Source organism: Arenibacterium sp. CAU 1754 (assembly GCF_054482635.1).
Map to the genome: position 1 here is coordinate 1 of NZ_JBTLRG010000006.1, position 57,671 is coordinate 57,671.

Annotated in this window: 51 protein-coding genes (1 of these 51 running past the window's edge); 23 read left to right on the forward strand and 28 right to left on the reverse strand. The window is 61.5% G+C overall.

The genetic code is table 11. The features are described from left to right. Positions 1–185 precede the first annotated feature (185 nt). A complete protein-coding gene (hrpB, locus tag ACXYMO_RS18100; protein ID WP_458880154.1) occupies positions 186–2,639 on the reverse strand; it encodes an ATP-dependent helicase HrpB in 2,454 nt (817 codons plus the stop codon). Positions 2,640–2,751: 112 nt separating this feature from the next. On the opposite strand from hrpB, the gene meaB reads away from it, so the two are divergent. From meaB to ACXYMO_RS18125, 5 genes are all read left to right on the forward strand, one after another. Next, on the forward strand, positions 2,752–3,729 hold the full coding sequence (gene meaB / locus ACXYMO_RS18105; RefSeq protein ID WP_458880155.1) for a methylmalonyl Co-A mutase-associated GTPase MeaB: 978 nt from the start codon (positions 2,752–2,754) through the stop codon (positions 3,727–3,729). A 96-nt stretch (positions 3,730–3,825) separates the two neighbouring features. Next, positions 3,826–4,737, forward strand: a complete 912-nt coding sequence (locus ACXYMO_RS18110; RefSeq protein ID WP_458880156.1) for a phytanoyl-CoA dioxygenase family protein — start codon at positions 3,826–3,828, stop codon at positions 4,735–4,737. Between the two features lie 185 nt (positions 4,738–4,922). Beyond that, positions 4,923–5,210: a 50S ribosomal protein L28 gene (gene rpmB / locus ACXYMO_RS18115; RefSeq protein ID WP_458880157.1), complete on the forward strand. Its 288-nt coding sequence runs from the start codon at positions 4,923–4,925 to the stop codon at positions 5,208–5,210. Positions 5,211–5,306: 96 nt separating this feature from the next. Next, complete coding sequence (locus tag ACXYMO_RS18120; RefSeq protein ID WP_458880158.1) at positions 5,307–5,657, forward strand: hypothetical protein; 351 nt, start codon at positions 5,307–5,309, stop codon at positions 5,655–5,657. A gap of 51 nt (positions 5,658–5,708) precedes the next feature. Beyond that, complete coding sequence (locus ACXYMO_RS18125; RefSeq protein WP_458880159.1) at positions 5,709–6,200, forward strand: copper chaperone PCu(A)C; 492 nt, start codon at positions 5,709–5,711, stop codon at positions 6,198–6,200. Here ACXYMO_RS18125 and ACXYMO_RS18130 read toward each other — a convergent pair whose 3' ends face one another. Continuing rightward, positions 6,201–6,893: an NAD-dependent deacylase gene (locus ACXYMO_RS18130; protein WP_458880160.1), complete on the reverse strand. Its 693-nt coding sequence runs from the start codon at positions 6,891–6,893 to the stop codon at positions 6,201–6,203. Positions 6,894–6,985: 92 nt separating this feature from the next. On the opposite strand from ACXYMO_RS18130, the gene ACXYMO_RS18135 reads away from it, so the two are divergent. Beyond that, positions 6,986–7,426, forward strand: coding sequence for a low molecular weight protein-tyrosine-phosphatase (locus ACXYMO_RS18135; protein WP_458880161.1), 441 nt, complete (start codon positions 6,986–6,988; stop codon positions 7,424–7,426). A gap of 168 nt (positions 7,427–7,594) precedes the next feature. Here ACXYMO_RS18135 and ACXYMO_RS18140 read toward each other — a convergent pair whose 3' ends face one another. Further along, positions 7,595–8,572, reverse strand: coding sequence for a LysR family transcriptional regulator (locus ACXYMO_RS18140; RefSeq protein ID WP_458880162.1), 978 nt, complete (start codon positions 8,570–8,572; stop codon positions 7,595–7,597). A 224-nt stretch (positions 8,573–8,796) separates the two neighbouring features. On the opposite strand from ACXYMO_RS18140, the gene ACXYMO_RS18145 reads away from it, so the two are divergent. From ACXYMO_RS18145 to ACXYMO_RS18165, 5 genes are all read left to right on the forward strand, one after another. Then, entirely contained in the window at positions 8,797–9,162 is a 366-nt protein-coding gene (locus ACXYMO_RS18145; RefSeq protein WP_458880163.1) for a DUF2946 family protein, read from the forward strand. Between the two features lie 159 nt (positions 9,163–9,321). Next, complete coding sequence (locus tag ACXYMO_RS18150; protein WP_458880164.1) at positions 9,322–10,416, forward strand: ABC transporter substrate-binding protein; 1,095 nt, start codon at positions 9,322–9,324, stop codon at positions 10,414–10,416. Beyond that, the gene (locus ACXYMO_RS18155) at positions 10,413–11,471 is read left to right on the forward strand and encodes a FecCD family ABC transporter permease (protein ID WP_458880165.1); all 1,059 of its coding nucleotides are present in this window, start codon (positions 10,413–10,415) and stop codon (positions 11,469–11,471) included. Before ACXYMO_RS18150 ends, ACXYMO_RS18155 begins: the two co-directional genes overlap by 4 nt. Next, entirely contained in the window at positions 11,472–12,212 is a 741-nt protein-coding gene (locus ACXYMO_RS18160; protein WP_458880166.1) for an ABC transporter ATP-binding protein, read from the forward strand. A 275-nt stretch (positions 12,213–12,487) separates the two neighbouring features. Further along, positions 12,488–14,161 (forward strand): long-chain-fatty-acid--CoA ligase, encoded by a 1,674-nt coding sequence (locus ACXYMO_RS18165; RefSeq protein WP_458880167.1) that lies wholly within the window; start codon positions 12,488–12,490, stop codon positions 14,159–14,161. 42 nt (positions 14,162–14,203) lie between these two features. On the opposite strand, the gene ACXYMO_RS18170 is transcribed toward ACXYMO_RS18165, so the two are convergent. From ACXYMO_RS18170 to ACXYMO_RS18185, 4 genes are all read right to left on the reverse strand, one after another. Next, positions 14,204–15,184: an NAD(P)H-dependent flavin oxidoreductase gene (locus ACXYMO_RS18170; protein WP_458880168.1), complete on the reverse strand. Its 981-nt coding sequence runs from the start codon at positions 15,182–15,184 to the stop codon at positions 14,204–14,206. A 111-nt stretch (positions 15,185–15,295) separates the two neighbouring features. Beyond that, a complete protein-coding gene (locus tag ACXYMO_RS18175) occupies positions 15,296–16,132 on the reverse strand; it encodes an IclR family transcriptional regulator (protein WP_458880169.1) in 837 nt (278 codons plus the stop codon). A gap of 245 nt (positions 16,133–16,377) precedes the next feature. Beyond that, positions 16,378–17,715: a sensor histidine kinase gene (locus ACXYMO_RS18180; RefSeq protein WP_458880170.1), complete on the reverse strand. Its 1,338-nt coding sequence runs from the start codon at positions 17,713–17,715 to the stop codon at positions 16,378–16,380. Beyond that, on the reverse strand, positions 17,712–18,383 hold the full coding sequence (locus ACXYMO_RS18185) for a winged helix-turn-helix domain-containing protein (protein ID WP_458880171.1): 672 nt from the start codon (positions 18,381–18,383) through the stop codon (positions 17,712–17,714). Before ACXYMO_RS18185 ends, ACXYMO_RS18180 begins: the two co-directional genes overlap by 4 nt. A gap of 181 nt (positions 18,384–18,564) precedes the next feature. On the opposite strand from ACXYMO_RS18185, the gene ACXYMO_RS18190 reads away from it, so the two are divergent. The 3 genes from ACXYMO_RS18190 to ACXYMO_RS18200 all read left to right on the forward strand — a co-directional run bounded on the left by ACXYMO_RS18190 (position 18,565) and on the right by ACXYMO_RS18200 (position 21,604). Continuing rightward, entirely contained in the window at positions 18,565–19,668 is a 1,104-nt protein-coding gene (locus ACXYMO_RS18190; RefSeq protein WP_458880172.1) for a Do family serine endopeptidase, read from the forward strand. Between the two features lie 230 nt (positions 19,669–19,898). Then, entirely contained in the window at positions 19,899–20,465 is a 567-nt protein-coding gene (gene phnN / locus ACXYMO_RS18195; RefSeq protein WP_458880173.1) for a phosphonate metabolism protein/1,5-bisphosphokinase (PRPP-forming) PhnN, read from the forward strand. Then, positions 20,462–21,604 carry an alpha-D-ribose 1-methylphosphonate 5-triphosphate diphosphatase gene (locus ACXYMO_RS18200; protein ID WP_458880174.1) on the forward strand — a complete coding sequence of 381 codons (1,143 nt, stop codon included), beginning with the start codon at positions 20,462–20,464 and terminating at the stop codon, positions 21,602–21,604. Before phnN ends, ACXYMO_RS18200 begins: the two co-directional genes overlap by 4 nt. A gap of 3 nt (positions 21,605–21,607) precedes the next feature. On the opposite strand, the gene ACXYMO_RS18205 is transcribed toward ACXYMO_RS18200, so the two are convergent. The 5 genes from ACXYMO_RS18205 to ACXYMO_RS18225 all read right to left on the reverse strand — a co-directional run bounded on the left by ACXYMO_RS18205 (position 21,608) and on the right by ACXYMO_RS18225 (position 28,538). Continuing rightward, positions 21,608–22,543 carry a bifunctional helix-turn-helix transcriptional regulator/GNAT family N-acetyltransferase gene (locus tag ACXYMO_RS18205; protein ID WP_458880175.1) on the reverse strand — a complete coding sequence of 312 codons (936 nt, stop codon included), beginning with the start codon at positions 22,541–22,543 and terminating at the stop codon, positions 21,608–21,610. 83 nt (positions 22,544–22,626) lie between these two features. Further along, a complete protein-coding gene (locus ACXYMO_RS18210) occupies positions 22,627–23,406 on the reverse strand; it encodes an HpcH/HpaI aldolase family protein (RefSeq protein WP_458880176.1) in 780 nt (259 codons plus the stop codon). 196 nt (positions 23,407–23,602) lie between these two features. Then, positions 23,603–26,386 carry a P-loop domain-containing protein gene (locus tag ACXYMO_RS18215; protein WP_458880177.1) on the reverse strand — a complete coding sequence of 928 codons (2,784 nt, stop codon included), beginning with the start codon at positions 26,384–26,386 and terminating at the stop codon, positions 23,603–23,605. Beyond that, the gene (locus ACXYMO_RS18220) at positions 26,383–27,429 is read right to left on the reverse strand and encodes a hypothetical protein (protein WP_458880178.1); all 1,047 of its coding nucleotides are present in this window, start codon (positions 27,427–27,429) and stop codon (positions 26,383–26,385) included. Before ACXYMO_RS18220 ends, ACXYMO_RS18215 begins: the two co-directional genes overlap by 4 nt. Then, on the reverse strand, positions 27,426–28,538 hold the full coding sequence (locus tag ACXYMO_RS18225) for a trypsin-like peptidase domain-containing protein (RefSeq protein WP_458880179.1): 1,113 nt from the start codon (positions 28,536–28,538) through the stop codon (positions 27,426–27,428). The genes ACXYMO_RS18220 and ACXYMO_RS18225 overlap by 4 nt, the downstream gene beginning before the upstream one ends. Positions 28,539–28,720: 182 nt before the next feature. Between ACXYMO_RS18225 and ACXYMO_RS18230 the strand changes: the two genes are divergently transcribed. From ACXYMO_RS18230 to ACXYMO_RS18245, 4 genes are all read left to right on the forward strand, one after another. Then, positions 28,721–30,145 (forward strand): hypothetical protein, encoded by a 1,425-nt coding sequence (locus ACXYMO_RS18230; protein ID WP_458880180.1) that lies wholly within the window; start codon positions 28,721–28,723, stop codon positions 30,143–30,145. A gap of 76 nt (positions 30,146–30,221) precedes the next feature. Next, positions 30,222–32,111, forward strand: coding sequence for a DNA/RNA non-specific endonuclease (locus ACXYMO_RS18235; RefSeq protein ID WP_458880181.1), 1,890 nt, complete (start codon positions 30,222–30,224; stop codon positions 32,109–32,111). Between the two features lie 477 nt (positions 32,112–32,588). Beyond that, positions 32,589–33,785 (forward strand): MFS transporter, encoded by a 1,197-nt coding sequence (locus tag ACXYMO_RS18240; protein WP_458880182.1) that lies wholly within the window; start codon positions 32,589–32,591, stop codon positions 33,783–33,785. A gap of 282 nt (positions 33,786–34,067) precedes the next feature. Further along, positions 34,068–35,804: a sugar phosphorylase gene (locus tag ACXYMO_RS18245; RefSeq protein WP_458880183.1), complete on the forward strand. Its 1,737-nt coding sequence runs from the start codon at positions 34,068–34,070 to the stop codon at positions 35,802–35,804. Between the two features lie 18 nt (positions 35,805–35,822). On the opposite strand, the gene ACXYMO_RS18250 is transcribed toward ACXYMO_RS18245, so the two are convergent. The 3 genes from ACXYMO_RS18250 to ACXYMO_RS18260 form a co-directional block, all read right to left on the reverse strand. Further along, positions 35,823–37,043, reverse strand: a complete 1,221-nt coding sequence (locus tag ACXYMO_RS18250) for a glycosyltransferase family protein (RefSeq protein ID WP_458880184.1) — start codon at positions 37,041–37,043, stop codon at positions 35,823–35,825. Continuing rightward, on the reverse strand, positions 37,036–37,830 hold the full coding sequence (locus tag ACXYMO_RS18255; RefSeq protein WP_458880185.1) for an HAD-IIB family hydrolase: 795 nt from the start codon (positions 37,828–37,830) through the stop codon (positions 37,036–37,038). Before ACXYMO_RS18255 ends, ACXYMO_RS18250 begins: the two co-directional genes overlap by 8 nt. Positions 37,831–37,925: 95 nt before the next feature. Then, positions 37,926–38,846 (reverse strand): LysR substrate-binding domain-containing protein, encoded by a 921-nt coding sequence (locus tag ACXYMO_RS18260; protein ID WP_458880186.1) that lies wholly within the window; start codon positions 38,844–38,846, stop codon positions 37,926–37,928. A gap of 181 nt (positions 38,847–39,027) precedes the next feature. On the opposite strand from ACXYMO_RS18260, the gene ugpB reads away from it, so the two are divergent. The 5 genes from ugpB (at position 39,028) to ACXYMO_RS18285 (ending at position 44,106) form a co-directional block, all read left to right on the forward strand. After that, positions 39,028–40,338, forward strand: a complete 1,311-nt coding sequence (gene ugpB, locus ACXYMO_RS18265; protein WP_458880187.1) for a sn-glycerol-3-phosphate ABC transporter substrate-binding protein UgpB — start codon at positions 39,028–39,030, stop codon at positions 40,336–40,338. 62 nt (positions 40,339–40,400) lie between these two features. Next, a complete protein-coding gene (gene ugpA, locus ACXYMO_RS18270) occupies positions 40,401–41,282 on the forward strand; it encodes a sn-glycerol-3-phosphate ABC transporter permease UgpA (protein ID WP_458880188.1) in 882 nt (293 codons plus the stop codon). Between the two features lie 20 nt (positions 41,283–41,302). Beyond that, positions 41,303–42,139, forward strand: a complete 837-nt coding sequence (ugpE, locus tag ACXYMO_RS18275; RefSeq protein ID WP_458880255.1) for a sn-glycerol-3-phosphate ABC transporter permease UgpE — start codon at positions 41,303–41,305, stop codon at positions 42,137–42,139. 3 nt (positions 42,140–42,142) lie between these two features. After that, on the forward strand, positions 42,143–43,198 hold the full coding sequence (ugpC, locus tag ACXYMO_RS18280; protein ID WP_458880189.1) for a sn-glycerol-3-phosphate ABC transporter ATP-binding protein UgpC: 1,056 nt from the start codon (positions 42,143–42,145) through the stop codon (positions 43,196–43,198). 170 nt (positions 43,199–43,368) lie between these two features. Continuing rightward, entirely contained in the window at positions 43,369–44,106 is a 738-nt protein-coding gene (locus ACXYMO_RS18285) for a ZIP family metal transporter (protein WP_458880190.1), read from the forward strand. A 106-nt stretch (positions 44,107–44,212) separates the two neighbouring features. Here the strand turns inward: ACXYMO_RS18285 and ACXYMO_RS18290 are convergent, their stop codons facing one another. The 13 genes from ACXYMO_RS18290 to ACXYMO_RS18350 all read right to left on the reverse strand — a co-directional run. Further along, positions 44,213–45,679: a mannitol dehydrogenase family protein gene (locus tag ACXYMO_RS18290; protein WP_458880191.1), complete on the reverse strand. Its 1,467-nt coding sequence runs from the start codon at positions 45,677–45,679 to the stop codon at positions 44,213–44,215. 28 nt (positions 45,680–45,707) lie between these two features. After that, positions 45,708–46,481, reverse strand: coding sequence for an L-iditol 2-dehydrogenase (locus tag ACXYMO_RS18295; RefSeq protein WP_458880192.1), 774 nt, complete (start codon positions 46,479–46,481; stop codon positions 45,708–45,710). After that, entirely contained in the window at positions 46,478–47,482 is a 1,005-nt protein-coding gene (locus ACXYMO_RS18300; RefSeq protein ID WP_458880193.1) for an ABC transporter ATP-binding protein, read from the reverse strand. Before ACXYMO_RS18300 ends, ACXYMO_RS18295 begins: the two co-directional genes overlap by 4 nt. 11 nt (positions 47,483–47,493) lie before the next feature. Beyond that, positions 47,494–48,324, reverse strand: coding sequence for a carbohydrate ABC transporter permease (locus ACXYMO_RS18305; RefSeq protein ID WP_458880194.1), 831 nt, complete (start codon positions 48,322–48,324; stop codon positions 47,494–47,496). Positions 48,325–48,334: 10 nt separating this feature from the next. Next, positions 48,335–49,201: a carbohydrate ABC transporter permease gene (locus ACXYMO_RS18310; protein ID WP_458880195.1), complete on the reverse strand. Its 867-nt coding sequence runs from the start codon at positions 49,199–49,201 to the stop codon at positions 48,335–48,337. A gap of 107 nt (positions 49,202–49,308) precedes the next feature. Continuing rightward, complete coding sequence (locus ACXYMO_RS18315; protein WP_458880196.1) at positions 49,309–50,610, reverse strand: ABC transporter substrate-binding protein; 1,302 nt, start codon at positions 50,608–50,610, stop codon at positions 49,309–49,311. A gap of 98 nt (positions 50,611–50,708) precedes the next feature. Further along, a complete protein-coding gene (locus ACXYMO_RS18320; RefSeq protein ID WP_458880197.1) occupies positions 50,709–51,734 on the reverse strand; it encodes a LacI family DNA-binding transcriptional regulator in 1,026 nt (341 codons plus the stop codon). A 308-nt stretch (positions 51,735–52,042) separates the two neighbouring features. Further along, positions 52,043–53,398: an aminotransferase class III-fold pyridoxal phosphate-dependent enzyme gene (locus tag ACXYMO_RS18325; protein WP_458880198.1), complete on the reverse strand. Its 1,356-nt coding sequence runs from the start codon at positions 53,396–53,398 to the stop codon at positions 52,043–52,045. Between the two features lie 34 nt (positions 53,399–53,432). Next, on the reverse strand, positions 53,433–54,221 hold the full coding sequence (locus tag ACXYMO_RS18330; protein ID WP_458880199.1) for an IclR family transcriptional regulator: 789 nt from the start codon (positions 54,219–54,221) through the stop codon (positions 53,433–53,435). A gap of 9 nt (positions 54,222–54,230) precedes the next feature. Further along, entirely contained in the window at positions 54,231–54,959 is a 729-nt protein-coding gene (locus tag ACXYMO_RS18335; protein ID WP_458880200.1) for a type 1 glutamine amidotransferase, read from the reverse strand. 1 nt (position 54,960) lies between these two features. Beyond that, entirely contained in the window at positions 54,961–56,253 is a 1,293-nt protein-coding gene (locus ACXYMO_RS18340; RefSeq protein WP_458880201.1) for a type I glutamate--ammonia ligase, read from the reverse strand. A gap of 7 nt (positions 56,254–56,260) precedes the next feature. Beyond that, on the reverse strand, positions 56,261–57,517 hold the full coding sequence (locus ACXYMO_RS18345; RefSeq protein WP_458880202.1) for a cytochrome P450: 1,257 nt from the start codon (positions 57,515–57,517) through the stop codon (positions 56,261–56,263). Next, on the reverse strand, positions 57,498–57,671 hold the end of the coding sequence (locus ACXYMO_RS18350; RefSeq protein ID WP_458880203.1) for a tripartite tricarboxylate transporter permease. Its footprint extends 1,431 nt past the window's final position; only the last 174 of its 1,605 coding nucleotides appear in the window; its start codon lies beyond the right edge, outside the window — the gene reads right to left on this strand; the stop codon is at positions 57,498–57,500. The genes ACXYMO_RS18345 and ACXYMO_RS18350 overlap by 20 nt, the downstream gene beginning before the upstream one ends.

Genomic DNA, 57,671 nt, shown 5'->3' on the forward strand with positions numbered 1-57,671 from the left:
GCTGGTCAGCGCGATACGCACCGCATCTGCTCGGAATTCGTCCGTTCGTTTCAGTCCCATAGTCAGTCTCCTTTGTTGCAGTAAATGCTATCAAAGGAGCGGCATCAAACCGCGACAGGTCCACATCGACATTTCCAGAGTCATCATTCCGCGTCAAGGCTGCCCTTGGCGTGGTTATTTTGCCTCTACCGCCGCGGCTTGGCCCTCAGTGTCGGGTCGGCCTGGGTGGGGTCTTCGGGCCAGGGGTGCTTGGGATAGGCGGCGCGCATGTCCTTGCGCACGTCATCGTATGACCCGGCCCAGAACCCCGGCAGATCGCGGGTCACCTGCACCGGGCGCTGGGCGGGGGACAACAGCGTGATCTTCAGCGGCACACCGCCGCTGGTCGGATGGCGGGTGACGCCGAACATTTCCTGCAGCCGGACTGCGATTTCGGGCCCGTCTTCGGAATACTCAATCGGGATCTTGCGCCCCAGCGGGGTGACAAAACTGTCCGGCGCGTGGGTGTCCAACTGCTGTATCTGGTCCCAGCTCAGTGTGGCGCGCAACGCTTCCAGCGGGTTGAACCGTTTCCAGTCCTCGGCACTGCGCACAGCCCCCAGCATCGGCAATAACCATGTTTCGAGGCTGGCCATCAACCCGTCCGGCGACATATCCGGCAGGTCCACCCCTTCGGCGCGGGCCAGTTCCACCCGCGCGGCGAACCGGGCGGCGGCGGGCGTCAGGCGCAGGCCCAGATCGCGGACCCCGTCCAGCATGGCGCGTGCAACCGCGTCCTCGGGCGCGTTCTTCCACAGGCGATCCTCCAGAACCAGCGCACCGAACCGTTCCTGCCTGCGCGCCACCACGCGGCGGTCGCGCCGGGACCATTCGCAGATGTCCTGCCAGGTGATCTGATCGGCGAACAACGCGCGGATTTCGCCCTCGCCAATCTGTGCGGCCAACCGGATACGCGCTTCGCGCGGGTTGCCGTCCGTATCAATCGCCACGATATAGCGCGCACCGGCAAGCGGGTCGTCATCGCGCATCACCGCGCCCTTACCCCCCGAGAGCACGAACCGCGCCGCATCGCCCTTGCGCCGCTGCCCGACCCTGTCGGGATAGGCAAGCGCGGCCATGGCTGCCGGGCTGAATGGCGTGGCGGGGCGTTCCCCGGCCTGCCGCTCCAGCCGTTTGGCCTCGGCCTTGATCCGCTCGATCGCGCCGCGGTTGACGCTGTTGGGCCGTTCCCGTTCAGCCCTGCGTGGATCGCGCAGGGCGCGCAGGCGCAGCGTCACGTCGGCGGGCGCATTGCGCAGCGGATCGCGTTCGGCCATCAGCGCCGCCAGGGGTGCGGCATCCGGCCCGGCCAGAACCAGCATATGGGCTAGGCGCGGGTGCAGGGGCAGGTCGGCCAGCGCCTTGCCATGCGCCGTCAACCCGCCATGGGTATCCAGCGCGCCCAGCATGCGTAGCAACGCCTGTGCCTCGGCCATGGCGCCGTCGGGTGGCGGGGTCAGGAACGGCAGATCGCCCGCCGCCGCCCCCCACAGCGCCAGTTCCAGCGCCAGACCGGTCAGGTCCGCCGCCTCGATCTCGGCCGGGGGAAAGGCGGCCAAAGCCCCCTCTTCGCCCTTGGTCCACAGCCTGTAACACACGCCTTCGGCCACGCGCCCCCCACGGCCTTGGCGCTGCGTCGCCTCGGCGCGCGTGACACGTTCGGTGACAAGGCGCGACATGCCCGATCCCGGATCAAACCGCGCGCGCCGCGATTGCCCGCCATCGACCACGACGCGAATGTCCTGAATGGTGAGTGAGGTTTCCGCAATCGAAGTCGACAGTACCACCTTGCGCCCCGACGACACCGGCGCAATCGCGGCGCGCTGGGCCTCGAACGGCATCGCCCCGAACAGTGGGCGCACCACGCAGGTGTCGGGCAGGGAGCGTTCCAGAACCGCCTGAACCTGCCGGATTTCACCCTCACCCGGTAGAAACACCAGAATGCCGCCGCCTTCTTTGCGCGTTTCCTTTTCGGCGCGGATCACCAGATCGGCCAGCGCATCCTGCCGCCGTGCCTTGGGCGGAAGGGGGCGGTCCAGCCAGCGGGTTTCAACCGGGTAACTGCGCCCCTCGGAGGTGATGACAGGCGCCTGCATCAAATCGCCCACCGGACCGGCATCCAGCGTGGCCGACATCGCCAGAAGGAACAGATCGTCCCGCAAGGCGCCTGCGATCTCAAGACACAGGGCCAGCCCCAGATCGGCATTGAGCGAGCGTTCGTGGAATTCATCGAACAGAACCGCCCCGACCCCGGGCAGGTCAGCATCGGACTGGATCATCCGGGTCAGGATTCCCTCGGTCACAACCTCGATCCGGGTGGATTTGGATACCTTCGCCTCGCCCCGAATGCGATAGCCCACTGTCTGACCCACGGTTTCGCCCAGCGTTTGCGCCATGCGCTCGGCCGCTGCCCGCGCGGCGAGACGGCGCGGCTCGAGCATCACGATGCGGTCCTTGGTCAGACCCGCCTCGAGCATCGCCAGCGGGACGCGCGTGGTTTTCCCGGCACCGGGGGGCGCCTGCAGCACCGCGCGGCCCCGGGCGCGCAGGGCGGCGATCAGGTCGGGCAGGGCGTCATCAATGGGCAAACGGTCGTGCATCGCCGCCTTATCGCCAAACCACGCGCCGCCGTCCAGCGATCCGCACGCGCCAATGTCTGGACATTCGCGCGCCACTTGCGGCATGTATCGCGCGCAAACGTGGGGCAGGGCGATGGATATCAACGATCTGGGCGAACGTATTCTGGCAGGCGACCGTCGGGCACTGGCCCGCGCCATCACGCTGGTGGAAAGCCAGCGCGAAGATCACCGTGCACAGGCGGCCCAGCTTCTCGATCACCTCGCCCGTTCGGGACGCATCGCGTTGCGCATCGGGCTGTCGGGCACGCCGGGGGTGGGCAAATCCACCTTCATCGAAAGTTTCGGCATGATGCTGATTGCCAAGGGGCTGCGCGTTGCGGTTCTGGCGGTCGATCCGTCAAGCACCCGGTCGGGCGGGTCGATTCTGGGTGACAAGACCCGCATGGACCGTCTGTCGCGCGAACCCAACGCGTTTATCCGCCCCTCGCCCAGCCAGACCCACCTTGGCGGCGTAGCCCGCCGCACGCGTGAGGCCGTGGCCCTGTGCGAGGCAGCAGGATTCGACGTGGTGCTGATTGAAACCGTTGGTGTCGGCCAGTCCGAAACCGTGGTTGCGGAAATGTCCGACCTGTTCCTGCTGCTTCTCGCACCGGCGGGGGGCGATGAACTGCAGGGCGTCAAACGCGGTATCATGGAAATGGCCGACCTGATCCTTGTGAACAAGGCAGATGGCGATCTGAAACCCACCGCCATGCGCACCTGCGCCGATTACGCCGGTGCGCTGCGCCTGCTGCGCAAACGGCCCCAGGACCCGCCCGGATACCCCAAGGCGATGATGGTTTCGGCGGTGCAGGAAACCGGCCTTGCCGAGGCCTGGGAGGAAATGCAGTTCCTGAGCCAATGGCGCAAGGACAACGGACACTGGGCCACCCGACGAGCGGATCAGGCGCGGTATTGGTTCCATCAAGAGGTACAACAGGCCCTGCTGGCCCAGCTGGAAACGCAAGACGCCCGCGCGCACCTGCGCCGGATGAGCGATGCGGTGGCCCAGGGCGACATCAGCCCGGCCAGCGCCGCCAGCGCGTTTCTCGACCAGTTGGGACGCTCGTAACCGCTGCTTGGCAGTTGACAGGTTCCCGGCAAGGCTGTTCGATATGTCCCAGTTTCAGAATGAATTTTTTGTCCCGTTCGGGGCGAAGGGATTTGCATGGCATTGGCGCAGCATATTGAAGAACTGGCCGCTCAGGTCGGATCACACGATGTTTCGAGCATCGCCGTCACCGACGATGAACGCCGCGCCGGGGCGCTGACCCCGGACAAGGCCGAACTGGCGGCACGGCTGTTTGCGCAGAACGGATACCTGCGGGTCGACAACCTGTTCTCGCCCGAACAGATGCAAAATTTCGACACCGCGTTCCGCGAAACGTCCAGGCCGTTTCTGGCTCGCACGAACAAGCAGGACAAACGCCCGCTGTTTACCCTGCCCATCGCCGGACCGATCAACGATGCCGGATTGCTAGCCAACCCGCTGTTGAAACCGCTGTTGTCCGGGGCGCTGGGCGAGGATTTCATCGTCGCCACCGTCAGCGGCATCGCCTCGTTTCCCGGGGCGCCGGATCAGTTCCTGCATCGGGACGCCAAACAACTCTTCGGCAAGGACAATCAGGCCGACCATGATCTGCCGCCCTATTCCATCACCATGCTGGTGCCGCTGGTGGATGCCAATGCCGAAACCGGGTCCACCCGCGTCTGGCCGGGCACCCACCACGTGGCGGGGACCGAGGAAGGGCTGAAAACAGGCAGCATCGACCCCGAGGTGCGGGTCGGCTCGGTTCTGCTGACCGACGGGCGCGTGCTGCACCGCGGGATCGCCAACCGGTCCGACCGGATACGCCCCTTGCTCTACCTGACGTTTCACCGGTCCTGGTACCGCGATTTCGGCGGGTACGAACAACGCCCGCCGATCCAGATCAGCGCCCGCGAATTTGCCCGCATGACGCCTGATCTTCAGGCGCGGGTGGGCTGGTTCCACCGCACCTATGCAAAGGTCGCGCGCAAATATTGGCTGCGCCGGTTGTTGCCGCCGGCCTTGCGCACCCGGCTGGCGCGCGATATCTGAACCCTGCTGCCCCGGGACATGGGACAAAGGTGGCCCGATCACGGTGCCGAAAAGGGGGAAACCCCTTGACCCCTTGTGCGATTCCCCCTAAAGGCAGCAGACGAATTTCGGGGCGCGGCCAGTGGCGGTGCCCGTTTGTTTTGGACGGGCCAGCAGCGCCTGCCGATGAGACGAAGGATGATCCCATGTCGCGCATTTGCGAATTGACCGGAAAAGGCCCGATGTCTGGCAACAATGTCAGCCATGCCAAGAACAGAACCCGTCGCCGGTTTTTGCCGAACCTGAACGATGTGACCCTGCAGTCCGAAACTCTGGGCCGTGGCGTCAAAATGCGGATTTCCGCATCCGCCCTGCGCAGCGTTGATCACCGCGGTGGTCTGGACGCCTTTCTGGCCAAAGCCAAGGACGACGAACTGTCGGCCAATATGCTGAAGGTCAAGAAAGCAATCGCCAAGGCGGCCGCTTCGGCCTGATCAGGTCAAGGTGGTAAAGATTTACACAGCCCTGCCGGAAACGGCGGGGCTGTTTGCGCTTGCGTCAGATGTGGCAACACATATATGAAAAACGGAATGCGACAGGTAGCTCTGACATTACCCCGGTTGCTGCTGGTCCTGCTGCTGATCCTCACGGGGCAAAGCATGGCCAGTGCCCGTGGTGCATCCGGTCCGGCGGGCCAGATGATCCTGTGCACGGGCACCGGGCCTGTTCAGGTTTTCGTCGACGAAGATGGTCAGCCGACCGCGCCGCCGCGCTATTGCCCGGACTGCGCGCTGACCCTGCTTGACCACGTGGCCCCGGTACTTGCCATCGCGCGCAAGGCCGAACTGTCGGGGCGGATCGATCCTGTCACAGTCACAACACAGGCCAGCGAACCGAATGTCCCGCGCGCCATTGCCCGCGCGCCTCCTTGCGATCTCTGAATCCCAAAATCCACTGAAATTCAGATACAAATCGCAAGACAGGAGACAGTCATGTCTATCAAAACCAATATTCTCGGGGCGACCGCCTTTCTCATGCTGGCCGGTGCGGCCATGGCCGAAGATGCCATCAAGGTGATGGACCCTTACGCCCGCAGTTCGATGATGAGCGCCAAGACCGGCGCCGCCTTCATGATGCTGAAAAACGATTCGGATCAGGATGATCGCCTGATCGCGGCCCGGTCGGAAATTGCCGAGCGTGTTGAACTGCACACCCACATTCAGGATGCCAACGGCGTCATGCAGATGACCGAGATCGAGGGCGGCATCGCCATTCCGGCGGGCGGCACCCACATCATGCAGCGCGGCGGTGACCACGTCATGTTCCTTGGCCTGAAAGAAGGGTTGAAGCAGGGTGAGATGATTTCTGTGACCCTGACCTTTGAACAGGCAGGCGATGTGGAGATCGAGGTGCCCGTCGATCTGGAGCGCAAGCCCATGCATGGCGCCCCCATGACACACAAGATGCCCAAAACCGACAGCTGATCAGACGGCCAAAAGGTCCTCGACCCACCCGGGCACGACCCGGGTGGCGGGACCCGTCCGGGTTTCGTCAAATTCCGACACCATCGCGGACGGGTCAAGATTCAGCTCGACAGTATGCGCCCCTGCACTGGCGGCCTCCTGCACGAATGAGGCCGCCGGATACACCTGACCCGACGTGCCGATCGCGGCAAACACATCCGCACTGGCCAAGTGCTGATAGATGCGATCCATGTGATACGGCATCTCGCCGAACCAGACCACGTCCGGACGCGCCAGCGGTTGCCGACAGGCCGGGCAGGGTTCTTTCACCTGCATCTCCTCGGGCGCGGGCCAGCGGTGTCCACAACCGGCACACAGCGCCCCGGCAAGCGTGCCATGCATGTGGATCACGTCACGCGTGCCACCTGCCTCGTGCAGGCTGTCGACATTCTGTGTGACGATCACCACATCGCCCGGATATTCAGCCTGCAATCGCGCCAGTGCCACGTGGGCCGCGTTGGGTTCGGCCCGGGCGGCGGCCACGCGGCGCGTGTTGTAAAACGCCTGCACCAGGGCCGGGTTGCGCGCAAAACCTTCTGGGGTCGCCACGTCCTCAATCCGGTGCTGCGACCACAACCCGCCTTCATCGCGAAACGTGCCCATGCCGCTTTCGGCGGACACCCCGGCCCCGGTCAGGATCACGATCTTGCTCATCTGTTCCGGTCCCCGTCCGTGTTTTTCCGCTGGCACTGGCGCGCGTTTTTGCCCATGTCCCGGGGTAAAGCCCGAAAAGGAGCGCGCAGCCCATGGCCATTAGAATTCTGTTTGTCTGTCTTGGCAACATCTGCCGCTCTCCGGCGGCCGAGGGCGTCTTTCGCACCCTCGCACCCGAGATTGAAACCGACAGCGCCGGTACATCGGGCTGGCACTTGGGTGAGCCGCCTTATGGCCCCATGCAGCAGGCCGCCAAGGCGCGTGGCATTGACCTGTCGGACCTGCGTGCACGCACCTTCACGCCCGGCGACTTTGGCCGGTTTGACCTGATCATCGCCATGGATGACGACAACGTTTCCGCCATCGAAACCTTGCGCCCAACCGGCAACGACACCCCGGTCCATCTGTTCACCGATTATGCCTCTGACACCGGGGCCAGCCATGTGCCCGATCCCTATTACACCCGTGACTTCGATGGCGCGCTGGACCTGATCGAAACAGCCGCTGCGGGGCTGAAACGGGCCCTTGCCTAATGTGGGAACGGCCGCTGCGTGCGGCGCTAAATTAAGCAAAACCGAAACTGCGCTATTCGGCTGGGACGAGTCGAACGCGCGGTTTCCCCGTTGCATTCCCGAAAGTGTCTATGGCCAGAGGAGAGGTGCGTTGGCCACAGGGTCAAACGGAACCGAGTGTAGGCTTCGTCATTCGGCGCTTGCTTCGGTAATCACATGCCATTGTCCCGCCAACCATGGCAGCCGCGACAGGCCCGGATCAATCACCTGGCTCTGGACAAGGCGGCGCACGGTCTGGGCCACGTCGCGCGGCACCCGGTCGGCCCAGTCGGATGCGGCGAACAGGGAAATTGTGCGGGAAAACGCGCCAAAGGGCAGGGCAAAAGCATCGATCTCATCCTGAAACCGCACCGCCCGCATGTACCCGAGCGGTGTCGTGATCGACCAGCCGATGCGCCGCGCGACCATTGCCATCAGGGCCAGATGGCTGCCGATTTCGAACCGCTCTTCGAGGTGCAGTTTCTGGCGCGCCAGATGCGCTTCGACCTGTTGGCTGATCAACTGTTCGCGGGCATAACGCAGAAACGGCAGGCCGCTCAACGCGCCCATGATATCCTCGCCGGGCGTGGCCACGCCACGCGGCGCAACCAGAATGAATGGGTCGCGCACCAGCGGGTATTCAATGATCCCTTCGCGCAATTGCCCGGTGCTGGCGGCCACCGCGATATGCAATTCGCGCGCCTGCATCGCCTCGCTGATCTCATGGCTGGGTGCGGTGATCAGCTTGAACCGGCAGCGGGTCATGTTCTCGGCCAGCGTCGTCACCAGCCGCGGCGTCAGATCGTCGTCGAAATCGTCGATCAACCCGATGCTCAGCGTGCTTAGATGCGTCAGGTCCATGACCGTCAGTTCGCTCTGCGCCAGCCGCAATTCGCTCAGCACCGCCTCGGTCCGGGCCAGAAAACTGCGCCCCGCCGGGGTCAGCTGCATCGGGCGGCGCCCGTGATCGACCAGGTCGGCGCCCAGCGCCGTTTCCAGATTGCGCAGTTGCTGGGAAACGGCGGGCTGACTCAGCCCGGTCAGCGTTGCCGCCTGGGCGACCGCCCCGGTTTTCGCGAGTGCCTCGAACACTTCGAGCCCGCGCAGCGTGATCCCTTTTGCCAGCATGATCCGACCTCATACAGTTTAACCTTTTGTGAAACTAACCTGCATGCCGGTCAAGGCCGCCTGTCTCGATGTCAGCCCTGCGCAGGTCGATTTCTGCAATCGAATTGCGCCAGGTCAAATCATCCCCTAAATCTCTCGGGTAATGTAACTTGATGAGACGGCCAAACATGTCCCACATCCGGCTCTTGCCTCGCGGCTTCGCTGGCATGATCGCTTTCGGGCGCATGGGTTCGGCTGTCTTGTTGCTGGCGCTGTGCCTGTCGGGGATCGTTCCCGAGGGCATGATGCGGACCGTCGATGCGGACGGGACGCGGTTGGTTTTGTGTACCGGCGAAGGTCCGCGCGAAATCTGGATGGCGGCGGATGGGTCCATCAGTGATCAGGAACCATCGCATGAGGAACAAGCCGAGGTGGCGGAATGCCTCGCGGTTTCGCTGTCCCTTGCCGCCGTTCAGAACGTCGCAAGCGGCCTTTACAGTGCGGCGGAATTCAGTGCCTTTGTCCCCGAATTCCAGCCCGCGCCTTCCCACGTCCAAGGCGCGTGGCCGCCGTCGCACCCACGCGCGCCCCCACTTTTTTCCGGACAATGAAGAGCTGTGGGGCCTCGGCCACGCTTTCCGCTCGTTTCAGGTGCCCCTGCGGATGACCCGCCGATAGGGCAGTGCGCTCACACGCAGCCTCCTGAAATCATGCGCTCGATCACCACCCGCACTTTTGCGGGGGGACTACTCATATACAGGAAAACACGAATGAAATTCGCCAAATTCGCGGCGCTTGCCGCGCTGATGTTCACCACGTCTCCGGCCCTGGCCGAGATCACCGTGACCGACCTGGATGGTCGCACCGTCACCCTTGAGGACGTGCCGCAACGCGTCGCGCTGGGGTTCTATTTCGAGGACTATCTGGCTGTCGCCGGTGAAGAAGGAGCAGGCAAGATTGTCGCGCTGTCCCGCGCCCCGTGGGCCGATTGGCGCCCGGGCCAATGGGCGGTTTACACCGCCAGGTTCCCGGCGCTTGAGACCCTGCCGGATTTTGGCAACGCCGACGACAACACCATGTCGGCCGAAGCGTTGATCGCCGCCAACCCCGAGGTCGCCATTCTGTCAAGCTGGCAGACCGCGGCGCTGGGAGAGCCGGGCGTGAAGCAACTGGAAGCCGCCGGGATCAAGGTTGTTGCGCTCAACTACAATGCGCAGACCCTCGAAAAGCACCTGCTTTCGACGCGTGTTCTGGGGGCGGTCATGGGACAGCCTGAGCGCGCTGAACAGCTTGCCCAGATGTATCAGGCCAAAACCGAAGACACGCTGGCCCGCGTCCAAAAGGCTGGCCCCTCGAACAAGAAAATCTATGTCGAGCTGGCTCAGAAAGGCCCGAAAACCATTGGCAACTCGTACGGCAACGGCATGTGGGCCGGTGTCATCAACCTGGTCGGCGGGGACAATATCGCCCGGGGACAGGTCGAAAACTGGGGGCCGCTGTCGCCTGAATATGTGATCGCGCAACAGCCCGACGTGATCCTGCTCGCAGGGTCCGAGTGGTTGAACAAGCCCGAAGCCGTGCGCCTTGGATTTGGTCAGAATGGTGAGGACGCACAGCCGAAAATGGCGGCCTATATGACCCGTGCAGGTTGGGCCGATCTGCCCGCGGTCAAGGACAAGCAGGTTTATGGCATCTACCACGGTGGCAACCGCACATTGTCGGATTTTGTCTATGCCCGAACCATTGCCAAGGCGCTTTATCCTGATGCGTTTGCCGATGTCGATCCGGCGGCGGAACTTGCCGAATACTACGACACCTGGATGCCGGTCAGCGCAGACGGCGTGTTTGTCACGCGGCTGAAATGATCGTGTCCGGGCAGACACCCGCCGCGCTGGTCGCGTGGCGGGAACGCTCGGCAAGGCGGGGGGCGGCGCTTGCCGCTTCGTTCCTCCTGCTTACGCTGGTGGCGATGATTGACCTGATGTCGGGTCCGTCCGGCATGTCACCGGCGAAACTGTGGCAGACGTTCCTCGACGGGCCTCAGGGCGCCGATCGCGCGGCTGCTGCCATCCTGTTCCAGATCCGGCTGCCTCAGACACTCCTTGCGCTTATTGTCGGCGGGGCGCTTGGTCTGGCGGGGTTGATGATGCAGACGATCCTTGCCAACCCGCTTGCCTCGCCTTTTACGCTGGGGTTTTCGGCGGCTGCGGGGTTCGGGGCGGCCCTTGCGATCATGTTTGGCGCGTCCATGGCCTTGCCGGTGCCCGATTGGCTTCTCACGCCGCTGTCCGCCTTTGCCGCAACGCTTTGCGCAACCGCGATGGTCTGGGCCGTGGCCCGGCTCAAGGGCACCGCGCCCGAGTTGTTGGTTCTGGCAGGCATCGCGGTCTTGTTCTTTTTCCAGTCCCTGCAGTCCCTGGTGCAGTTTCTGGCCTCGCCGGAAGTGCTCCAGCAGATCGTGTTCTGGCTGTTTGGCTCTCTGCTCAAGGCCAATTGGACCGCGGTGCAAGTTGCGGCCGTCATCGTCGCGCTGTGTCTGCCGTTCATTGCGCGCGACACCTGGGCGCTGACCACCTTGCGGATGGGCGAGGCGAATGCCGAAAGTCTCGGGTTGGATACGGCGTCCCTGCGTCGCCGGGTTTTTCTTCTTACCGCCGCGCTGACCGCCGCCGCCGTGTCGTTCACGGGCACGATTGGCTTTGTCGGCCTGATCGCACCCCATGTCGCGCGGGCCGTGGTCGGAGAAGACCACCGCTATGCGCTGCCGCTGTCCGCCATCACGGGTGCATTGATCCTGAGTTCGGCTTCGGTCGCGGCCAAGATGCTTTCAACCGGCGCGGCGATTCCGGTGGGCATTGTGACCGCCATTGCGGGCATTCCGATGCTTGCTGTCGTCATCCTCAATCACAAGGAGGCCTGAATGTTTGACCTCGAAATCCCGCCGCTCCACAGGGGCCGCCACAAGGTTCTGGAGGGCATGCACATTGAACTGCCTCGCGGTTCGATCGCGGCCGTTGTCGGGCCGAACGGCGCAGGCAAATCCACATTGCTGCGCGCCATCGCAGGCCTCGGCCAGGAGAGGGTCGTCATCCGTGAGGGCCGGCGGACTCTCGGTCGTCGCGACATCGGTTTCCTGCCGCAAGCCTTCGAAGTTCGCTCCGATCTCAGCGTGCTGGACTGTGTTCTTTTGGGCCGGCGCGAGGAAATGGGGTGGCGCATCACGCAAAGGGCCATTGCCGCCGCTCAGGACCTGCTGGCGCGTTTTTTCCTTGGCGACCTGTCGGCACGATCAATGCGCGCGTTGTCGGGCGGTCAGCAGCAACGGGTGCTTCTGGTGCAGCGCATATTTCGTGGCAGCGCGTTATTGGCTTTGGATGAGCCGACATCGGCCCTTGACCTGCATCACCAGCTTGCCGCGCTCGCAGCGCTGCAGCGCCACGCCCGCGAGACAGGGGCGGCCGTGATTGCCGCATTGCACGACCTGACCCTTGCGGCACGGTTTTGCGATCGGGTCGTGCTGTTGGCCGATAACCGGATGATCTGCCAGGACACCCCCGAAGCGGTGATTTCAAAGCAGCTGGTCGGCCAGTATTGGCACATCTCGCCCGAGCTTTTGCTGGACCGTGACGACCATCTCGTGGTTGTGCCGCATTCGGCGTGAGGCGCCAGCCGATAGCATGAAACCGATACCCACTTTGACGGGCTGCCGGCAATCCCGCGCCCGTCCTGCCATCATTGGGGTTGCAGGTTTGCCCAACAGTTTCTAGCTTCTCGGCAGGCTGCGGAACTAAGTTCCGCATCGCGGTATTGGCCGCAGGGTCGTCCAAGGGGGGAGGGGCCGATGGAGGAGCAACGGGTCATCACCCTGCGGGCAAGGACGCAGGCAGTGCCGAAGGGCGACTGCGGCAAAAGGGATTTCAAGCGGGAGGATGCAGAATGACGCTGCCACTTAAGCCGGGGTCACGCCCCTGGCACAAACAGTACCTCAGTGGTGTCAGGGCGGATTTCGAACCGGCCGCAACAACGTGGACGGCCATGATGGCCGATGCGTTCAACACCTACACCGACAAGGTGCTGATCGAATATTACGGCAAGTCTTATACCTACGGCGAGATGCGCGCGCTGGCGGCGCGGGTGGCGTCGGCGCTCAGGGCGCGGGGTATTCAGAAAGGCGACAGGGTCGCCCTGCATCTGCCGAACTGTCCTTGGCATCCGATCTTTTTCTTCGGGATCATCGCGTCTGGGGCAGCGGTGACCCATCTCAGCCCGTTGGATGCAGACCGCGAAATCGCGCACAAGCTGCACGATAGCGGCGCCAAACTGGTGATCAGCCTGACAACCCCGGAATTTGCCCATCATTTCCAGTCGCTTCTGGCTAACGACGAAATCCCCCCGCTGGTTCAGTGCCCCGATCCAGTGTCGGCGCAGGGGCGGGATTGCCCGGTTTTGCCCGGGGCCATCGGTATTGATGATTTCTGGGCCGGGCATGAGGGCGCGCCCTATGATCCGGTGCCGGTCACGCCGCAGGATATGGCGCTGCTGCAATATACCGGGGGCACGACCGGCGTGCCCAAGGCGGCGGTGCTGACCCATCACAACCTATGTTCCGCGGTGCAGATGTATCACGAAGAGACAAAGGAAGATCCGGCTTCGGCCCCGGGCAGTTCCGGGTTGGTCTATTCACCGCTGTTTCACATCATGGGCCTGACCACCGGGCTGCTGAAACGCACACACGAGGGCGGCACGCTGCATATCCGCTTGCGCTATGACCCGGTGCAGGCCGTGAAAGAGATCGAAGAAAAGAAGATCAATGCCTTCGGCGGCGTGCCGACAACATGGATCGCCCTGCTGCAAGTGCCCGAAATCGAGAAACGTGATCTCAGCTCGCTGCTCTATATTGCCTCGGGCGGGGCGCCTTTGCCGGTCGAGGTCTATAACCGTGTGAAACAGCTGACTGGCCAGAAACTGCGCGGCGGATGGGGGATGACCGAAACATCGCCGGCAGGCACACATGTGCCGCGCGGCATGCCGGATGAAAAGCTGGGCACAATCGGTCTGCCGTTGCCGGGACTAGACATGAAGATCGTCGATGTGGACGCCCCGACCAGAACGCTTGCCCCCGGCGAGTCGGGCGAAATCGCCATCATGGGGCCGAACGTCACCCAAGAATACTGGAACAAACCCGAGGAGACCAAGGCCGCCTTTTGCGAGGGTTGGTTTCTGACGGGGGACATCGGATACATGGACGAAGACGGGTACTTTTACCTTGTGGACCGAAAGAAGGACATGATCCTGTCGAGCGGGTTCAACGTTTATCCGCTGGTCATTGAAAACGCCGTGCACCTGCACCCAAACGTGTCCGAGGCGATGGCCATCGGTGTGCCCGACAGCTATCGCGGCGAAAGCGCCAAGGTGTTCGTCGTCCTGAACAGCGGCGCGTCGGAATTCACGCTGGAGGAGCTGAAGGATTTTCTGGAGGATAAGCTGGGCCGCCATGAAATCCCGCGCTATCTGGAATTTCGCAGTGAATTGCCACACACGCCCGTCGGCAAACCGGACCGCAAGGCGCTCAGGGCCGAAGAGGCCGCGCGCGAAGCCGTGGACGGGTGAGAAAGCCCCGGGGGCGGCCGTTATCCGCCCCCGATGTCCGTTTCAGCGGGTCCAGCCCAGTGTCTTGGCCAGGCGCGTCTGGGCCGCGTCATATTCAGCGGCCAGCCGATCGACCAGTTCGGCTGCCGGAACAACCCTGTCCACCGCGCCGATGCCCTGGCCCGATCCCCAGATTTCCTTCCAGCTTTTTGGTTTCGAACGACCCGCGCTGAAGTCCATGTTCGACGGATCTGAGCGTTCCAGATTGTCAGGGTCCATCCCCGCCGCCGCGATGGACGGTTTCAGATAGTTGCCCCAGACACCGGTAAAGAGGTCGGAATAGACGATGTCGCTGGCGCCGCTTTCGACGATCATGTCCTTGTAACGCTCGGTCGCGTTGGCCTCTTGCGTTGCGATGAAGGCTGACCCGATATATCCGCCATCCGCGCCCATGGCCTGTGCCGCAAGAATGCTGTCGCCCTTGGCGATGGAGCCGGACAGGAACACCGGACCTTCGTACCATTCGCGGATTTCCTGGATCAGGGCCATCGGCGACAGGGCCCCGGCATGTCCACCGGCCCCGGCCGCAACCGCGATCAGACCGTCGGCGCCCTTTTCGATGGCTTTCTTGGCAAAGCGGTTGTTGATCACGTCATGAAAAGTAAGCCCGCCACAGGAATGGGCCGCATCATTCACCCAAGTTTGCGCGCCCAGCGATGTGATCCAGACAGGAACCTTGAACCTGGCGCAAATCTCGACGTCGCGTTCAAGGCGCTCGTTCGATCTGTGAACGATCTGGTTTACTGCATAGGGCGCGGCCGGGGTGTCGGGGTTGGCCTGATTGTAGCGGTCCAGCTCTTCGGTGATCCGGGTCAGCCAGCGTTCCAGTTCAATCGGTTCGCCGTCCGCCTCGCGTGCGTTCAGCGCCGGAAATGATCCGACGATACCGGCCTTGCACTGGGCGATGACCAGATCGGGATTTGAAATGATGAAAAGCGGGCTTCCGATCACCGGGATCCGCAGGTTCGCAAAAGCCTTGGGCATGGACAATGTGTGTTCCTCCTGTTCCGGCGGTTTTCAAATAGACCGCCGCCCTGTGTGCATATCACTTGGCCCCGGTCCGGGGCGCAACCCATGCCGTTGGGTCTTTTGGGGTCAGGTAAAGGAAATCGCCCGCTGACTCAGTGTTTCGGCCAGTTCGACCAGCCGGGGGCCAAAATCGCCTTCCATCTTTTCCTTGGGCAGGAAATTTGAAGGACCACCAAGGTTGAATGCCAGAAGCGGCGCGTTGCTTTGCTGCGACTGGAACGGCACGGCGATCGAATGCACGCCGGGGCGCCATTCTCCGTAATTGGCGTAAAACCCGCGCTCGGCGATCTGCGCCTTGGCATCTTCGATCCCGGCCAGAAGGCTGGTCCACAGATCCGCGTCATAATGCTGCCTGAGATCATCGAGCAATTCGCGGCGCTCGTCCTCGGGCACGGCGGCCAGATAGGCGCGCCCCATGGCCGAGCGCGCCAGCGAAATCCGCGACCCGACCCCCAGTTGCAGCGATATCACGCTGCTGCGCGACTTGGCGCAGGCCAAATAGATCATCGTGCGCGCATCGCGCCCGCCAAGGGCCACCATCGTTCCTTCGCCGCAGTAATCGGCCAGATCCTGCATATAACCCTGGGCCGCCTCGCGGATCGGCATGCCGCTCAGGCAGGCGTAGCCAAGGCTGAGCACGGGGACACCCATGCGATATCGTCCTGTATCGTTGTCGTAAGACAGGAACCCGGTCTGCAGCAATGTGAAGGTCAGCCGCGATACGGTGGAATTGGGCAGGCCCGTCCGTTCGGCCAGATCCCGATTGCTCAGCCCGCTGCGGTCATCCGGGCGGAAGGCGCGTAGCACCTCAAGCCCGCGATGCAGCGATGTGATGAATTGCCGGTCACTGCCCACCGCGGCATTTGTCTTGCCGTCTTCTGTGCTGGGTGTTCTTTTTCTCAACGGTTCAGTCCTTGCAACAGTTGCTTGGGGGTGTTGCGCAAGCCATGTTCCAAGGCGTCTCCCTTTGCAATTTGAAAGAGAATACAGTTTCGATCCCGCTGCTGCCAGAGTCGTTTTTCTCGCAGGTCCGGCACTGTGCTTTTGCTGCGCAGAGACCAGTTCCAAGGCACCTGCAACCTTAGGTTTGCCCGGCCAATTACGCGAAGCTTGGCGCGCGTAAAAGGGATCGGGTGCGAACCTGCACCTCAGCTGAAACGCAAGGCAACAACCAGCCCCGGAGCGTTGTCCGACAACTCGACTGACGCGCCGTGCAGCGCGGCGATGACGGACACAAGGCTCAGGCCCAGACCGCTGCCCGGTGTGGTACGGCTGCGCTCCAACCGATAGAGTCGCTGGAGCACGTTTTCGCGCTCGACCTCGGGGATGCCCGGCCCGGTGTCCGCGACGCTCAGGCAGGGGCGTCCATATTCGGTGCCCGCGCGCACCGTGATCGCCGTGCCTGGCTGCGTATGCCTAAGCGCGTTTTCGATCAGGTTGGCCAGAACCTGCCCCAGCAGGTCGCGGTCACCAGTAACCATCACGGGGGCGTCCGGCGTGTCCACACTCAGGCTGCGGCCAACTTCCTGCGCGGCCGGTTCGTAAATCTCGCCAAAGGTCTTGGCCAGATCGCACAGATCAACAGGTGCGAACCGCGTTTTCGGCGATCCGGATTCGATCTGCGCGATCTGCAAAAGGGATTGAAAGATGGACACGACGCCGTCGATTTCCTGACTGGCCTGCTGGGCCAGCTCGCGGTCCTCATCCGAAAGCGTTTCGCTTTGCCCCAGTTCATCCAGATGTACCGATACCCGCTGAATGGGCGTTTTCAGGTCATGGGCGATATCGGCCGATACCTGGCGCAGGGCGGCAACCGAATTTTCCTGCGCGCTGGCCATGCGGTCCACCTTGTCCGCGATGCTGCTCAGGTCGTCGGGCCAGCCGGGCAGGGGATGGGTGCGCGCCGACAAGTTGCCGGTTGTCAGATCTTCCAGCGTGTTCTCGATCACCGCAACCCGCCGCGCGCTGCGCCATGCCAGGTACAGCCCGCCGCTCAGCGCCAACAAGACGGTCGGCAACAGGCTCAGCCAGAGGATGTCGATGAACACCTTGCGCAGTTCCTCGATTTCGGACCGGCTGCGGGCGATGGTCAGTTCGCCCCCGTAAAGCCGCGTCGTCAGCGCCATGAACGGGCCCGTTATGGTTGGTGTCGATGGACCCCGCGATACCACGTGATAGCCGGTCCTGTTACGGCGGATGGGCACGTTGCCGTAATGGCGCCCGTTGGGCGCGAAATAGCTCAGGATCATGCGTTCAGGGTCGGTCACATCGGCCTGCGCGTCGATCAGCGTGGCCACGGCCCCGGCGCTGGGCGCAGCCCGGAACCCGGCGATGTCCTGCGCGAGATCTTCGCGCATGCTGCGCTCCAGTGATTCACGGGTCACAAGGTATGTCACCGCCAGACTGGCCAGGCTGACGGCCACGAACAGCGCAACCAGCCCCAGGGCCAGCCGCATCGGCATCGAGCGCAGCAGATGTGTCCTCACGCTTCGATCCTGTACCCGGCGCCCCGCACCGTCTGGATCAATTCGTGGTCAAAGGGTTTGTCCACTTTGGCGCGCAACCGGCTGATATGGGTTTCGACCACGTTTGTCTGCGGGTCGAAATTGATGTCCCAGACGGACTCCAGCAGCATGGTGCGCGTCTGGACCCGCCCCTTGCGCCGCAACAGGTGTTCGAGCAGGGCAAATTCGCGGGGGAGCAGGGTGATGTCCTGCCCCGAGCGGGTCACTTTGCGCCGGATCAGGTCCATTTTCAGATCTCCGGCGCTCAGCACTGTTTCGTCCGTCTGAATCTGCGGCCGGCGGGCCAGTGCCGCGATGCGCGCTGACAACTCTCCAAACGAAAACGGTTTGGCCAGATAATCGTCGGCCCCCGCATTCAGCCCGTCGATCCGTTCCTCGACTCCGCCCATCGACGTCAGGAACAGCACCGGAGTGTGATTTGCCGCGCCGCGCAGGGTCTTGACCAGCGACAGGCCATCCAGTTCGGGCAACATGCGATCAACCACGATCACGTTGTAATCCTGCGCCGTGGCCTGCACCAACCCTTCACGCCCATTGCCGACCACGTCAACGACATGGCCCTCGGCGCGCAACCCCTTGGCGACATAGTCGCTGGTGGTCTGGTCATCTTCCACGATCAGCAGTTTCATATGCACCCTTGAAAGGCCCGGTATTTCGGTCGCTTTTATTGCCAATCATGTATGCGTCGCGCCATCTATCGCAAGGCCGATCGACCCACCCGCGCCAACCTTACAGATTTGTATAGGGCCCGAGATTTGCCTGTCACGAGGGGGCGCCATGTTGATCCCAGTCAGAAAACTGGAGGGTTCCATGACACATTCCAACACACTTTCCTCGCCCATGCGATTGGGCGCATTGCTGCTGGCCGGGTCACTTGCCGCAACATCGGGCGCCGTCGTCGGGGCCACACCCGCCTTTGCCGTCGTCAAGGGCGGCTATGCCGATCTGGTCGAAACCGTATCGCCCAGCGTTGTCTTCATCGAAGTGACGGGCAAGGCGGCCCCGGTCGATTTCCGCGGCCAGATGCCCAAGGGCACGCCGTTCGATCAACTGTTCCGCGATATGCCCCAGCCGCAACCGCGCAATGGGTTGGGGTCCGGGTTCATCATCAGTGCCGATGGCCAGATCGTGACCAACAACCACGTAGTCGAGGGTGCTGAAACCGTCACCGTGAAACTGTCCGATGGGCGCAGTTTCGAGGCCGAGGTCGTCGGCAGCGATCCAATGACCGATATTGCCCTGCTCAAGATTTCCAGCGACGCGGACCTGCCCGCTGTCGCCTTCGGAAAGTCGGCGGAGATGCGCGTGGGCGATGAGGTTGTCGCCGTGGGCAACCCTTTCGGTCTGGGCGGCACGGTGACGTCCGGTATCATTTCAGCGACGGCGCGCAATATCAACGCCGGACCTTATGACAGCTTTATCCAGACCGATGCCGCGATCAATCGGGGTAATTCCGGCGGGCCGCTGTTCAATGGCGCGGGCGAGGTGATTGGTGTCAACACCGCGATCTTCTCGCCCGATGGTGGTTCGGTCGGGATCGGCTTTGCGGTGCCGTCCGACATGGTGCGCAAGGTCGTCGCCGATCTGGCCGATGACGGTCAGATTCAGCGCGGCTGGCTGGGCGTTCAGATCAAACCGATGAGCGACGAGGTCGCCGCCGTTCTGGGCTATGACACCCCGCGCGGCGCAGTTGTCGAGGCCGTCAGCCCCGACAGTCCCGCCGCCAAGGCCGGGTTCGAAAAAGGCGATATCATTCTTGAATTCGCCGGTGCCGAAATCTCGGATCTGGCCGATCTGCCTCGCGCCGTGGCCGATACCGCGCCGGATTCGGACGCCAAGGTCAAAATCCTGCGCAAGGGCAAGACCCGCACGCTGGACGTGACGGTGGGCATGCTGCCACAGAAAAACACCTGACTTCCACCACTCCGGAAACCATTGCGGCCTGCGGCACCTGCTGTGGGCCGCATTTTTTTGTGCCCTTGCGGGTCGGGATTTGAAATGTCGCATCGAACCGGGGGGCAATTTCGGCGAACGCCTGCTGGATGATGGGGAACATGCCAAAAACCAGCTTCTTGTGTCCTCGGGGCTTCAGGTATGACACGCTGCAACGATACTCTGGCCGCGAACATGCACGGGGGCGCGTTTTGACAGGGCGCATTTACACAATCGTCGGGCCCTCGGGTGCTGGCAAGGACACGCTGATCGGCGCCGCGCACCGGGCACGGCCGGATCTGCAAATCGTCCGGCGCGCCATTACCCGACCTGCCGAGGCGGGCGGAGAACCGTTTCAGGCGGTCACGATGGACGAGTTCAACGCGCGCTCCGACGCGGGCGATTTCGTGCTCAGCTGGCAGGCGCACGGGCTTTGTTATGGAATTCCCAAAACCGTTCTGGATGATCTGGAGCAGGGTCAGGATGTGTTGTTCAACGGTTCGCGCGCCATGCTGGGCGATGCGGTGCGCGTTTTTCCCGGATTGCTGGTCCTGCATGTCACCGCCCGGCCGGATATCCTTGCCGCGCGGTTGACGGCACGGGGGCGCGAAGGCCCACGGGACATTGACAGGCGCCTGAAACGCGCGGCGCTGCCGCTGCCCGAAGGGTTGCATGTCATCGAAATCGACAACTCGGGCGCGTTGGAGGATGCGACATCTGCGCTGTTGGCAGCACTTGCGCCGGCGGGCGTCTGCGGTTTGAAATGGGAAAAACCATGAGTGAAACAATTTTCTCCAACGCGCAGCTTGTTCTGCCGGACGAGGTGATCCACGGCTCTGTTCGCGTGCACGACGGGTGCATTGCTGACGTATCGTCTGGCGGCACTGCCGTTCCGGGGGCGATCGACTGCGAAGGGGACCTGGTGCTGCCGGGCCTGATCGAATTGCACACCGACAATCTGGAACGCCACATCCAGCCCCGCCCCAAGGTCGACTGGCCCCATGCCGCCGCCATCCTGGCCCATGATGGTGAATTGGCCAGCGTTGGCATCACAACGGTGTTTGACGCCATGCGTGTCGGCTCGGTCGTGTCGGGCCCCCGCGAAGATTACCGGGAATACGCGCGGGCCCTGTCGCGCGAACTGCTGGATATCCGGGCGCGCGGCGTGCTCAGGATCAGTCACTTTTTGCACCTGCGGGCCGAAGTCTGTTCCGAGACCCTGATCGACGAACTTGCCAAGTTCACCGAAGAGGACCGGGTCGGTATCCTGTCGATCATGGATCACACGCCGGGTCAGCGGCAATTCCGCGACATGGCAAAATTCAAAGACTACGTCCGTGGCAAACAGGGCATGTCGGAGGCCCAGTTTGACGATTACGTCGTGATCCAGACAAGAAACCGGGCCCGGCTGGGCGATATGCACGAGGCGGCCGCCGTGCAGACGGCCGGCCGGCTGGGCGCGGTGCTGGCCAGCCATGATGACACAACGCGGGACCACGTCGTGACAAGTGCGGGTCACGGCATCCGGCTGGCTGAATTCCCAACGACGATCGAGGCGGCGCAGGCCTGCCACGACCACGGCATCGCCGTAATGATGGGTGCCCCCAACCTGATCCGGGGGGGATCGCATTCGGGCAACGTCGCGGCCCATACCCTGGCCGAGGCGGGGTTGCTGGACATTCTGTCGTCCGACTACGTGCCGTCCGCCCTGATCAACGCGGCCTTCCGTCTGGCGGATCTGTGGGACGATCTGCCCCGCGGCATTGCCACGGTCACATCGGCCCCGGCCCAAGCCACGGGTTTGACGGATCGCGGCAAAATTGCCCCCGGTTTGCACGCCGACCTCGTGCGCGTCACGCGCATTCAGGGAACGCCGGTCGTGCGAGGCGTCTGGTCGCACGGGCGGCAGGTTGGCTAGGTCCTAAAGGTCCAGCGCCCAGTTCTGCCCGACCAGATCCTTGCCAAAACTGTGGTGAGGGTCTTCGCCGATCAATCGAAATCCGGTTGTTTCATAGATGTGGCGGGCCGAGGTCAGTATATCATTGGTCCAGAGCACCATGCGCGTATAGCCGCGCGTCCGTGCAAAGCGCAGGCATTCCTGGACCAGGCTCCGCCCCAACCCCATGCCGCGGGCATCGGGTTCGACATAGAGCATGCGCAGTTTGGCGGTGCTGTCATCCTCGCGCACCACAAAGACGGACCCGACGATGTCCCCCTCCTGTTCGGCGATCCAGGCGCGTTCCCTGTCCGGATCGAAACTGCGAATGAACTGCGCCATGATTTCACACAGCAGGGCCTCGAACTCCCAGTTCCATCCGTATTCCTGTGCATAAAGGTCGGATTGGCGTTGCACCACGTGACCCAGGTCGCCGACCTCGGGATCGCGCAGAATGAAGGTGGGCTTTGGCGGCGTGTCGCCCAGCAATCGCCGGACGCGGGCCATGGCACCGGTCAGTTGCCGACGCTCGGTCGCATCCAGCGGTTTCAGTCGCGCGGCGATCTCTTCGGCCGAACTCCGGTTCAGCCCGGCGAAAATTTCGCGGCCCGCTTCCGTCAATGACAGCGACAGGCGTTTGGCGTTTCCGGGCGAGGGGGTGCGCGCAATCAGCCCTGCGGATTCAAGCCCGGCCACGATCCGGCTGAGATATCCGGTGTCCATCTGCAGGGCGCGCGCCAATGCGCTGGCGGACGGCGGGCCATCTGCAGGCGGATTGGCTATTTCATACAGAACCCGGACCTGTGGCAGCCCATAATCCGAGGCCAGCATGTGATCGTTCAGCGCACCAACCCATTGCGTGTGAAACCGGTTGAAGGCGCGCACTTGTGAAATGATCGGGTCTTGTTCCGGATTATCCATGTTATGACTTTGCCAAAATATATGTTGCCAAAGTCAATAATGTTCCGCCACGTGTCCGTCAATCTTTTTGCAGGCCGCTGGGTTCAGGACATCGCGCCAGCCACGTCAGAGTGCAAAGCATCGACGCCATCGACGAGGATTTTCATGTCGATACTGCAGGCGACAAAAAGGAAACCCCAGTCGAGATAGCGTTTTGCGTCTATGGCCGATGTCGCCAGAATGCCCGGTGCCTTGCCCGCCGCGCGAATGGTATGTGCGGCCTTGCAAATGGCATCCTGCACCTCGGGCGCGGCCGGGTTGCCCAGGTATCCCATCGAGGCGGCAAGGTCGGATGGGCCGATGAACACGCCATCCACGCCGTCCACCGCGGCGATATCGCCTAACCGGCTCAGGGCTTCGGTGGTTTCAACCTGCACAAGGGTGCAGATGTTGTCCGAGGCGTCCGCCAGATAGGTTTTGTTGCGCCCGTACATCCCGGCGCGCGTGCCCCCTGAAACCCCGCGCATGCCACGCCCGGGATAGCGAACCGACGCGACCGCGCGCTCGGCCTCCTCCACGGTCTGCACGAAGGGCAGCAGGATAGTCTGTGCGCCCATGTCCAAAACCCGCTTGATCATCACCGGATCATTCCAGGGCGGGCGAACGGCGGGATGCGCCGGTCCATTTCCGGCGGCTTGCAGCAGCGGCATGAGGCCAGACAGTTCAACCGGGGTGTGTTCCGCGTCAAACAGGACCCAGTCAAATCTGGATTGGGCCAGGATTTCTGCGGCCAGCGGGCTGGCCAGAGTGCTCCAGATGCCCAACTGGGCCTGTCCGTTTGCAAGGGCGGTTTTGAATGGATTTGTCAGGTCTGGTTTTGTCATGAATCTCACGCAAATTGTCGGGGTGCCGGGCAAGGCGAACCTAAGGCCGCGTGCCCTAAATCACCCGTGTTGGGGGCGTTTTTGGTATTTGATGCCACCTGACAACATCGAATGTCCGCGTTCAAGCGCGATCATCAGAAGAATGGGTCATCAGGACAGTCGACCGGTTTCTGTCGACCATGATGCTCGTTCGCTCTCAGTCTTCCGTGATCTGGACGCCTGTGGTGCGCTTGATCATCGATTTGCTTGGAAAGGCGCCGACCAGTCGGTCAACCTCGGCCGACAACAGCCATGAGAGTTGTTGTTTCACCGTGTCTAGAACCCGCCGGTCGCGGGCCACGGCCAACAGTTCGGGAAGGTTCTGAATCGCCTTGCTGTCGGAGCCATCGGTAATCTTCTGAACGATCTGGCCGAAATCACCCTCCCGCGTGCCCGCCAGACTCTGCAACACCGCCTGGGTAAACTTGCGGCCAACCGTGTCGTTCTCGGGTTTCGCCACGCTGCCGGTTTGCCGGATGGACAGTTCCAGAAGATCGGGATGCGCGTCACCGACTTCGGCGGCCAGTTCACGGGTCAGGACCGGGTTGTTGTACAAAATCTTGGGCAGCGGCTGGGCTGACTTGGACCTTGCCGAGGTATCGAGGATTTCAGAAAGGCTGCGCCTGAGGAGGTCCGGCTCGGGGCCCACTGTCGACCGGGATTTCCGGCTGAGCCGCAGCAGTGAGGCGGTGGCGCGCAGGTGGAATTCCTGATTGTCCATCTCCTGAGCGATGTTCAATGCCCGCGCCGCGTCCTGAGATGCCGCAGCGAACTGCCGCCGCCCTTCCAGAAGCTGGCTTCGCAACAGCAAAAGCTCGGGCAGATTTTCGGTCTCTCCAGCGTCCATTGCGGCGGATATACCGCGGTCCAGAACCGCCAGACCGGCCACCTCGTCCCCGCTTGCGACTTGCGCCTCGGCCTCGATCGCCAAAAGCTCGCTGCCCGCCGTTCGGTCGGTGCGCTCGGACAGCTGGGTCAGAACGGTCCGGGCATCGCCCCGTTTGAGAAGTTGCCGGGCCTGCGCCGCGACCGAGCTTTCCCAGTCGCTCAGATCCAGCGTTTCGGCGACCTGCGGCGCAGGGGTGACGCCGAGTTTGTCGGCCAACCAGCCCTGCCGGTTCGGGGGGAGTTCATCCAGCGCAGACACCAGCAACGGGGCAACGCCGGGCATCCAGCGGTTTTCCAGCTGAAACCCGAAATCGCCGCGCCACAGCCGGTGATAGATTTCTTCGGCGCGGGCATAGTCACCGTCCTGTTCCGAAAAATACTGGATCGCGCGATCATCGATCTCGGCCGCCTGAGCGTGCTGTTCCTGTCGCAGATCCGATAGCATCAGGGCGCGCACATCGGGCCGGTGCACTAGGGCGGGGGCCTCGGGGTCGGAATAATCCAGCGACACAAGATCAACCTCGGCCGCCATCCGGTCGAACAAGTCGTCCTCCTGCCCCGGTTCAAGCGTCAGATTGCACGGTTCCGCCAGAACCTCGCGGATGACGCCGGGTGTTATACGCCGCATCACCAGGCCTGGTATCGCAATCTGCTGAACCTGCGGATCGTTGATTTGCTGAAGGATGCGGCCATAAAGCAGCGCGTCGCGCTTTTGTTCTTTCAATTCGGACAGCTGCTGCTGGGCCAGCTCCGGATCGTCAAAGGCACCGGGACCCGCGCGGTCGACGAAGGACGCCGCCAATTGCACCGTCAGCGGATGTCCATCGGTCAGCATAAAAATGTCATCGATCAGTTTGCTGGACAGGGGCGCCTTGGTTGCCTTGGTCAGGACTCGCTCCACATCGCTGCGTTCGAATGCCTCCAGCGCGACACGGTTTTGCGTGAACTGAACTTCCTCCAGCCGCCCGGCGGCAATGATGCGCATGCGGGGCACCTGACCCATCAGATGTTTGGTCATGCGCCACATTTCCGAAACCACCCGGCTGCCCAGCCGCTGCGCCTGTTCGAACGTATCGACCAGCACCAGGATCTGGCGTGTGCCCGGCAGCTTGGCGATGGCCCCGGCCACATCACTGACGATCCAGTCCCAATCATTCTGGGCGGACGAGGTGCTTTCCAGCAAGGATTGTTCTTTCTGCGAATAAGACAGGCGGCGTTCGAAATCGCGTACCATGCCGCTGACCTGGATCAACGGGTCGCTATGGTCCGGAAACTGGCGTGCAAGTTGCGAAAGCAGATCCAGCAGCAGCGACAAGGGTTCTTCCGGGCGCAGGATCGGGCGATCAAGGTTGAGGTAGACAATCGCATCGACATCATCGCGATCTGCCGCATCCAGGGCGAATTTGGCCAGAACCGTTGACTTGCCGATGCCACCAGGGCCGTGGAGAAACAGAACGTCGCTGACTTCGGGGGCTTCCAGATAGGTGCGCATCTTTTCAAGCACATCCTTGCGGCCCTGGAAATGATCGCCGACCAGCCGTCGCAAGGGGGCCATGCGCCGGGCGTCCGCCAAGGCCTGCGTCACAGTCTGACGATCGGGCAGACCCTCTTGCAGGCGCGGTGCGCGCGCGATCCACGCCATCGCGTCCAGAATGTCGGCGATGGCTTCGGCATCCTGGCTTTGCAGCACCTCTTCCACCTCGTTGTGTGACGACATGAGCCGCTCAAACGCCCTTTGCGTGCGGTTGTCTGGGCGGTCTTTTATCGTGGCGAGGCACCTGAGCACCGCGGCGCGGTCCTCAAAACGGTTCAGAATGCTCTGGCGTTTCTCAAGCGGCAGACCCCATGCATCAGCAGGCGAAGTCAGGGGGATGGCATCGTCCATCAGCAGCAGCATCGCCTCGTCGCTGTCGGCGTGCTGTTCCGACAGTTTGAACAGATCGAAATGCGTGACCAGCGCCGCCTGGCGCAGGATATCGTGAACGGGGACGCCTTCCTTGACCCGCGCCCTGATCTGCGCCAGATCCGAATGGATATTTGTCTGTGCCTTCATGACTGGCGCATCTCGGCAACGATATGGGTAAGTTGCTGTGTAATGCTGTTCATGACTTCACGTGTCGGTTCGCTCAGATCGAGGTCTGCCAGAACTTCGTCCACCGCCTCATCGACATCGGCAAAGCCGGGCAGATCCCCCAGTTTCGTTTTGGCCTCGGTCAGGTAATCGACAAGTTCGGGACGACCGATCGGGGACAGCGTGACGTCGAAGCCGAAAGGCGGGGCAATGCCGCCGATCTCGCTGTCAAAGCCGAGGATGAACACCCTGACCGTATCCACCGACCCACTGGAAAAATGACGCGCGAAGGCCACGATCATTTCCTTGGTTTCGGGGGGCACGGTCACCAGATGCGCATTGTCGAAAACGATCCACCAGGTTTTCGTCGAATTTCGCAGGTGCCCGGACAGCCAGCGGACCAGATAGGCCGCCAGTTGTTCCTGGCTGGGATTGTCGCTGCGTTCGGGCGAAGCGGCGATCTGCATTTCAGCGGCAAGGCTCAGGGCAACGCCCATGGGGGAATGATCGCCCGCCTGTTCGAAGTCGATCCGCACCCGTTCGATGGCCCCGTCGCGGGCCACATGGTTCAACAGCCGCCAGGCATAACTGGTGCCGCTGAGCGCATGACCGCGCAAAACCAGCGCCCGTGGACCGTCGGGCAGCGTCATGTCGCCGATTGTCTGGCGCAGGGACCTCCGATTGGCAAAGGCCACGCCATCGGTGGTCAGATGGTTAAAGGCGGGCACGCCGGGTTCCGGTTCCAGGATCGCCAGGATCGGGGTCAGCGCGTCGCTGAGCGCGACATTCGAGGCCTGATCGGAATCGTTCAGGACGGCGTTGATCAGACCGCTGATCCAACCCTGAGACCGGGCCTTGGTCACGACGTCCAGAATACGCCGCTTGCGGGTGCCGGTGGTCGGCGACACGTCATCGATCACGATGCCCAACTCGATCGACAGAAGAATGTCCAAATCGTTGATATCGCCATAGGCTGCAAGAAGCTGTTCATAGACGGTTCTGAACTGGGGGCCGGAAATGCTCATACGGTAAGCGCCCCCATCAGTCCTGCAGCGGTGATGTCATCCTGGATCAGTTTGATCGGAATGCCCTGATTATACTTGGCCATCTGGGCGAAATTCGGATCACCCGCATGGTGCAGGGCAATCAGTTGTCCCTTGCTGTTGGCCACCGGTGATCCGGATGAGCCACTCTTGGTGTTGGCCGAGTACCGCATCCGCAGCTTGGCGCCGCCATAGCTCAGGATATGGCCAAAGGACATCTGTCGCGGCGCGCCCGCCGGGTGCTGGATCAGCGTGACATGATTGCCCACGGGCCCCTCCGGCAGGGGGGCGTTCAGTGCACACCAGCCGCGCGGTTCGGTCTGGCCCGGGCGGGGGCGATCGGCCGCTTTTTCGGACAGGTGCACAAGCGCGAAATCAAGCTGGTCAGGGTCGGGAATGTCATCGGGATTGTTGGATTCATCCGCCGGGCCGTGCGGGCGGCTGTGCATGTGCCAATCGTCGTGCAAAGGCACCGTCCAACCGGTTTGAACCACGTCATGTTCATCGACATAGCGATCAAATCGCACGGTCACGTCATCGCCCCCGAGGGTCAGAAGCGGTTTGATCACGTGGTGATTGGTCAGGATGACATCGGGCCCGACAAGAAAGCAGGTGCCCTGATGCATGCCGCCGATTTCCACAGCGCCCGTGCGTGACCCCAGCACCGCCAGCCGATGCAACAATTGTTCGGCGTTGACCGATGGATCGCCCGCCGTCACCAACCGTTGCAGGGCGCGCTGGGCTTCGGCATCGGCGCTGTCGGCGTCGGCTTCTTCGGCCGGTGAAATCAGGGCAGGGGGTTCGGCCACGACCGGCGGTGCCGCGATCGACAACTCGTTGGCAAGCGCGCTCAGGTCCCCGTTGTCGGGAAATTCCTCATGCGCGGCGACGATCAGTTCCTCGGCCCAGCCCTGCGCCCGGGCCTTGGAGATTATATTGAAATACTCGGCCTTGCGTGTCGCCTGCGCCGTCAGGTCCGCATAGACGCGGCCAGCCGTCATGGCGAGGGTGATTTTCAGATCATCCCGGTCCGGATAGGCGGCAAGAAGGGCGTTCAATGCCTTCTTGAACTGTGCCTGAGTCAGAGCCATTTTGTATAAACGCCCCGTGTAATCAAATTCTCAAAATACCTGCTGTCACTCACCCATAGGCTGTGCAGCGGCGATTAATTCTGCTATTATTCTACCTAAAGTGCGCATTTGCGCAAGTTTTCATAACGCGTTGCCATTTGCGACAATTTTTTATGTGACGTCATATTTTGAGGAGAAAAGGGATGTCCGATACCCCCCCTGTCATTACAGAATCCCAATTGCGTGAATGGTTGATGGACCCGGATGTACCGGACGAACAGATCGCCCCATACCTGATGGAGGCGCCGCGCGAAGGGCGCAGTTTCGAACCGGTCATCATTCCCAACCCGGCCCTTGTCACCCCGTCCGCCGAAGAGGCGGCGGTGCTTATGTCCAGCGTCAACCGGATTGCCCGCTGGCGGCGGTCGATGGCCTATAAACGCAAGATCAAGAACTGGACAGGTCCCCGGCTGGTGTCCGAGGGGGACAGCTGGTTCCAGTATCCCATCCTTCTGCAAGACGTGATCGACCAGTTGGACCCGCATTACGCGATCCGCAGTCTGGGTGCGGCAGGTGATCTGATTTCGGATATGGTGGCGCAGGACGAATTGATCGCAACCATTGCCGCCGAACAGCCCAATGCGGTCGTCCTGTCCGGGGGCGGCAACGATCTGTTGGGGGACGGGCGGCTGGCCAAGGCGCTGCATCCGTTTGATCCCGCCCTGTCGGTCGAGGACTATCTGACGCAGAACTTCGAAGACACGCTGAGCGAGGTTATCGGGCTATATCGCGATATCCTGCATCGGGTTGTGCGGACCTTCCCGGGCCTGCCGGTTTTCATTCACGGCTACGATCACGCAATCCCCGCGCGGGGTAAGTGGTTGGGCCGTCCGATGGAACAGCTGGGCATTCTGGATGGTTCGCTGCAACGGGCGCTGGTGGCCAAGATCGTTGACAGGTTCTACGATGCCCTGACCGATACCTTGCGGGCCCCGTCGTTGGCCGGTCAGATCGAACTGGTCGATTGCCGCAGCATTGTGCAGGGCGAATGGCACGATGAATTGCACCCAAGGAACAGCGGCTATGCCCGTGTCGCCGCCAAATTTCACGAGCGGATATCGGCGCGAATGTCGAGCGAAGCGCTTGAAGCGGGCGGGCCTGCCGTGCCCGGATCGGGTCTGGCAAGGGCTGCCGAGGCCGCGACCATATTTGCCGCCACGGCCAGCGATGAGGAATTGATTGCCGAAATGGGACGCCGGGCCACGATGGCCAGCGCCGATCCGGAACATGTCGTGCCGCTTGGCGCCGATTTCCGCGGTGCTGCACTAGAAGGGATGGGCGATGTCTTTCACGGTATCGGCAAGCGCATCCTGAAGCGGGTCAACGCGCAATTGCACGGGTTGATTTGTGGCGATGACGAAGACAATGCCGCCGCCCGCGAAAAGCTGAAAGGCGCGCTGGGGCTGGACGAGGCCTCGGTCGCCAGGGTGCTGGTACAAATACTCGTCGGGACATTCGGCTTGTTGCCCGCGGTCGCCACGGTCGTTGCGGCCTTGTTCCTGAAACACGTGATGCGGCCGTCGCTTGAGCAAGTTTGCGAAGTGTGGGGCGATGGGTTGGGAGGGTAACCCAAACCGCTGAAACCCGAATTGACCAATTGAGATTTCCACCCCGCTGTTTAAGGCGGAAAGGGAGGGCCGGATTATGACGACCATTGATATACTCCGCGAAAAGTCAGAGAAGTTTGACGCGGCTCTGGCGCGGGCGCGGGCCAAACTGGCGCCCGGCGGGGCGCTTGAGGCTGGCGCAGCCATCGGAATAGATGACGTGACCGAGGCCGTACGCTCAGGCTCGGCAGAAGAACTGCCCGGTGGCGGTCTGGAAATGCGCAGCGCTCTTGAGGCGATCATCCTTGAAGACCTGCGGCCGGCCTACCTGTTCGAAAATGACCAGATCACCATTCACGGCGATTATGACCGGATCGACCTGATCGAATCCAACAAGGACATGCTGGAAAGTGTCAGCAAGAATATCGGGCGGGTTGATCTGCTGAACCACGCGACGATGGAATATGTCGGCACCGGATGGCTGGTCGATCATGATATCGTCGTGACCAACCGGCATGTGGCCAACGTGTTCTCGCAGCCGCGCTGGGAGGGAGGATGGGAGTTCAAGACCGGCTCCTTTGGGCGGACCCTGCGCGTTGAACTGGATTTCATGCGTCAGCACCAGCAGCCAGCCAGCGCACAGCGGTTTGCAAAGGTCAGCGAAATCCTGTTCGTGGCCCCACAGGGCGGGCCAGACATGGCATTTCTCAGGGTCGTTCCCGATGCCGGGCTTGAGCCGGTCGAATTGCTGACGGGCCCTGTCGGCAGCGACCGACCGGTGGCGACGGTGGGCTATCCCGCCTGGGACGGGCGGCGCAACGATTCTGATCTGATGGATGATATCTTTGGCGGGATTTACGACGTCAAACGCTTTAGCCCCGGCATGATCAATGGCACCGATGCGCAGGGTATCGTCATTCTGGGCGACTATACCTCGCTCGGGGGGAATTCCGGGTCGGCCGTACTGGACCTGGAAAGCGGCAAGGCGGTAGGTCTGCATTTTGCAGGGGTGTTCCGTGACACCAACTATGCGGTGGCGGCCGATATCGTTGCGGCCGCGCTGCGGGATGTGTCGTCCCCGCAGGTGATGGTCGAACTGGATATCGAAACCCCCGCGACCGAGGCGGTCGATCTAACCGGCCGCAAGGGGTACGATCCCGATTTCCTGGGGACAGGCACGCTCAGCGTGCCGTTTCCCGATCTGGGCGCGCGCAGTGATGATCTGGCACCGGTCCAGGGGGATGAGGACAAAATCCTCCGCTACACCCACTTTTCGGTGTTGCAGTCGAAATCGCGCCGTTTGCCCATGCTGACGGCGGTCAACATTGATGGCGCGCAGGCTTTTCGCCTGAAACGCAAGGGGCAATGGCGGCTGGACGGGCGTCTGCAACGGGCGCATCAAATGGGCAATGAACTCTATCGCTACAACCCGATGGATCGCGGACATATGGTGCGCCGGATGGATCCGGGCTGGGGCGCCAGCAGGGATGAGGCGCAACAGGCCGAGATCGACACGTTCCATTACACCAACAGCGCGCCGCAGCATAAGGACCTCAACCAGCGAGACTGGGTCGGGCTGGAGGATTACATCCTCGAGGCCGCCAGCACACGCGACTTCCGGGTGTCGGTCATGACCGGCCCGGTATTCCGCGACAACGACCGTCGGCTGGTTTCGCAACCCGGCGCCGAGGACGTGCAAATCCCGGAAAGTTTCTGGAAGATCGCGGTGATGATCAATGATGATACCGGCAAGATGAGCGCGACCGGATACGTACTGACGCAAGGTGAGATGATCCGCGATATCACCGAGGCGGCTTTCGTTCTGGGCCAGTACCAGACCTATCAGGTCAATATCAGCAGGATCGAGGCCGAAACCGGTTTTGACTGGGGCACGCTGCGGGACCATGATCCGCTGAAGGATTGCGCCGAGGGGGTGTTTGGCGAATCCGTCAGGCCAATCCACGGCCCGTCGAGCCTGGTGCTGTAATTCGCCATTCGTAATCCGCCGAGGTTGGACAGAGTGTCAGGGTCGATGAACTGAAAGAAATTCCTTCAGGAAGGCAGGCAATGCCTTTTCGGCCAGAGGCTCGTTCGTTTACCTGATGGACAGGCCTTGATTTTTTTGCGTCTGGACGGCGCGCCCAGGCGCGCGATCAGGTGACTTATTCGCTGGGGCGGCACACGAAGGATTGGATGACATCGTTTTATGCCCATACGCCGTCGGGCTTTTCGTTGAAAACGTCTGGGCCGGTGATCGACCCCACACGTGGGAGCCGCAGGAAACCTTTGACGGTCCCGGCTTTTGGGGTCATGAACGGCTGTATCTGCCGGGTGCGGAGTGCCGTTTGCGCCAGCGTATGCGGGAAACGGCCATTGAAGCGGCCCGGCGCGGATTGCGCGCGCCACCGGCCTCGGAATGCCCGTGGATGTTTGGTGAATTGGCCAAGGGGGGCCGCTGACCGCATTGACCCGCGACAGCGCATTTTCCAATCCGGGGTTTCGCCGGTATTACGTCGGCGCCGTTTCCGGAATGAACGCGACGTGGATATTTCGCGTGCTTTTGTCCTGGTCCGCCTGGGATCTGACCCACTCTGCCAGTTTCGTTGGCCTTGTCGCCGCTGCCGGCCTTTTGCCCGTCGCACTCGCAGGGCCATTTTTTGGCGTGCTGGCGGACCGCAGCGATATCAGGCGGGCCTATCGGCGTGTGTCTTTGGGTCTTCTGGCCTGTCCCGTGGCGCTATTGGGGCTGCTGGGCATGAACTGGCTCACGCCGGTGCTGCTTCTTTGCCTGTCGGCGCTTTACGGGATTGTCCTGTCCGCCCATCACCCGGTGCGCCAGTCGCTTGGTCCGCGCCTTGTTGAACCACCCCTGATCGGGTCGGTTGTGGCGCTGTCGGCGCTGAACTTCAACGTCGCCCGATTGCTGAGCCCGGCCATCGGCGGGGTTTTGATCGGGCAGGTGGGGCTGGCGGTCACAGCGCTTGTTTCGCTGGCCCTGTTCGTACCCAGCATCCTGATCGCGCCGACATTGTCCCCCCGGCCCAACGCGGCAGGCACGGCGCAAGCCGGTCTTTTGACCGAACTGGCCGAAGGGCTGCGCACCGTGTGGGAGCGTTGGCCAGTGCGGCGCAGCCTGTTGTTGTCGATCTTTGCGCTGGGCCCGTTTCGCGCCGTCGCGGAATTGCTGCCGGTGATTGCGGACGGGGTTTTTGGCAAAGGGGCCGAAGGCCTAGGGCTGTTGACCTCGGCCATCGGTTTTGGCGCTCTGATTGCCGCGCTGTTCCAGGTCGTTGCGGGGCATCGCCTTTTGCGGCGCGTCGCCCTTCGCTATGGCTTTGTCGCGCTGGGGTTCCTGGGCGGGGTCTTGATGGTGTCAGCCTCGGTGTTCGAAATGGCCTTGCTGGCCGCCCCGGTTGTCGGGTTCGCAGGCACCTATGTGGGCGTATCGCTGCAGATCGGGCTTCAGGCGCGGCTGGAGGACGGGCTTCGCGGGCGCGTGATGTCGCTCTGGATGTTGTCCACAACGCTGTCGACGTCGCTTCTGGCCGTGGCGATCAGCGTGGTGTCGGAATTCCTCGGCATCAGCCTTGCGACCATCGCGATCTTTTCGATCTGTGCCGGTGCGGTCCTGCTTGTCGCCGCGTGGCACGGCACGGAATAGTCCGCGCCGCGCCGGTTTCTTGCCGATCGAGCCTCGTCAATGCCGGCCTGTCTTGCGGCGCATCCAAGGCCTATGGCGTGTCGCGGACGATCAATGAAACCGGGCCGCCTTTCTCAGGCGGATAATCGGTGGTGTTGAAAAAGGCTCTGATTTGCTTGTTTTTTTCGCACTGCATAGTTTTCGTCGTGCAATTTGACACCAATTTGAAAAGGCGGAATGATTTCTGATCATGGCCGCCTTATTCGGGATATCTGTGTCATGACCCACTTTGGATAGCCCGAGATGTCAAATTTGTTCAGTGCGCGCCTTACCGAACTGGTCGGCCAGATATATCCCGATCTCGACGTCGATATCCTGGCCTCCCAGATCATTACCGAATTCTGGCCCGAAGGCGCCCACCGCCGCAAACGTGCGCGCGGATCCAGCAACGGGCTGTGGTCGGAAAAGGATGCCGTCCTGATCACCTATGGCGACACGATCCTGGATGGCCAGCACAAGCCGCTCGACCTTCTTGAGGATTTCCTGACCCGGCATATGCGCGGCGTGGTCAACGGCGTGCATGTCCTGCCGTTCTTTCCGTTCAGTTCGGATGACGGGTTTGCCGTGACCGACTATCGATCCGTCAACCCGCAGCTGGGCGACTGGCCCGACATTGCGCGGATCGCTTCGAAATTTCACCTGATGTCCGACTTGGTTCTCAATCACGTCTCAAGCCAGGGCAATTGGTTCAACGCGTACCGCCAGGGCCAGGCGCCCTATGACCGGTTCTTTTATGAGGCGGACCCCGACGACGACCTTTCCAAGGTGGTGCGGCCGCGAACGACGCCCTTGTTGCAAAAGATCGAAACACGCAACGGTCCGCGTCATGTCTGGTGCACATTCAGCCATGATCAGATCGATCTGGATTTCACCAATCCCGAGGTTCTGCTGGAAATGCTGCGGATCATTCGGATGCATATCGACAAGGGGGTGCGGATCCTGCGGCTGGATGCCGTGGCCTTCCTCTGGAAAGAGCCGGGCACGACCTGCATTCACCTCCCGCAGACCCATGCTATCGTCCAACTGCTGCGGCTGCTGTGCGATTACGCCGTGGAAACCGTGGTGTTGCTGACGGAAACGAATGTGCCGCGCTCAGAAAACCTGAGCTATTTTGGAAATCGCAACGAGGCGCACGCGATCTATAACTTCCCGTTGCCGCCGCTGATCCTGCACGCGATGCAATCGGGCACCGCGCGGTATCTGCATCGGTGGCAATCGGCCATGCCACCGGCCCAGTTCGGGTGTGCCTATCTGAACTTCACGGCGAGCCATGATGGCATCGGCATGCGCCCGGCCGAAGGGGTGCTCCCCCCCGAGGAAAAGGCGCGGATGATCGAAACCGTTCAGGCCGCCGGCGGGCTGGTTTCGATGCGCGCACTCGAGGATGGGCAGGAGGAACCATACGAACTGAATTGTTCGCTCTTTGATGCCATGCGCCAAGCCTTCCATGGGGAGGACGGGCACCATCTCGACCGCTTCATCTGTTCGCAGACCATCGTGATGTCGTTGGAAGGCATTCCTGCGTTTTACATCCATTCGCTCCTTGCCACGCCCAATGATCATGCGGCCGTCGAACGACGCGGCATGAACCGCGCCATCAACCGGCATCGCTGGCACTATCCTGAATTGCTGGACCTGCTGGCCGATCCCGCGTCGGATCAGGCGCGCGTCCTGCATGGCCTTTCGGAACGTCTGCGGATTCGGGCGCGACAACCGGCCTTTCACCCCAATGCCACGCAATTCACGCTTGGGATGGACGACAGGCTTTTCGGGGTCTGGCGCCAGAGCCTTGACCGTCATCAGTCGGTTTTTGCGATCCACAACGTCAGCGATGAAACGGTCCTTGTCAGCCCGTCGACGATCAACCTGATCGAGGATGACACTTGGGTCGACCTGCTCAGCGGCGAGGATATCTCGGCCGCCGGACCGGAAATTCCGTTTGCGCCGTATCAGTGCCGTTGGATTTCCAACCGCGCCTGATCCCGGACGGAGGGCGGCTCAGCCGAACTCTTCGGCGTCCTCGGCCGCAGCGCGACGCAGATCATAGAGGAATTCGGGGTCCGCCGAATGCACGCGGTTCCAGGTCGGGATAAACGGGCTTTCGTTGGGGTTTTCGAGAAACAGTTGCCCCGCCCGGATGATGTTCTCGGCAAAAAGTTCGACCGACTTCTCTTCTTTGTGGCGGTCGATGGTCAGGCCGTTCATTTTTGCGTCGTTATAATAGCTTTCCAGCAGATCCAGCGCGGACCGGTAGTAGGTCGCCTTGAGCGTGCGGAACAGGTTCGGTGTGAAAACCGTGCCGTCCGAGGCCAGCTTGCGAAAGATGGCTTTGCATATGTCCGTCGACATCCGGCTAAGCCCGCGTGTGGCATCTTCGGGGGACAGATCCTGATGCTTGTGGTCATAGGCATCCGCGATTTCCACCTGACAGACGGCCTGCGGCGCCATGTTTCGCCATGCCTCGGACAGAACACCGATTTCCAACCCCCAGTCGGACGGGATACGCAAATCGGGCAAGACAGGTGTCCGCAGGGCGAATTCGCCGGACAAGGGGTAGCGGAAACTGCGCAGATAATCGAGGTAATCACGATCACCCACCACGCGTTTCAGGGCAATCAAAAGCGGACTGACCAAAAGCCGTGTGACCCGCCCGTTCAGATGTTTGTCGTCGACCCTAGGATAATACCCCTTGGCCATCTGGTAGGAAAATGTCGGATTGGCCACCGGATAGACAAGCCGCGCCAGCATTTCGCGCGAATAGGTCAGGATATCGCAATCATGGATGGCCATGACCGAACTGTCCGCACAAGCGATCAGATAGCCGATGCAGCTCCAGACGTTCTTGCCTTTTCCCGGCTCCTTGGGTGCCAGTCCCAGTTCCTCAAGCCGCGCGCCAAGTTCTTTCATCCGCGGGCTGTCGTTCCAGATTACGATATGGTTTTGCGGCAGCCTTGAGAAAAACGCCTGTGCATGCCGGTATTGCGCTTCGTCTGCCTGATCCAGCCCGATTATGATCCTGTGCAGATACGGCACCTGCGACAGCTCATCCAGAATGTTGGCCAGCGCCGGCCCTTCCAGTTCCGAGTAGAGACTGGGCAGGATCAGGGTGATCTTGCGGGTCTCGGCGAAAGCGGAAAGTTCGTAGGTCAGGTCATCCAGAGGCCGCGTGCGAAGGTTGTGCAGCGTCGTGATGTGCCCGTTCTGATGAAAGTCAGCCATGTTTTGAAGCGTCCTCGGCAGGGGTATTTCTGTTCAGGAAAGTGGTCATCGCGTCCGCCCAGCCCCGTGGCCCTTCCAGACGGGTGCGCAGGATACGTCCGGCGACTTCGCCAGGCAGGTGGGGCAGGGCGCGGGCTGAAGAGTTGGCCACGATGACGGCGAAATCGGCCTTTTCCAGCATTTCGACATCGTTGGGCGCGTCCCCAAGCGCAATCGTCATTCCGGGCCGAAAGCGCTTGATCAGCGCATCCATCTGATCCGCCTTTGTGCCGCCGAAGGACAGGGTCAGGAACCGCCCGCCGCGTCGTGCGTGCAGGCCGGCGCGCCGTGCCGCGTCGAGAAACCCGTTCAACTCTGGCTCGGGCCCTGTCCACAGACCTGGCTCGGTAAACTGCCTTGCCTTGGCGTTTCTTGCCGCGTCCAGGGACAATCCGGTGACGTCTGCAACCTCTTGCGCGGTCATGTCTCCGAACCCACGAAAGCCAACTGGCAAGCTGCGCAGAAGGTCCCTGATTTCGTTATATTGTGCCGGGCCCAGATCACTGGTTTGACCCGCCTCCAGAAGGCCCGCGCCATTTTCAACAATCGCGGGCCAGTCGGCAAATCCGATCGCTTGCCGGATCGGGGCGACCTCGGCGGCGGTCTTGCTTGTCGCGAGGATCACGCCCGCCCCGATATCGCGCAGCCGCGCAAGTGCCGCGGCCGCCGGGCGCCATGAATAATCATCGTGCCCCAGAAGAGTCCCATCAAGATCGGAAAATACAAGGATGCCAGGGATCTTGGTCATATCAGTACAATAGGGGACAAATGCTGCAGATGCGAGGGTGACCTTGCCAGCTCGTCCCGGCGGCCCGTTTTATCCCCGGTTGCCCACCCGGCCCGTCAAAAGGACCCCGTCGCAGGGGACGCCTGAAACGGCTCCAGGCTGGCCGCGAAGGCGTCGATGAATTCCAGTGTAACCATCGAGGGGCGTTTCAGGGTCGGGCGCACCAGGGACAACCGGTGCGGGATTGCGGGCAAGAAGGGGCGCATGGTGACCTTGTCCCGCGCAAACCTGACGGCATCAAGTTCGCTGACAACCGCCACGCCGATGCCGTGTGATACCAGCTCGCACGCCGATGTGAATTGCCGCGTTTCAACCAGGGTCGACAAATCCGTCTCGCTATCCTGAAAGGCGTTTGCGAGGCTCTTGAAAAAATCGCTGTCACGGCGCGTATGGATGATCTTTTCTCCGGCCAGTTCGGCCGGCGTGATCACCTCGTAGTGCTCAAGCCGGTGCCCGACGGGAAAGATGCACACCGTTCGCACGTCAATATCCCGGCTTTCGACCGCAGTATGCCCGCGAAACCCATCCGTGATCCCAAAATCGAACTGTTCGTTTATCATCCACTCGAGGATGCGTTCAGGGCGATCCGGTTCGATCGTGATGCTGACGCCGGGCCGGGCCTTAAGGAACTGCGCCACGACGGCGGGCAAATGACTGGTGGCAAATCCGGGCAAGCAAGCGATCCTGATATGACCGGCCTTGCGTTCGGTGATGTTCTGACTGACTTCACCGATCTGATCCATCAGTTCCAGAACGCGCTGTATGTCGGACTGCATGAACCGCACCTCTTGCGTCGGCAAAAGTTGGCCGTCGCGGCGGTCGAACAAGGAAAACCCGAGGGTTTGACCCAAGTCTGACAGCAACCGGCTGACGGCGGGTTGGCTGATGCCCAGTTTTTCTGCGGCCCGTGTCACAGAACCTTGTTGAATCACAGCCATAAGGGCCTCGAGCTGACGCAAGCGCGGAATTTGTTTCATTGCTACCCTTCGCCGACATTCTCAACGCTGCAGGTATAACGTAATGTTATATTTTCTCAATGTTTTGAAGTCTTGAATTATGTCGAAGGGGGTGTATCGTTTCGACGTCGAACAACCGATGCGGGTCAGCGAACAACAGCATCACATGGACAACGCACCAATTCGGTGCATGGGAGGAATAATGAAAAAGTCATTCATCGGCGCGCTCGCCGTATCCACGATCCTGTCGCCAATCGCGGCAATGGCACAAACCGAAGTGCAATTCTGGCACGCATTCACGGGCCGCCTCGGCGAGTTGGTGAAAGCACAGGTCGCAGACTTCAACGCCAGCCAGAGCGACTATGTTGTCGTGGAAAGCCACAAGGGCAACTATTCCGAAACGCTCAACGCCGGCATCGCGGCATTTCGCGCCGGGGAACAGCCGCACATCCTGATGGTGTTTGAGGTTGGCACAGCCACCATGATGGCGGCGGGTGGCGCGATCAAACCCGTTTACGAGGTCATGGCCGAAAGCGGCGCGACCTTCGACCCGGACGCCTATATCGGCGCGGTCAAAGGATATTACACCTCCACCGATGGCGAGATGCTGTCGCTGCCGTTCAACTCTTCGACGCCGGTTCTGTGGGTCAACCGCGATGCAATGACCGCCGCGGGTGTCGATCCCGACACGGACCTGTCCACATGGCAGAACGTCAGCACCGTTCTCGATCAGTTGAAGGCCGGCGGTGAAGACTGCCCGTTGGTCACAGCCTGGCAAAGCTGGATTCACCTTGAGAATTTCTCGGCCTATCATGACGTTCCCTTTGCCTCCAAGGACAACGGATTTGCGGGCCTGGACACCGAGTTGATGCTGAACGGTGAGGCGCAGGTCGCACATCTCACGGCCATGGGCGAATGGGCGCGGGACGGCAAATTCATCTACACCGGGCGCCGCAACGAAGGCGGCGCGAATTTCCGGGCGGGTGAATGTGCGCTCTTTACCGAAAGTTCCGCCGGGTATGCAGGCATCAGTTCCGAGGCCGAGTTCGATTTTGACGTGCGCCCCCTGCCGTATTGGGAGGGCGTCGGTAACGCACCGCAGAACACCATCATCGGCGGCGCATCTCTTTGGGTCATGTCCGGTCACGATGACGCGGAATACAAGGGCGCAGGCGAATTCCTGAGCTATCTGTCGTCCTCTGACGTTCAGGCGGCATGGCACCAGAACACCGGCTATCTGCCAATCACATCCGAAGCGGGCGAAGCCACCCGGGCGGCCGGGTTCTATGACGAGAACCCCGGCACCGATGTGGCGGTGATCCAGATGACGGCCAAGGAACCGACAGCCAATTCCAAGGGCCTGCGTCTTGGATCGTTCGATCAGATCCGCGGTATCATCGACGAAGAGCTTGAGGCGATCTGGTCCGGCGACAAGTCCGCACAGGAGGCGATGGACAGCGCCAAGGAACGCGGTGATGCCCTGTTGCGCCGTTTCGAAGCGGCCAACCGCTGAGCGCATGACCTGAAGGTGGGCCCCAACGCGGGCCTGCCTTCCAAGGGCTTGGGGGCACCAACATGGAAAAACGCGTCACATTTCGCGGCTGGCTGCTGCCGCTTTTGTTGATCGCGCCACAGGTCGTCATCTCGGCAGTGTTCTTTTTCTACCCGGCCGGGCAGGCGATCTGGCAGTCGCTGTTCATCCCGGACCCCTTTGGCCTGTCGTCTCGGTTTGTGGGCCTGGGCAATTTCGAATTCCTGCTGAGTGACAAGTTCTACCGCGCCTCTTTCGTGACGACGGCGGTTTTCTCGATCCTCGTCACGCTCTGTTCGATGATACCCGCACTGTTCCTGGCGGTGTTGGCGGACCGCCTCATCAAGGGATCGGGAGTCTACCGCACGCTTCTGATCTGGCCCTATGCGGTCGCCCCGGCGGTGGCTGGCGTGTTGTGGCTGTTCATGTTCAACACCCGCGTCGGGGTGGTCTCATGGTATCTGGGTCAGTTGGGCTATGACTGGAACCACGTCCTGAACGGAGGCGAGGCGATGGGCCTTGTCGTCGTGGCCTCGGCCTGGGGGCGCATCAGCTACAACTTCCTGTTTTTCTTCGCAGCACTTCAGGCCGTGCCAAAGTCGGTGATCGAGGCTGCGGCGATTGATGGTGCCCGGTTCTGGCGGCGGTTCTTCACCATCGTGCTGCCGCTTTTGTCGCCCACCACGTTCTTTCTGCTGGTCGTCAACGTGGTCTATGCCTTCTTTGAAACCTTCGGCGTGATCCACACGATCACGGCGGGCGGACCGCAGCAATCGACAACCATTCTGGTTTACAAGGTGTTTTCGGACGGCTTTGTCGGGCAGGATCTGGGGTCGTCCTCGGCCCAGTCGGTCATCCTTCTTGTCGTGGTCGGATTGCTGACGGTCATCCAGTTCAAATTCGTCGAGAAAAGGGTGCATTACTGATGCCGGGCGATGTGCAGGGCATGGTTGAAAAGCGCGGTATAAGCCTGTGGCTGACCCATGTCGTCATGATCCTGGGCGTGTTGGTGATCTTCTTTCCGATCTGGCTCGCCTTTGTGGCGTCCACCGTCACGCAACCCGAAATCGTGCGCCCCCCGATGCCGATCTGGCCGGGTGATCAATTCTGGGAAAACTACTCTCAGGCGCTGTTTTCCGGCGTGAACATGCCGGTGACGACGATGCTGTTGAACAGCTTCGTGATGGCGATCGGCATCGCGGTGGGTAAAATCGTCATCTCGCTGATATCGGCCTTTGCCATCGTCTATTTCCGCTTTCCCGGTCGGACGCTCTTTTTCTGGATGATCTTCCTGACGCTGATGTTGCCGGTCGAGGTGCGGATCGTGCCGACCTATGAGGTCGTCGCAGGGTTCGGGATGCTGAACAGCTATGGTGGGCTGATCTTTCCGCTGATCGCCTCGGCGACGGCAACCTTCCTGTTCCGCCAGTTCTTTCTGACCATCCCCGATGAACTGGCCGAGGCCGCGCGCGTCGACGGGGCAAAACCGATGCGGTTCTTCTGGGACATCGTCGTTCCGATGAGCCGGACAAACGTGGCGGCCCTGTTCGTGATCCTGTTCATCTATGGCTGGAACCAGTATCTCTGGCCGCTTCTGATCACCACCGATCCCGAAATGAACACCATCGTCATGGGCATCAAACAGATGTTCCCCTCGGGCGATGACGTGGCCGAATGGCCGGTCATCATGGCGACCTCGATCCTTGCGATGATACCGCCGGTGATTGTCGTGGTCAGCATGCAACGGCTGTTTATCCGCGGCCTGGTAGACAGCGAGAAATAAGATATGGCGACAGTGACCCTCAACGACGTCAGGAAAAACTTCGGCTCGACCGAGGTGATCCACGGTATCACGGCCAATATCGCCGATGGCGAATTCATCGTGATCGTGGGCCCGTCCGGCTGCGGGAAATCCACCTTGCTGCGCATGGTCGCCGGGTTGGAAACCGTGTCCTCGGGCGAGGTGCAAATCGGCGGAGAACGGGCGAACGAAAAGGAACCCATGGACCGCGATATCGCGATGGTGTTCCAGAACTACGCCCTTTATCCGCATATGTCGGTGCGCCAGAACATGGGCTATGGGCTGAAGATCGCGGGGCTGCCCAGGGATCAGATCGATGCAAAGGTGGTTCAGGCCGCCAAGCTGTTGCAGCTGGAACCGCTGTTGGATCGCAAGCCCCGGCAATTGTCCGGCGGACAGCGCCAGCGTGTCGCGATGGGGCGTGCGATTGTACGCGAACCGGCCGTGTTCCTGTTTGACGAGCCGCTTTCGAACCTCGACGCAAAGCTGAGGGTGCAGATGCGCCTTGAAATCAAGGAGCTTCAATCGACACTCGGGATCACATCGCTCTACGTGACCCACGATCAGGTCGAGGCGATGACGATGGCCGACCGGATGATCGTCATGAACGGGGGCGTAGCCGAACAAATTGGAACCCCGCTTGAGGTTTACGAGACACCGCGCACCCTGTTTGCAGCACAGTTCATCGGCAGTCCCGCGATGAACATCTTTGACGCCGAGGTGAAGGGCGGCAAGGTCTTACTGGGGGGACAGCCTGTCGCGGACGCCGTTGGGGCCGATGGCCCCGTGAAACTGGGGGTTCGGCCGGAACACTTGGACTTGGATCAAACAGGCCCGATTGCAATCGAGGTTCAGTTGACCGAACCGCTTGGCGCCAATACGCTTTTGCACGGACGACTGGCCGGTGCGCGCGAAAATTGCACGGTCAGCATGCAGGGCGTGCATTTGGTGACCGACTACGACCGGGACTTACGCTTTGGCATTCAACCCGGAAAGGCCCATCTCTTTGATGCCGCGACCGGGCTGCGCCGCACGGCGTGAATTCTTGCTTGCCCATGTCGCACATTGGTCTGAACAGCCGGGATTAATCCCTTTGCTGCGAGCAAGCTGCCGGCGAAAATCTTGGCAAAAACACGGGGCGACACCCCTTGCGCAGAAAGGTTATCATTGCTGTCATGCAATGAAGCACCAAAAGCAGAGCCGCTGAAACATTGGACACGCCGCCCCTCATCCCCTTTGCGATCCTGGCAAGCTTGTTGGCTGGTCTTGTCACCACCATCGGGGTCCTGGCCGTGCGCCAATTTGGAGAATGGAGTCGCCGGAACGCGGTCTATTTTGCATGTTTTGCCGCTGGGATCCTGATCGCGGTCTCCTTCCTGCATCTGATGCCGAAAAGCCTGGAACTGAGCAGTCAGGGCCCGATCTTCATGTTGACCGGTTACCTCTTGATGCACATATTCAATCGGTTTCTCACCACCCAGGTCTGTGACAAGTCTGACACGGCGGACTATGCAATCGGTCTCGTGGCAATGCTGGGGATCGGGTTTCATTCGTTCGTGGACGGGGTGATGTATTCCATCACGTTCACCGTCAGCTTTTTCACTGGCGTCGTGTCCGCGCTGGGCATGGTCTTGCACGAATTTCCCGAAGGAGTGGTCACCTATGTGCTTTTGTTGCGCAGCGGCATGGGTGACAAAAAGGCGCTCTGGCTTGCGCTCCTGTCAGCGGCAGCCACGACTCCGCTGGGAACGTTGCTGTCCTACCGTTGGGTCACCCGCATTAATGAAACGCTCCTAGGCGATCTCATGGCTGGATCGGCCGGTGCCCTGTTTTATGTCGGTGCGACACATCTGCTCCCAATGGCGGAACGCGAACCACGCAGGTTTTCCCTGGTTGTTCTGGGGGCAGGGGTGACCACGGCAATGGGGATCGCTTTGAGTGCACGTTAGACACTCCGGACAATCCGGTGCAGAGTCCGAGTTGCCCGATCACGGTCACATAGCAATGCGGCGCGTGATCTTACCGGTTTTCCGGCTGCGATAACCCGGATAAGACCTAAGTGCCCAAATAGCGGTTCAACCCGGCCCGGCAGCCATCGCTCCACAGGAGCGCCAGCCAATCGTTGAACGCGATGGCGAATTCAGGCTGGGCGGCAAGGTCCCCATAGTATTCGCGCTGCTCAAGCCATGCCGCAGGTGCGGACCGGGCCCGCAGCGCAGTTTGCTGCATTGCGTCCCAATGCGGATCGTTCGGTTCTATGGTTGTGCCATCTTCGCGTTTACCTGCGCACATGCGTGCCCACAGCGCTTCGACAAGGGCCAGACCCTGCACGCTGCCGCCGCGGGCAAGGGCGTCTCGTAATGTTGGCAGCACGAACCCGGTGTGGCGGGACGATCCGTCAAAGGCCACGCGGCGGGTGGTGTCGCGGATTGCGGGGTTGGCGAAACGGCGCTCGATAAGTTCCAGATAGGCGGTAGGGGTCATGCCGGGCACCGCTTGCACATAGGGCAGGATTTCCTCGGTCTGAACCTTCCGGAAGAACGCCGCGATTTGCGCGTCCCGCATGCAGTCGGCGATGGTGGGAACGGAAAGCAGCTCGCCCACATTGGCCAGAACCTGATGCCCGCCATTCAGAATGCGGATTTTCATCGACTCGTAACTGTGCACGTCATCGGTCAGCGTCGCACCGATTTTTTCCCATTCCGGGCGGCCTGCGCAAAAGCGGTCTTCGATCACCCACTGGCGAAAGTTTTCATGGGTGACGGGGGCGGCATCCTCAATGCCCAGTGCTCGGGCCTGTTCGATCACGTCCGGGCCGGTGGCCGGGACGATGCAATCGACCATGGAGTTCGGAAAGGCGCCGTTGCTGTCGATCCAGTCGGCAAGCCCGGCATCCGAAAGCCGCGCCAGCCCGACCACGCATTGCCGCAGGAACTCTCCGTTGCCTTGCAGGTTGTCACAGCTCAGCGCTGTGAAGGGTCTCACCCCGGCATCCCGGCGCAGTTTCAGCGCGGCTACGATGGCGCCAAAGGCCGTCCGGGGCGCGTCGGGGGTGCGGACGTCGTGTTGAATATCCTGGTGGCCGGTGTCGAATTCGCCCGACGTCGCGTCGAGGTAATAGCCGCCCTCGGTCACGGTCAGCGAAACGATCCGGATCGCCGGGTCCGCCATTTGGCGGATCAGAGGGCCGTTACCGTCTTTGATGGGCAGATAGTCGATCATTGACCCGATCACCTCGGCCGACGTGCCCGAGGGGTCAAGTTCGATCAGGGTGGTCAGGCAGTCCTGGGCAAGCAGCTTGTCACGCATGGCCGCGTCATAGGGGCGGACACCGGCCCCGATGATCGCCCAATCCAGCGCTGTGCCCTGTTGCATCAGTCGGTGCAGATACCACGCCTGGTGGGCGCGGTGAAAGTTGCCCAGCCCGATATGCACGATGCCGGGGGTCAGGGCGGAACGATCATAGAGAGGGCGCAAAATGCTTTCGGGCAATTGGGAAAGACTTGCGTTTGACAGTTTCATTGGGTCCGCTCCTTGCGCAAGTCGGTCATCAGCTCATCCATTGCCCGCCGTCGACGTTGTAGCATTGGGCAACGATGTAATTGGCCTCGTCGCTGGCCAGGAAAATTGCCATTCCGGTCAGGTCCTCGGCCCGGCCCATGCGCCCGTAAGGCACGGCCTCGCCAACCTCTTTCTTCTTCTGGCCCGGCGCCTTGCCTTCGTATTTGGCAAAAAAGGTATCGACACCGTCCCAGTGTTCGCCGTCCACCACGCCGGGGGCAATGGCGTTCACGTTGATCCCGTGTTCGATCAGGTTCAGCCCGGCAGATTGCGTCAGGCTGATGACGGCGGCCTTGGTGGCACAATAGACGGCCACCAGGGGTTCGCCGCGCCGGCCTGCCTGGCTGGCCATGTTGATGATGCGCCCCTTGATGCCACGCTCGATCATGTGGCGGGCGACGGCCTGCAGGGTGAAAAGCGTACCGGCGACATTGATGTCGAAAACGCGGGTGTACTCCGCGCGCGTGATCTCGACGATCGGGGCGGCGGTGAACAGCGCGGCGTTGTTGATCAGGATGTCGATCTGGCCAAGCGCCGCTGCGGTTTCGGCCACAGCGGCGTCAATGCTCTCCTGTCGGGTGACGTCCATTTCGACCGCGATGGCAGCATGGCCAAACCCGGCGGCGGCGTCACGGGCGCGGCCGATGTCGATATCGGCGATGGCGACGCGCGCACCCTCGCGCACATAGGCCTTGGCAAAGGCCAGCCCTATACCCCGCGCAGCCCCGGTGATCAGGGCGGTCTTTCCAACCAGCCGGGTCATGCGATCCTCAGGCCATTTGCGTCAAAGCGATGAATGACGTCTTCACGCAGAGATAGGTGGACCCGGTCGCCGTGCCGGAACCCGACCTCGCCATCGGCGCGCACGGTGATAGTTTCCGCCAGGCCCGTTTCGTGGATGTGGAGGAAAGTGTCCGACCCCAGGTGTTCGGATACGCCGACCACCCCGGACCAGGGCCCGTCATCCGCCGACACCACGATATGTTCGGGGCGAATGCCGATTGTGTGGGCGCCGCACTGCGTTGCCACGTCGCCTTCGATGAAATTCATCTTGGGCGACCCGATGAACCCCGCAACGAACAGGTTGCGCGGCGCGTGATACAGATCGAGCGGGCTGCCCACCTGCTCGATATTACCGGCGCGCAGCACCACGATCTTGTCGGCCATGGTCATCGCCTCGACCTGATCGTGGGTCACATAGATCATCGTGGTGGCAAGCTTCTTGTGCAGCTCGCTGATCTCCATCCGCATGCCGACCCGCAGCGCGGCATCAAGGTTCGACAGCGGTTCGTCAAAGAGAAAGGCCGCCGGTTCGCGCACGATGGCCCGACCGATGGCGACGCGCTGGCGCTGACCGCCGGACAGTTGTCCGGGGCGGCGATCCAGATAGTCGGTTAGGTTCAGAACCGAAGCGGCGCTTTCCACCCGCCGGTCGATTTCGGCCTGATCGATTTTCGCCATGCGCAGCGGAAAGGCGATATTCTTGCGCACCGACATATGCGGATAAAGCGCGTAGGACTGGAACACCATGGCCAGCCCGCGCTTGGCCGGGGGTGTTTCGGTGGCGTCGGTGCCGTCAATTCGGATCGCACCGCTGGTGACATCCTCAAGCCCCGCGATCAGGCGCAAAAGGGTGGATTTTCCACATCCCGAGGGGCCGACGAAAACCGCGAATTCGCCATCTTCGATGGTCAGATCCAACGGCGGGATAACCTCCACATCGCCGAAGCTCTTGGTGACTTTGTCGAGTACGATGCGTCCCATTTGTCTTGTCCTTATTTCACGGCGCCAAAGGTCAGGCCGCGCACCAGTTGTTTTTGGCTGAACCAACCCAGAATGAGGATCGGTGCGATGGCCATGGTCGATGCGGCGGAGAGCTTGGCGTAGAAGAGACCCTCGGGGCTGGAATAGCTGGCAATGAAGGCCGTGAGTGGTGCCGCGTTAACCGCGGTGAGGTTGAGCGTCCAAAACGCTTCGTTCCAGGCGAGGATGATGTTGAGCAGGATGGTCGAGGCGATTCCGGGCACCGCCATGGGCGTCAGCACATAGAGGATTTCCTCTTTCAACGTTGCCCCGTCCATCCGCGCGGCCTCGAGAATTTCACCGGGGATTTCCCGGAAATAGGTGTAAAGCATCCAGACAATGATCGGCAGGTTGATCAGCATCAGCACGATCACAAGGCCGAACCGGTTGTCCAAAAGGCCCATCCGGATGAACAGCAGGTAGATCGGGTAAAGAACGCCGACCGCGGGCAGCATCTTGGTCGACAGCATCCAGAGCAGGATGTCCTTGGTGCGTTTGGACGGCACAAAGGCCATGGACCATGCCGCCGGAACCGCAATGACAATGCCCAAAAGCGTCGACCCACCCGCGATGATCACCGAGTTCCACAGAAACCGCATGTAGTTCGAACGCTCTTGAACGATGGCGTAGTTTTCCAGCGTCCAGTCAAAGCCGAGAAAGATCGGCGGCGAGGCGATGGCCTGTGCTTCGGTCTTGAAGCTGGTCAGGATCGTCCAGAGGATCGGAAAGAAGATCAGCAACCCCACGGTCCAGGCCAGCACGGTATTGATCGTCTTGCGTTGTGGTGTGACAGCGCGTGCCATGATGACCTCCTCAGGCGTCCAGGTTCTTGCCGACGATGCGCATCAGGAAGATGGCGACGATATTGGCGAGGATGATGGCATAGACCCCGCCGGCCGACCCCAGCCCGACGTTCTGGCTTTCCAACACGCGCTGGAAGATCAGATAGGTCAGGGTGCGGGTGCCAAAGCTGCCCTGGGTGGTGACGAATATCTCGGCGAAGATCGACAAAAGAAAAATGGTCTGGATCAGGATCACCACGGTGATGGCGCGGCTCAGGTGCGGCAGAATGATGAACCAGAAACGTTTGAGCGGCGGGGCCCCGTCCATTTCGGCGGCCTCCAGCTGTTCGCTGTCCAGCGACTGGACTGCTGTCAGCAGGATCAGCGTTGCAAAGGGCAGCCACTGCCAGCTGACGATCATGACGATGGATTGCAGTGAGGCCTCGGACAACCACGAGACCGGTTCGGCGCCAAACATCTTCCACAGATGCGCAAACAGGCCGTTCACCGGGTCCATGAACATGTTTTTCCAGACCAGCGCGGAAACGGTGGGCATGACGAAAAAGGGCGCGATTACGAGGATGCGGACAATGCCCTGGCCCCACATCGGCTGATCCAGAAGCATGGCAAGAAGAACGCCCAGAACGACCGTGATGACCAGGACGCCGCCAACGATGATCAGGGTGGTCCAGACGGCGGGCCAGAATGCGCTGGACGTCACGAACCGGACATAGTTGTCAAAGCCGACCCATCCCAGGTCTCCGCCGCGCAATGGCAGGTATTTTTTGAACGAGAACCACAGCGTCATTGTCAGCGGAACCAGCATCCAGCCCAAAAGCAGGATCACCGCGGGCGCCATCATCAGACGGGCGGCGGATCGGGAATGTTGGGTTGCCATGGGGATGCCTCCTCAATCGACGGCGGGGGCCGTCTCGCTGGGTGTGCGGTCTGTCAGGAGAATTGACCAGAGGGCAGCCGAAGCTACCCCCTGATCGGGGAGGACCGTCAGTAGCCTGCGGCTTCCATTTCTTCGGTCGTCAGGGCCTGTGCCTTGGCGAGCGCTTCTTCGGCAGTTTGCTGGCCTGCCAGAGCGGCCGAGAATTCCTGACCGGTCTGGGTCGCGATCCCGGCGAATTCGGGAATGGCGACGAACTGGATGCCGATATACGGAACCGGATCCACGGTCGGGTTGTTCGGGTCAGCCGCGTTGATGCTGTCGAGCGTCATCTTGGCAAAGGGAACCTCGGTATAGTTGGGGTTCTCATAGAGAGATGTGCGCGCACCCGGAGGCACGTTGGCCCAGCCCTCTTTCGACGCGACAAGCTCGATGTAGGACTTGGATGTTGCCCACTCGATGAACTGCTTGGCGGCACCTTCGTTATCCGTCCCGGCCGGGATCGCCAGCGCCCAGGCCCAGAGCCAGTTGGCGCGCTTTCCCTTGCCAGCGTCCGGTGCAAGCGCAAAGTCCACCTTGTCGGCAACGGTCGAATCGTTGGGGTTGGTCACGAAGGACGCCGCAACCGTGGCGTCGATCCACATGCCGCATTTGCCCTGCTGGAACAGCGACAGGTTTTCGTTGAAGCCGTTGTTCGACGCGCCCGGAGGGCCGGCATCGTTCATCAGGTTCATGTAGAAGGTGATCGCATCCTTCCATTCCGGCTGATCGAATTGCGCGGTCCAGTTTTCGTCGAACCAGCGCGCACCGAACGAGTTGGCCAGCGTGGTCAAGAACGCCATGTTTTCGCCCCAGCCAGCCTTGCCGCGCAGGCAGATGCCGTAGATTTCATTGTCCTTGTCGGTCATCTTGCGCGCCGCGTCGGCGACAAAATCCCAGGTCGGGGCATCGGGCATTTCCAGCCCGGCCTTTTCCATCAGATCGGTGCGATACATGATCATCGAGGATTCGCCATAGAACGGCGCGGCGTAAAGCGTGCCGTCATTGCTGAGGCCCGCGGCCATGGCAGGCAGCAGATCGTCGACATCGTAGTCTGCGCTGAGATCGTCCAGTGCCACCAGCCAGCCGTTAGAGGCCCAGATCGGCGTCTCGTACATGCCGATGGTCATGATATCGAACTGACCGCCTTTGGTGGTGATATCGGTCGTGACGCGCTGACGAAGAACGTTTTCCTCAAGGGTCACCCACTCGACTTCATGTCCGGTCTTGGCGGTGAAATCGTCGGTGAGACCTTGCATGCGGATCATGTCACCGTTGTTGACGGTGGCAATGGTGATCGTGTCGGCCTGAACGGCGCCGGCCGAAATCACGGCGAGCGCGGTTGCCGCACGAAATGCGTTTCTGAGGTACATCCGGTTCCTCCCTATGCTTGGATGTGACACCGGAAGCCTAGAGGTGAATCCTCCGCTGCGTCAATCAAAAATTTTACGCGCGGAAAGTTTTGGCGATTTCACGCGGAATCGCGCATGACCAGCTTGCCCTCGAAAAAGATCGTTTCGTGCGGGTTTTCAATACCTTCCACCGCACGGAACAGGATATCGACAGCGCTGCGCGAGATGGCATCGTAATCCTGCGCGACCGTCGTCAACGGCGGGCAGGTAAAGCGGGAAAACGGGTGATCATCCTGCCCGGCCACCCGAATTTGGCAATCGGGGTCACGACCGACCCGGATTCGGGTTTCGTAACAGGCCGTGAGAAAACCGATGGCCAGACGGTCGTTGCTGCAAAGAACGGTGTTCGTTGCAAACTGTCCGTCAGTCAGAGCCTTGCTGCCTTCGCGCCGGCCGATCTCTTCAAAACTCCACCCTTCGCCTGCAGCTTTCACGATATGGGGCGCGTGCCCCAACCGCTCCATCGCGTTGATGTATCCTTGTCGGCGCTTGTTCGCATTCGGGTTCGACGGGTTCTTCATCTCGAAAAAGCAGGGGGGCTCTCCGGTCCGGCAGAGATATTCCACCATCAGCATGGCAAATTGCAGGTTGTCCGACCCGACAAAGGCCAGGCCAAGGTCGGGTATATGGCTGTCGAACAGGACCGTTGGCACATCGGCACAAAATTTCTCGATCGCGGCCCGGTCTGACGCGCGGCCCAGCGGCGCAAGCAACACCCCGGCCGGTTTCAAGGACCTTAGCGTATCCAGAATGTCATTTTCCAAAGCCTGCTGGCCGTGGGAACTGTACAGCGTCGGCCGGTACCCGGCGGCTATGCAGCGTTGTTCGATATTGCGCGCGATCTCGGCAAAGAACGGATCGGCGAGGTATGGAACCACGATGCCGACATTCTTGGTCAGCTTTCGGTTCTGGTTCATGGCGAAAACATTGGGCTGGTAATCGTACCGCTCCAGCGCCTGTTCTATGCGTTGACGGGTTGAGGGTCGGACGCTGTCAGGATCGTGAAAATATTTCGAGATCGTCGGCCGCGAAATGCCGCAAACGGTGGCAAATTCTTCCATGTTCCTGATTTTCGTATCTTCCATTCCAGCCTGCCCAGTTCGCGCCAGTAAAATTTCACTCCGTTAGTGTTTCTTGCCGCGCGGAAAAAAGCAATCTTTGTTCGTAAAGTTTTGTCAAGGGCATGTTCAGGCAATATGCTGTGTCGGCTGTCTGAGAAGCGGGCAGTGGCCCGCCACGCGTAACAGGCGGCCACGGGTCTGCACGTCTCCGATCGTGAATGGCTGGACACCCGACGGACTGAAGACAGAGCTGCGCGAACAGGCCTGACAACAAACGAGGGCGCGTTGCTGGTGGGTCTCCGAGCGGCTGGGCCGCAGCGCCATGGGCCGGGTTACGCTGCCGCTGTCAGACCCGCATCGAGCGCCGACAGGATTGTCCGGACATGCTCGCTGGTCAGGACCAGCGGTGGCGACAGGATGATGTTGTTGCCCGAAACCCGGATCATGGCGCCGTTTTCATAGGTGACGCGGTGAACCTTTCCGATCACGGACTTGTCGATGGGGGCCTTTGTCTTGCGGTCTGCAACCAGTTCCAGCGCGCACATCAGCCCGTGGCCGCCGCGGACGTCTCCGATGGATTCATGCGTGTTGGCCAGCGATTTCAGACCCTCGAACAACTCGGCGCCGCGCTGCGCGGCGTTGACATTCACCTGAAGCCGCTCGGTTTCCTTGAGGCAGGCAACCGCCGCTGCCGCGCCGACGGGATGCCCGGAATAGGTATAGCCCGATGCGATGGCACCCTTGCCGGTCTTGTCCTGTTCGAAAACCTCCGCGACCTTGCCCGAAACCATGACCGCGCCGAACGGGAAATAGCCGTTGGTGATCGCCTTTGCGGTGCACATCAGATCAGGTTTGACGCCCCAGTGGCGGCACCCGGACCAGCTGCCTGTGCGGCCAAATGCGGTGATCACCTCGTCGGCGATGAGCAGAATGCCGTATTTGTCACAGATTTCGCGCACGCCCGGCATAAAGCTTTCGTGCGGTGGGATCACGCCGCCTGCACCCAGGACGGGCTCCATGATGAAACCCGCGATTGTCGAAGCGTCCTGAAACCTGATCTCGTCCTCCAGCGCGGCGAGGCACAGTTGGGCCAGGCGCGCGGGATCGGTTTCGTCAAAAGGGTTGCGGTATGTGTAGGGTGCCGGAATGTGATAACAGCCGGGCATCAGGGGTTCGTATTGCGTGCGGAAGTTCGCGTTCCCGTTCACCGAAGCACCCAGTGTATGGGTTCCGTGATACCCCTTTTTCAGGCTCAGGAATTTGACCCGACCCGCTTCACCGCGCAGTTTGTGGTATTGCCGTGCAAGGCGCAGAGAGACCTCGACACTGTCCGACCCGCCTGATGTGTAAAAGGCGCGGGACATGCCCTCGGGCGCGAAAAATTCCGTGAGCATCAGGGAAAGTTCGATCGCCGCATCATTCGAGGTGCCCCGAAAGATCGAATAATAAGGCAGCTTTTCAAGCTGTTCGGCAATGGCCTGCTTTACCGGGGCGCAGGAATAGCCGAGGTTCACGTTCCAGAGCCCGCCGACGGCATCGACCGTCCTGTAACCGTCGACATCCGTGATCTCGACACCGTCGCCGCCGACGATGATATCGGGCGGGTTGGCCTGACTGTCGGCGGGATGGGCCATGGGATGCCACAACTGGCGCGCGTTGTTTGCTTTCAGGAAATTCGTATCTTTCATGTCGTGCCTCGTTCCATGTTTCACCTTCGGACGGTCATGCCGATGCGCGCGAAGGCGCGGTGGCCGGAAGGTCTGGGTAAGTTCCGCCAAGTGACCGGGATGCGGCGCGCGCGGCCCGGCGCAGCTTCTCGGCGATCTCGCTCAACCGGTGCTGCTGGGCGCGCACCACCGGGACCGCGACCGCGATTGCACCGATGACCGCACCGTTTCGGCCAAAGACCGGCGCGGCCTGGGACGCCACCTCTTCGTCGAAGGTTCCGACCAGTTGGCTGAGCCCGGTCTGGCGGGTTTCTTCGATCATCCGGCTCAGCCGCTTTGGATCGATGATCGTCTGGTTGGTATAGGTGCTGAGCGGCCCCGCCAGAATGCTTTGCGCCACCTCCGGTTCAACGAAGGCCAGAACGGCAAGCCCGCTTGAGGTGGCGTGCAGCGGCAAAATCTCGGCTTCGTCAAAATGAACCTGGGTGCCGTGCAGCCGCGGGTCGGCGTGGACAACCGGCGACAGCACGTCGCCCTGCAAAAGCGACGCATGCGCCAGTTCGCCTGCGGCGTCGGCCAGATCGGTCACGATGGGGCGCAGCAATTCGCTGACCGGGGAACCGGCCTCGCGCACGGCGGCAAGGCGCAAAAGGGCCGGGCCTAGGCGATATGCCCGGGTTTCCGGGTTCTTCTCGAGAAACCCGTTCTCTTCCAGCTCGGTCAGATGGCGGTGCACCGTTGCCTTGTCCCGCCCGCTCAGCCGGACAAACTGGCCCAGCCCGATTTCGGGGCGGGAGGCCGAAAAATGGTTCAGCAGACCAAGTGCTTTGGTGATTGTTCCCATCGTCCGGCCCTAACCTGTTCTCTTGCGGACATGGGCCGCGGCATGTTCGAAAAAACGCGCGATTTCTTCGGCAAATGCGGTGCGGTCCGCCGGGCGCACAAGCGATTTGCGCGCGGTCTCTGTGACCTCGGCGCCCAGATCGTGGGCGTAGTGCTCGACAAGGTCTGTGATGAACGCATGCGTCATCTCGGGATGGTGCTGTATCGTCGAAACCGTGTCGCCCAAAGCGAATCCCGCGACCGGGCACCCCGTTCCCGAAAAGGTCACCTGGGCATTGTCAGGGGCTTTTTCGACCTGTTCGATATGAGAGCCGTATAGGCTGAGCACCTGTTCAGGGCCGGACCAGGGCATGCGCTCCGCGCGCGAGATCTCAAGCCGGCCGTGGCCCCAGCCATCGGGGTTTCTGATGATCCTCGACCCAAGCGCCTTGGCGATCAACTGGTGACCAAAGCAGGCCCCGAACAACGGGACACCTGTCGCCACCATGTTGCGGATCAGGGTTTCAAGGCGGGTCATCCACGGCGCTTTTTCGCTGACCGATGCAGGGCTGCCGGTGATCAGAACCCCGTCATAGCCCGTGATGTCCGAGGGGAATTCGTCGCGGCACACCCAGTAGGGATCGCAGCTCCAGTCCGGGCGCACCTCGCGGATCAGGGTCGCGAATTTTTCGCCGTCGTCGGGCCGTGCCTTGGCAAAGTCGCTGTTGTCGGTGTTCGTTATGAGGATCGCCAGCCGCATCTCAGACGAACCACACATAGAAATCGAGCAGGGCATCAGGTTCAAGATCACGGGTTTTGCGGAACTCGCGCTCTTTCATGAAGGCGTGGTTTTCGACAAGCTCACGACCGACCGCGTCGATCAGGGGTGCGTCGGCCTCAAGGTCGCGGATCGCCGCGCGCAGGTTCGCGGCGACCCCGTCTCGGGCGTCGGTCTTGTCGAACCCATCGCCGGTTTCCATCGGCGGCAGCGTCAGTTTGTTCTCGAACCCAAGCCGCGCGGCGTGCAGGACGGCGGCACAGGCGGTATAGGGGTTGGCACTTGCGTCGGCCATGCGATGTTCAAGCCGCGCCTTGGACCCGCCTTCGCTGGACACCCGCGTCGTCACGCCGCGATGATCGCCGCCCCAGTTCTTCCAATATCCAGACAAGGCACCCGGCTGAAGACGCAGGTAAGATTGCGCTGTCGGTGCCAGAAGGCCGGCAAGACCCTTGTGGTGATGGACCAGACCGGCGGCGCATCCGCGGGCGAGATCGTTCATGTGGTCCGGGCCGCCCACCGCACCGTTCGCCAGGGCGTTGTTGCCGTCGGTATCGGTGAAGGAAAAGTTGATATGCATGCCCGAACCGCCCAGTTCCGGGATCGGCTTGGGCAGGAAGGTCAGCACGATACCGGCATCAAGCGCGATTTCCCGCGCCATCAGACGGAACAGGACAATATCATCCACCGCCTTGAGCGCATCGTCGAAGGTGAGGGTATATTCGAACTGGGGGCTGTCATATTCCGCCGTGATCATGTCGAGCCGAAAGCCAAGCTCTTCGGCCTTGCGCCAGATCAGGTCGTTGACGCGCATGGGGTCGGCAAAGGGGCCGGTGCCATAGACAACACCGCCGGGCGCATCATAGGGGCGCAGTCGGCCAGTTTCATCGCCCTGAAGCGCATAGGCCTCAAGCTCGATGCCGAGTTTCGGCGTCAGCCCGTGTGCACCCCATGCCGCAATCGCACGTTTCAGTGCGCCGCGCGGGCACAAGGCAAGGGGCGCGCCCGATGCATCATAAAGATCGCCCAGAACGACCTTGGTGCCCGCATCCCATCCGTCACGGATGTCGGCCTCGCGCCAGCGAAGCTCCATATCCGGCATTCCGCCCCGTACCTCGGCGTGGGGCGCATCAAAAAGCAGGTCGCGATCGTAATGCACACCAAAGGTCGCCCGCGCAAAGCGCGACTCGCTATCGGCGATCTTGCTCGCGGGGAGGTGTTTTCCGCGGGGGATCGAAAGGTGGTCGATGAACAGGGCGCGCAGACGGTCGGGCATGTGGGACTCAATTCAAGGTGACGCGAACGGGCAATCGTTTGATGCCATTCACAAAGTTCGAGCGGACGAAGGCCTCGGGGCCATCGGGTTCAATGGTTGCAATGCGTTTCACCAGTTCCTGAAGGAGCACGCGAATTTCGAGCCGGGCCAAGTGCATGCCAAGGCAGACATGCGGTCCGCCCTGTCCCCAGCCAAGCTGGCGGTTGGGCTTGCGCGCGAGGTCCAGACGGTACGGATCGTCGAACATCTCTTTGTCGCGGTTCGCCGAGATGAACCAGTAGAGAACCTTGTCGCCTTCGCGGATCTGCTTTCCATGCATCTCGACATCACGGGTGGCGGTGCGGCGGAAATACGTGGCGGGCGAGGCCCAGCGGACAATCTCGTCTGCCGCAGTCTCCCAGACCTCTCCCGACTTTAGCTGTTCCTGCAACCCCGGCTGGCGGGCCAGCGCCTGAATCCCCGCAGCGATGGAATAGCGTGTAGTGTCATTGCCTGCGGCCACGAGCAGACAGAAGAAATTCCTGAATTCCGTTTCCGAGATCGTCTCGCCATTTTCGTCAGGTTGCAGGATCAGGTGCAGAACGCCGTCGGTATCGCCGGTGCGGTTCTTCCGCTCCATCAGATCACGCGCGTATTCATAGAGTTCTGCCCCCGCGGGCGAATTGAAGGGCATCAGCCGGTATTTGTCGGTCTTCATCTGATCGACGACATGTTCGGTAAAGTCAGGGTCGCTGTTGGCCATCAGCGCATCCCCCTTGTCCACGAGCCACGGCAGGTCCTCGTCGGGGGTGCCGAGGATCTGTCCCAGCATCCGCATCGGCAATTCGCGGGCAATTTCCTTTGTCGCGCAAAAGCTGCCTTTTTCCAGCGCGGCGTCGAGGATCGGATGGCACAGATCGCGGATTTGGTCCTCAAACCCTTTGACGACCGGGGCCGAGAATGCCTTGGCGACTTTCATGCGGACCTTGCGGTGCTCCATCCCGTCGGTTTCCTGAAACGTGCGACGGGCCATGTATTCTTCGTAGGTCTGATCCTCCATCCGGATGCCGCGTGCCGAAGAAAAGGTGTCAACGTCGCGGATCATCTGGACGATGTCGGCATGCCGCGTGATCGACCAGTACCCGGCGCCATGCGCGAAATCCGACCAGTGGCACGGATCCTCGCGGCGTAACCTGGCAAAGGTGTTGTACGGCGCACCTTGCGCAAAGGAATCGTGCGACCCGAGGTCGGCATATCCGTCGTCGTCAGGAGCCCAGATGGTCATAGCTACGCTTTCTACGATGAGTTTTGGTGCGGTGTTCGAAATGGCGGGTCTTGCGCCCGGCGATCCGCTTGGCAAAGGCTTCGGACGCCTTTTTCGCGGGCCTGCGCCGGTCGACGGGTTTCCAGTCGCGCCAGACGCGCCAGGCGGTTGACGC

Bases quoted from the DNA above. Each gene is read 5' to 3' on its own strand.
- ugpE (WP_458880255.1), top strand. From the start codon at position 41,303: ATGGTTGAAAAGCGCGGTATAAGCCTGTGGCTGACCCATGTCGTCATG.
- ACXYMO_RS18335 (WP_458880200.1), bottom strand. From the start codon at position 54,959: ATGCGGCTGGCGATCCTCATAACGAACACCGACAACAGCGACTTTGCC.
- ACXYMO_RS18345 (WP_458880202.1), bottom strand. From the start codon at position 57,517: ATGACCATCTGGGCTCCTGACGACGACGGATATGCCGACCTCGGGTCG.
- ACXYMO_RS18215 (WP_458880177.1), bottom strand. From the start codon at position 26,386: ATGAAGGCACAGACAAATATCCATTCGGATCTGGCGCAGATCAGGGCG.
- ACXYMO_RS18340 (WP_458880201.1), bottom strand. From the start codon at position 56,253: ATGCCCGACCGTCTGCGCGCCCTGTTCATCGACCACCTTTCGATCCCC.
- ACXYMO_RS18130 (WP_458880160.1), bottom strand. From the start codon at position 6,893: ATGAGCAAGATCGTGATCCTGACCGGGGCCGGGGTGTCCGCCGAAAGC.
- ACXYMO_RS18330 (WP_458880199.1), bottom strand. From the start codon at position 54,221: ATGGGAACAATCACCAAAGCACTTGGTCTGCTGAACCATTTTTCGGCC.
- ACXYMO_RS18145 (WP_458880163.1), top strand. From the start codon at position 8,797: ATGGGTTCGGCTGTCTTGTTGCTGGCGCTGTGCCTGTCGGGGATCGTT.
- ACXYMO_RS18140 (WP_458880162.1), bottom strand. From the start codon at position 8,572: ATGCTGGCAAAAGGGATCACGCTGCGCGGGCTCGAAGTGTTCGAGGCA.
- ACXYMO_RS18325 (WP_458880198.1), bottom strand. From the start codon at position 53,398: ATGAAAGATACGAATTTCCTGAAAGCAAACAACGCGCGCCAGTTGTGG.
- ACXYMO_RS18305 (WP_458880194.1), bottom strand. From the start codon at position 48,324: ATGGCACGCGCTGTCACACCACAACGCAAGACGATCAATACCGTGCTG.
- ACXYMO_RS18125 (WP_458880159.1), top strand. From the start codon at position 5,709: ATGTCTATCAAAACCAATATTCTCGGGGCGACCGCCTTTCTCATGCTG.
- ACXYMO_RS18290 (WP_458880191.1), bottom strand. From the start codon at position 45,679: ATGAAACTGTCAAACGCAAGTCTTTCCCAATTGCCCGAAAGCATTTTG.
- ACXYMO_RS18310 (WP_458880195.1), bottom strand. From the start codon at position 49,201: ATGGCAACCCAACATTCCCGATCCGCCGCCCGTCTGATGATGGCGCCC.
- ACXYMO_RS18260 (WP_458880186.1), bottom strand. From the start codon at position 38,846: ATGAAACAAATTCCGCGCTTGCGTCAGCTCGAGGCCCTTATGGCTGTG.
- ACXYMO_RS18220 (WP_458880178.1), bottom strand. From the start codon at position 27,429: ATGAGCATTTCCGGCCCCCAGTTCAGAACCGTCTATGAACAGCTTCTT.
- ACXYMO_RS18315 (WP_458880196.1), bottom strand. From the start codon at position 50,610: ATGTACCTCAGAAACGCATTTCGTGCGGCAACCGCGCTCGCCGTGATT.
- rpmB (WP_458880157.1), top strand. From the start codon at position 4,923: ATGTCGCGCATTTGCGAATTGACCGGAAAAGGCCCGATGTCTGGCAAC.
- ugpC (WP_458880189.1), top strand. From the start codon at position 42,143: ATGGCGACAGTGACCCTCAACGACGTCAGGAAAAACTTCGGCTCGACC.
- ACXYMO_RS18160 (WP_458880166.1), top strand. From the start codon at position 11,472: ATGTTTGACCTCGAAATCCCGCCGCTCCACAGGGGCCGCCACAAGGTT.
- ACXYMO_RS18200 (WP_458880174.1), top strand. From the start codon at position 20,462: ATGAGTGAAACAATTTTCTCCAACGCGCAGCTTGTTCTGCCGGACGAG.
- ACXYMO_RS18235 (WP_458880181.1), top strand. From the start codon at position 30,222: ATGACGACCATTGATATACTCCGCGAAAAGTCAGAGAAGTTTGACGCG.
- ACXYMO_RS18225 (WP_458880179.1), bottom strand. From the start codon at position 28,538: ATGGCTCTGACTCAGGCACAGTTCAAGAAGGCATTGAACGCCCTTCTT.
- ACXYMO_RS18320 (WP_458880197.1), bottom strand. From the start codon at position 51,734: ATGGAAGATACGAAAATCAGGAACATGGAAGAATTTGCCACCGTTTGC.
- meaB (WP_458880155.1), top strand. From the start codon at position 2,752: ATGGATATCAACGATCTGGGCGAACGTATTCTGGCAGGCGACCGTCGG.
- ACXYMO_RS18110 (WP_458880156.1), top strand. From the start codon at position 3,826: ATGGCATTGGCGCAGCATATTGAAGAACTGGCCGCTCAGGTCGGATCA.
- ACXYMO_RS18190 (WP_458880172.1), top strand. From the start codon at position 18,565: ATGACACATTCCAACACACTTTCCTCGCCCATGCGATTGGGCGCATTG.
- ACXYMO_RS18170 (WP_458880168.1), bottom strand. From the start codon at position 15,184: ATGCCCAAGGCTTTTGCGAACCTGCGGATCCCGGTGATCGGAAGCCCG.
- ACXYMO_RS18120 (WP_458880158.1), top strand. From the start codon at position 5,307: ATGCGACAGGTAGCTCTGACATTACCCCGGTTGCTGCTGGTCCTGCTG.
- ACXYMO_RS18210 (WP_458880176.1), bottom strand. From the start codon at position 23,406: ATGACAAAACCAGACCTGACAAATCCATTCAAAACCGCCCTTGCAAAC.
- ACXYMO_RS18185 (WP_458880171.1), bottom strand. From the start codon at position 18,383: ATGAAACTGCTGATCGTGGAAGATGACCAGACCACCAGCGACTATGTC.
- ugpA (WP_458880188.1), top strand. From the start codon at position 40,401: ATGGAAAAACGCGTCACATTTCGCGGCTGGCTGCTGCCGCTTTTGTTG.
- ACXYMO_RS18165 (WP_458880167.1), top strand. From the start codon at position 12,488: ATGACGCTGCCACTTAAGCCGGGGTCACGCCCCTGGCACAAACAGTAC.
- hrpB (WP_458880154.1), bottom strand. From the start codon at position 2,639: ATGCACGACCGTTTGCCCATTGATGACGCCCTGCCCGACCTGATCGCC.
- ACXYMO_RS18255 (WP_458880185.1), bottom strand. From the start codon at position 37,830: ATGACCAAGATCCCTGGCATCCTTGTATTTTCCGATCTTGATGGGACT.
- ACXYMO_RS18135 (WP_458880161.1), top strand. From the start codon at position 6,986: ATGGCCATTAGAATTCTGTTTGTCTGTCTTGGCAACATCTGCCGCTCT.
- ACXYMO_RS18300 (WP_458880193.1), bottom strand. From the start codon at position 47,482: ATGGGACGCATCGTACTCGACAAAGTCACCAAGAGCTTCGGCGATGTG.
- ACXYMO_RS18155 (WP_458880165.1), top strand. From the start codon at position 10,413: ATGATCGTGTCCGGGCAGACACCCGCCGCGCTGGTCGCGTGGCGGGAA.
- ACXYMO_RS18245 (WP_458880183.1), top strand. From the start codon at position 34,068: ATGTCAAATTTGTTCAGTGCGCGCCTTACCGAACTGGTCGGCCAGATA.
- ACXYMO_RS18205 (WP_458880175.1), bottom strand. From the start codon at position 22,543: ATGGATAATCCGGAACAAGACCCGATCATTTCACAAGTGCGCGCCTTC.
- ugpB (WP_458880187.1), top strand. From the start codon at position 39,028: ATGAAAAAGTCATTCATCGGCGCGCTCGCCGTATCCACGATCCTGTCG.
- ACXYMO_RS18230 (WP_458880180.1), top strand. From the start codon at position 28,721: ATGTCCGATACCCCCCCTGTCATTACAGAATCCCAATTGCGTGAATGG.
- ACXYMO_RS18295 (WP_458880192.1), bottom strand. From the start codon at position 46,481: ATGACCCGGCTGGTTGGAAAGACCGCCCTGATCACCGGGGCTGCGCGG.
- ACXYMO_RS18250 (WP_458880184.1), bottom strand. From the start codon at position 37,043: ATGGCTGACTTTCATCAGAACGGGCACATCACGACGCTGCACAACCTT.
- ACXYMO_RS18150 (WP_458880164.1), top strand. From the start codon at position 9,322: ATGAAATTCGCCAAATTCGCGGCGCTTGCCGCGCTGATGTTCACCACG.